The organism is Enterococcus sp. S53 (assembly GCF_016516865.1).
Lineage (GTDB): Bacteria > Bacillota > Bacilli > Lactobacillales > Enterococcaceae > Enterococcus_D > Enterococcus_D innesii.
Genome location: NZ_JACVUH010000003.1, coordinates 287288 through 343262 on the forward strand (window position 1 = coordinate 287288; position 55975 = coordinate 343262).

The following is a 55975-nucleotide window of genomic DNA, read 5'->3' on the forward strand; positions in this document are numbered from 1 at the left end:
ACGCGAGTAGAATTGTTGGGGCCGCCACCCGTCAACATTAGTGGCTGACCATAAATATTAAACTGAGCGATGGTCGTCATGACCGTGGTAAAAACAAGCTGGTTGCGAATACTCGGCAAAGAAATACGGAAAAATTTCGTGATACTATTTGCACCATCTAATTCTGCTGCTTCTAACTGCTCTTTGGAGACGCCATTTAATGCAGCAACATAAATAATTAGATTCCCACCTAATGTCCACCAAATCGTCACGATCAAAATAGCGATCCATGCCCATGGTTGCGTGCCTACAAAATTGATGTCGATACCGAATACTTCTTTGATTGGCCCAAAAGATTTGCTCAAAAGGAACCCCCAAATAATCATGACGGCAGAGATTGCAAACAGTGTTGGCAGATAGAGAATCGATTGAAAAAAACGCATCATTTTTGGTTTAGCAGACAATGCAACCGCTAGCAACAAGGGAATCACAATACATAATGGAACGGAGATTGCCGCAAAAAACAGCGTATTTTTCATTCCATTAAAAAATTGCGTATGATACAACGAGTCTTGATCAAACAAAATCGTTTGAAAATTATCAAATCCGACAAAAATCGGTGTACTGAACAGATCCCATTCAGTAAAAGAAACATAGATCCCAATCACTGCAGGAACTAAAAAGAATAAAAGAAAAAGGAGCATATGCGGACCAATAAAAACGATCGGCCAGCCATTTAACCTTTTTTTCATCAATACCCATCCTTCCTTGTATTTCTAGTGCAGCTCTCAACAAGAAACGACTGTGACAGCCCTTTAAACCTCCCCATCAGAATTCCTACCTTATCAAAAAATGGACTGAATTCTTTTTATGGTCGCTCTTCCTTCTGCCACAGCCTCCAAGTGAGAAGATTATTTCATCTTTTCTTCTACAACTTTTTGGATCTCACCAAAAGTCGTTTGAATATCTGCTTTTCCTGTGATCATGTCCCATGAACGATTATCATATTCACCAAAGATATACGATAAGCCATCAACTGCGTTAACAGAAATTGCCGCTTGTCCTTTTTCTGTCTTCAATAAGAAGGATTGTGGCATCTCAACATATTCTTCATTGTCTAGCATTGCTAAGGAAGTAGGATTTGCACCTGATTTGACCCACTCTAATTGGTTTGCTTGTAACCAAGTCAGAAAGTCGACCATGCCACTTTTCTTTTCATCGGAACGTTCCTCGTTCGTTTTGAACATCGCAAACTGATCGACGCCTGAACCCTGAATGATATGTTCCGCATTCCATTGAGGAGTAAATGTTTGACCCCAAGTGAAGTCACTGATTTCTTCCATATTACTTAGCATCCATGTTCCTTCTGGAAGAAAAATCAGCTGCTGGTTTGCAAAAAGTTTATTTGCATCTTCACCATCTGGGACCATGTAGCCGGCATCGTATAGATCCTTAAACTCTTGAACGGCATTGTAAGAAAACTCATTATCGATATTGATGTTTCCTTGTGCATCTTGCCATTCCCCACCCATTTGTTGGTAGAGATTCGAATAATTCTGCATGCCCCATGTATAGCCAAAACTATAGATACCATCTGCTTTTGCTTTTTCCCCAGCTTGTCTGATTTCTTCGTACGTCACTACGCCATCATCCAACGCTCCTGGAACATATTTATCCACCAAATCTTGGTTGTAATACATCACCCACGAACCCATGGTTGCCGGAATCCCATATTGACTATCATCCACTACACCAGTGTCCCAAGCAGCTTCTACGTAGTTTTCCCGTGCCAATTCTGTCCCATCGATCATGTCATCCCAAGTTTCAAGCATGTCTTGGTGTTTATACGTAGGCAAAGCTTCTGAGGCGATCAAAGCCAAATCAGGGACACCTTTCCCCGATTTCCCCGCAGTCGTCAACTTTGAAGTAAAGGTGTCACCTTGCATGCTTACTAGCTTCACTTTAAAGTCTGGGTCTGTTTCATTGTATTGATCAATTGTTTTTTTGATTTTTTCACCGTCCGGTCCTGTCGTCGAAGACCAAAGCAAAATTTCTGAATTATTACTTGAGCTACCACTTCCGCCACAAGCAGCTAACAACACTGTACATAATAAGCTTGTCCCTACTAAAACAATTGATTTACTTACTTTCATTTTTTACACTCCTTTTAATTTAACTAAAAAGTAAAATGACATCCAGTTATCAATAAACATAATCGTTAGACTATCGTCGAATAATGTTTACACCGTAAAGTTACTATAAATATAAAGCGCTGTCAACATTATTTTAACAAGGTGTATCTAAAAAAATCATCATTTTACTATTTTGTAAATTCACAAGGTTGTGTTATAATTAAACCATCTTTTCATTAAACATTTTAGTATAACGAGGTGATCGCTATGGAATTGGATCTAACAAACGCATCTTTACCGATCTACGAAGCACTGGCAAATGAAACTCGCTTAGCGATTTTAAGAGAATTAGGCGATAAGAAGAAAAGCATCAGTGAAATTGGACAAAAATTAGCAATCAGCAATGCTTTGATGACCAAACATATCCGTAAACTCGAAGAAGCTCAGTTGATCAAAACAGAAAAAGGATCGGGGCAAGACTGGAAGAAAAAATACTTATCTCTAAAAACTGATTTCATCAATATCAATTTCCCAGCAAAAGTGTTTCCAGAAATGAATCTAACCTCCCAATCCGTGAAAATTGGCCACTTCACCGATTTTAAAGCTGAGCCTTCTTGTGGAATGGCGACCAAAGACCGCTTGATTGGCGCCTTAGATGATCCAAAATCTTTTCTGGATCAAGAACGTGTTGATGCAAGTATCATCTGGCTAAATAACGGTTTTTTAGAATACAAAATCCCAAATCCTTTGAAAAATGGCGAAAAAATCGAATTACTGGAAATCAGTATGGAGATCGCTTCAGAGTTCCCAATTTCGAATAACTATTGGCCCAGTGATCTTTCCTTTTACTTAAACAATCACTGCATCGGTAGCTACACCGTACCAGGAAACTTTTCGGATGTCAGAGGTTCTCTGACTCCGCAATGGTGGATCGATGAGTTCAGTCAATATGGATTACTTAAGCATTTGCGCATCAATCGCTATGATACTTCCCTTGATGGAGAAAAATTAACAGATCACAACCTGAATGAAATCGACTTAGACCACAGTGACTTTTTCACCTTTAAAATTGCTGCACCTGCAACTGCCGAAAACGCTGGTGGTCTGACCATTTTCGGCGATCGATGGGGAAATTATCCTCAAGATTTATTGTTCAATTTTTACGTATCGGAATGACTGTTGTCGTTTCATTACACAAAAAAAGCACGTAGCGAAGAGAGACCACTCCCTCAGCTAGTGCTTTTTTCTATTCTCTTACGCTGTGGCAAAAATGCGTTCGATCAACTGCATCACTGCTCGGACTTCTTCGTTTTTAACGATAGGTTCGGCACCGTTGCGTACAACGTTGTAAAAATTCTTGTAGAAAGGTTCAAAATCCGCTTCGGCTTTCGGGAAAGGAATTTCTTTGGCTGCCAATTCCGATGGGGGTGCCATCGTTTTCGTCAAGCCGACGCCTGCTTGGACTGGTTTTGGTGCTGCCACATCTTCGCGACCTGTTGCTTGCACCATTTCCCCATTTAAATCCCAATCGGTGATGGTGGCTGTTCCTTCTGTTCCTTTGATGTACCAGCGAGGCAATTGCGTGTAATTGGAGGTTCCAACTTCCACGATTGCTTTGACCCCATTTTCAAAAGTAATCAAAGCGAAGAACCCATCATCGACTTCTTCCCCCAACACAAAGCTAAGATCCGCTTTGACGTCTTTCACTGGGCTGTCGATCAGCCATAGCATTTGATCCAACAAGTGAACGCCCCAGTCTAAAAGCATTCCCCCACCTTGTTTTTTCACATGGCGCCAGTCTCCTGGGATGCCGTTTGCCCCTTGGACCCGTGATTCTAATTGGAACAAATCACCGATCTGTCCATTACGGTACAGTTCGCGTACAAGTAGAAAATCAGGATCCCAACGGCGGTTTTGGTGAACCATAAAGGTATTGCCAGTTTCTTGGGCAACCGCCACGATCTCATCTAGTTCCGCAGTATTCAGCGCAACAGGCTTCTCGCAAACAACATGTTTGCCTGCTTTCAACGCAGCGATCGATAACTCTTTGTGCAAGTCATTAGGTGTGGCGATCAGTACTGCTTCGATCGTCTCATCGGCTAAGACTTCATCATAGCTTTTAAAGATCTTATGGCCTTTTTCTTGGGAGATCGCTTGACGTTCTTCATTGATATCGTAAGTTCCTACGATGTGGATTCGTTCGTTTTCATTTGGTAAGATATTGTGGACATGGTACGCACCCATGCCGCCATATCCGATTACTGCAAAATTGATTGCACTCATGTCTGACACTCCTCGGTTTTCTTCTTATGCCCACCACATGGATGAAGCTTCTTCACGGATCATAATCGTCTTCAAGTTACTGATGGCACGAGTCAGTCCTTCATCAATGGACATGATTGGATCTTCATGTTCAATACTCAAGACATAATCATACCCATAAATTCTAAGCGCAGAAATAATATCTGACCAGACTTGTAAGCTGTGGCCGCAACCGACTGAACGGAAGGTCCAAGCTCGGGTTTTGACATTGCTATATGGCTGCATGTCCGTCAAGCCATGCATGTTGATATTGTCTTGGTCCAAATACGTATCTTTGGCATGGAAGTGATGGATCGCATCGGCTTCCCCTAAGATTTTGACCGCTGCCACTGGGTCGATCCCTTGCCACCATAAATGACTTGGATCCAAGTTACAGCCGATGGCTTTCCCCGCAGCATCCCGCAGTTTCAACATCGTATAAGGGGTATGTGCCAAAAAGCCACCATGAAGTTCGATCCCAATTTTAACACCAGCCGCTTCCGCTTCCGTGTTGATGTCTTTCCAATAAGGAATCAATTTTTGTTCCCATTGATAATTATAATTGTCATCGTATTCCGTTGGCCACGGCAATACTGGCCAGTTGACTTGCGTATCTGTTTCATTTCCGCCTGAAACGCCTGAAAATCCATTCACAACAGGTACATTCATTAAGCTGGCTAATTTGATGGTTTTGCGCAAAAGTTGATCGGCTTCTTTCGCTTCTGCTTTTAGTGGAGAGATTGGGTTGTTGTGGCAGCTCAAAGCTGAGATTTCCAATCCTTTATCAGCTAATTTCGCTAAGTATTCTTTTCGCTCTGCTTCACTTGCTAGTAAACGGTCAATGTCTAAGTGGGCATTGCCGGGAGAACCACCGGTACCGATCTCAACGGTTTGGAGCCCTTTTTTCGCTACTTCATCGATCATTTCTTCAAAGCTAAGTTGATTGAATAATGGGGTAAAAACACCTAATTTCATTTTCTTTCCTCCTCAATTGCTTGAAAATGCCCATATGTTGGGTAACGATTTTCTGTTGGTGCACACCAGCGAGCCGCATTTTGGATCACTTTTTGCACTTTGGGATTGTAATAGCTTGGGAATGTCTCATGACCAGGCTGGAAATAGAAAATCTTGCCATTCCCACGGCGGAATGTACAGCCGCTGCGGAAAACTTCACCCCCAGGGAACCAGCTGACAAAGATCAATTCATCCGGCGCTGGAATATCAAAGTGCTCGCCATACATTTCCTCTTGCTCTAGTTCGATCCATTCGCCGACTCCTTCAACGATTGGGTGGCTTGGATTAACATTCCAGATCCGCGCATGCTGATCGTCTACCCGCCATTTCAAATCGCACGACGTTCCCATCAACGTTTTAAAGATTTTCGAAAAGTGACCAGAATGCAAGACGATCAGTCCCATTCCTTCCCATACACGCTGCTGCACACGAGCAACGATAGCATCATTGACTTCTTCATGCGCCATATGGCCCCACCAAACCAACACATCCGTGTCAGCCAATACTTGCTCCGTCAACCCGTGTTCTGGTTCATCAAGGGTCGCCGTTCGCACTTGGAAATCATCCTCTGCTAAAAACTTGGCAATTTGACCATGGATTCCTTCTGGATACATTTTTTGGACGGTCTCATTTGTTTTTTCATGACGAAACTCGTTCCATACCGTAACATGGATCATTGGTAGACCTCCTCTACGATGTTTTTTAATTGCAGATAATCAATCCCGCTGGCTTCTAAAGGAGCGAATTTTTGAAACGCTTCCTGCTCGACGATCAGCCATGGTAGTTCTAATGCTTTAGCTGCTTCTACATACGACTTGATTGGTAAAATCCCATTGCCGATCTCGGTGCTTTCCTGCGGCTGCTCTTGCATATCTTTGATATGAACCAAACCGACCTTCGTTTCGCGTTCCTTTAGCCAAGGTAAAACAGCCACGTTTGCAAAGGCTAACCAGTAAAGGTCGGCTTCCAAACGCAGTTGCGGATTGTCTTTGATCAGTTCATCGATCATGGATTCTCCAGCAATTTCAGTAAATTCATGGGCATGATTATGGTAGTAACAAGTCAGCCCTTCTGCCTGCAATTTTTGGGTGATCTGGGTCAGCTCCGCAGCAAAGGCTTGCCATTTTTCCAAAGAATCAAAGCTGGCATACGGAATCACGATCCGTTGATTGCCAATCGTTTTTTCAAAAGCGACGGTTTCTTCAAAACGATCTTGCAATGCTTCAAACGGGATATGGGAAGCCGCGACCGCCAAATCCAACTGCTCCAGCATTTCTTTGATCTGAACAGCACTGTGTCCATGATAACCGGCAAATTCAACACCGTCATAGCCGTTTTGTTTTACTGTTTTCAACGCTTCAAAAAGATCTGTCTTGCAGTCCTCTTGAATACTCCAAAGCTGTAAAGCGATTTTCGGTTTTGTCATTTATGCTCGCTCCTTTTCTTCCAGCAGTTCTTATAGGTAGACTGGCTCACCGGTTTGCGATGATTTGTAGATCGCTTCTAAAATCTCCGTCACGACCATTGCTTCTTCAGGTTTGACCACTGGTTCGGTATCGTTGATGATCGCATGGATCCACGATTGTGCTTCTAAAATTTCTGGCGTCTCCCCGTTTCCTTCATAAAAATCAACGCCGCCTGTTTCAAGTTCGATATTTTTTTCATACAGCAAGCTGTGGTCTTCCCCATTGATGGTCAAACCGTTGTTCATATCCGCACCGGCTTTGCTACCCATCAGTGTCGTTTTGGCTTCTTTCACGTCCAAACTGTTGAGTGCCCAGCTGGCTTCTAAGAAAATCGTTGCGCCATCTTCCATGACCACAAAACCAAAGGCCGAATCTTCTACTGAGAATTTCTCTGGGTCCCAAGGGCCCCAAGCATTTGCGGCATTTTTGGTTTGTGACAACTCATGATACGCTTTTCCGACAACAAATTTTGGTTTGTAATTGTTCATCATCCATAAGGTCAGATCCAATGCGTGGGTACCGATATCGATCAAAGGACCGCCGCCTTGCGCCTCTTCATCAAGGAAAACACCCCAAGTTGGCACAGCCCGACGACGGATCGCATGAGCTTTCCCAAAATAAATGTTTCCTAATTGTCCTTCGGCGCACACTTCATGAAGATAACGAGAATCTTTTCTAAAACGGTTTTGGTAGCCGATCGTGAGTTTTTTTCCTGTTCGGTTGGCTGCTTCGATCATTGCTTTGGCTTCTGCCGCTGTCTTTGCCATTGGTTTTTCACACATGACATGACAATCCGCTTCTAGTGCGGCAATCGTCAACTCAGCATGTGAGGCGTTTGGTGTACACACATGGATCACATCTAGATCAGCTTGTGCCAACATTTCTTGATAATCGCTGAATACTTGGGCATCTTCGGTCCCAAATGCTGATTTCGCTTCAACTGCACGTTCAACCAGCAGATCACAAAAGGCAACCATTTCTACTTCTTCTACTTGAGACAAGGCAGGCATGTGCTTGCCGTTTGCGATCCCACCGCACCCAATGATTCCAACTTTAACTGTCATATCTTTCCTCCTGAAAACGCTTATTATTTTCTACCCCCTCATTATAGCGAAACATCGAAAGCAGTTCTTCCCAGTTTCCATTGAAAAAATTCCCGAAAATTATCTTATGAAACTTTAACAAAAAGAACCACTCCACAATTTATACAAAACGCTTAAAAAAACACTATTGAGAAAAAATAGTGCCAAATTGACAAAAAAAAACAGTCGACAAGCAAACGCTCATCGGCTGTTTCTATCAATTTTGATTCAGTTGTTTCTGGTACTGCAACGGTGATTGACCAACGGCTTCCTTAAAGACATGGTGAAATGTTTTGACACTGGCAAAACCTGCTTTTTCAGCGACTTCTGCCATGGGAATCTTTTCATTGGCCAAGATAAATTTGGCTTGATTGATGCGGTATTCCGTCAAAAACTGCATGAAGGTCTTGCCAGTATTGGTTTTAAAGAAACGCGTGAAATAATGGGGACTAAACCCTACATGTCTTGCGGTGTCCTCCATCGTCAAGACTTCTTGGTAATGAGATTCGATGTACTCAAAGACATCATTCAGGCGCTGCAAGGTTTCTTTGTATTGTGCGGCCGTTCGTTTTAGCGGATTGACGGCTTGTTTGCGCTTTGGCAAACCTTGATAGCACTCCCCAATCAACTGGTAAAGCAGCCCGAGAGTCAAATAACGCTTCCCAACAACATTTTCTTCTTCCAACTGATACAACTCGATCAAGAGACCTGTTATTTTTTCCGTAAAACTCGCTGGCCAATTTTTGCTGTGGGGCTCCCCTTCTTCAAAGAGTGTCATCAAGGATACTTCATTTTCTCGCAGCAGCGGCTCTTCAAAAAGCTGCATATCAAATTGATAGACATAGCGTTCACTCTCAGGCGATGCTAGAAAATAGTGGGGTTGCCCGCTGGAAAAAAGATACAGATCCCCTTCCTCCAACTCAATGATCGTATCGTCAACACCAATATTGACCGTGCCGCGCTTAGCGTAAATGATCTCGATTTCTTTATGGACATGGGGATAAACGATGGTCAACCCATCATTTAGAAACGTTCGAAAACGAAATTCACTTTCAAATTCAGGAATTTCAAGATACATACTCATGGCTGACCGACTCCTTCGCTCTATTCTTATTTATTATAATCGAAAAATTGCCCAAGAGAAAACCTTTTCTCAGCCAATCATAGTTTCTTCTGCTTTTTTGTGGTATCGTATTCAAGAAAAGGAGTCTTGTTTATGAATTATTATGATCAACATCTGCATACATTTTTGTCTTTTGATTCAGATGAACAGTTTGAGAATTATCTAGCTTACCAACCTGCCTACTTCGTTGCGACAGATCATTTCGATTTGAAGAACCCCTATTCGGGATTCCGTGATGATATTCCTGACTATGAATTACTAGTAAATACCCACCAGAAGCTGCAAGAGACCACAGCGACGAAACTCTTAAAAGGCATCGAGATTGGTGTCGTGCCTGGTCAAGAACAAGAAATCTTGCGCTATCTTGAAAGCCATCCCTATGACTTGAAATTGATCAGTATCCATCAAAACGGTACCTTTGATTATATGGACGATGCCGTGTTGAACAAGGACAAATTTGCAGTCGCCAAACAATACTTTGACCAAATGGCCCACGTGTTGGACTCGTTTTCTGACGGGCATATCGTGACCCACTTTGATTATGGCTTGCGTCGTTTCCAATTTACAGCTGAGGAATTGGCCGCCCATTTTGAAACAGAGTTAACGACGATCTTCAAAAAAATCGTTGCCCGTGACTTAGCGATGGAAATCAACGCTAAGAGCTTTGGCCCCTATCAAAATGCCCACCTTTATCAATATGCAATCCCGCTGTATCAAAGTGTCGGTGGTAAATTGTTCACCCTCGGCTCTGATGCCCATAAAGCCAGTGACTATCGGTTAGATTTTGCAGCGATGAGCGATCTGTTGCGTTCCTTTGGTGTCAATCAATTAGCGGTCTTTCAAGGTAGAGAACGGTTTATGGCGGATCTGCCTGCACAATAGCGTCACCTTTAAATGCACTCTACAACACATTTTCAATAAATGAACCAAAAACGGCGAACCCTAAAAGGATACGCCGTTTTTTCATTTTAAGACCATATTTACTTAGGTTATTCTGCTGCTAAAATATCTTCCTTAGCATGGATCATTTGAGTCAAAAAGTCGCAATAAGGCGTTGGCACTTGGTACTTGTGGCCTTTTCGTGAGATTGCGCCATTGATATAATCGATTTCGGTTTTACGATGATTATTGATCAAATCTTGATACATGGATGGATAGTGCATTCCGATGCCTTCTGGATCATAGGTTTCTTCAATATGGTGGACTACTTCGGATACATCCAGTTCAACAGATTCATGGGCAGCAACTGCCGCAAATTCTTCCACAATCGTTTGGACCATCGCACGCGCCGTTGAGGTTTGTCCGAATTGGGCAATATTCACATTTAAAATCGAACACAAACCATTTAGTGTGCCGTTAACACAGGCTTTGCGATAGATGGAGTAGCGAATGTTCTCAGAATAAGACGCATTTAACCCAGCATCAGCCAAGACTGCCGCTAATTGACGGGCATCTTCTTCTTTGCCCGGTTCGATATTTTGCAGTTCTACAGAACCATCCCCAAACAAGCGAACATTACCAGGACCAATCAAGTCCGCCGTCCAAATGGTATTTCCTAAAAAGATTTTATCCGTGCTGACATATTTTTCAATCGTGTCCTCATGACCGATCCCGTTTAATAAGCATAAGACTTTCGTTTGCTCGCCGATCATCGGTTTGATCGTTTGCATCATTTGATCCAGTTGCATCGCTTTAGTAAAGACCAGGATCAAGTCTGCTTGTACAGTCGTTGGGATCTCATTTTGCGAATAGATCGAAAAAGGGACTGCGATCTCTTCACCGTTTAAGTTCGCTCGTAATCCGTGTTCACGGATCGCTTCGATATGCGCCGGCCAGCCGTCGATTAACGTGACGTCATTTCCGCCTCTTTTTAACATAATAGCAAAACGGCTGCCCATAGCACCTGCACCAGCAATAACAATTTTCATCTGAATTCCTCTTTCCTCTTCCACAATTAGGTATAGTTTACTCTAAAATCGTGAAATATGCGAGAGCCTTGCGTTTTTTCTCGATAGGAAAGAAAAAAGAACAATTGGAATAGTTAGATTTTTCAGACAATTAAAAAACAATCGTTTCCAATTCTGTCCATTCAAAAAAAGCCGCACGGAAGATGGAAAACTTGACTGAGCTAAGCCAGTTTTCGGACTCACGTGCGACTCTTTTAATCATTCATTTTCTGTGAAACAGTTGTCGGTTTAGGCAGTGACTGTTTCTTTTTTTGTTGCAAAGTTTTTTAACCGTTCAGCTTTTTCTGCTTCTGTGATCCCATGTTGTTCCACGTAACGGTTGTGTTCGTGGATGGCACAATCATAGCTACAGGCACCTAAATGGGCAGCTTGATTTTCTTCAGAAGTCAAAAATTGGCGATTGCATTCTGGGTTGGCACAGTTTACATAGCGCTCGCAAGGTGTGCCATCAAACCAGTCGCGACCGATAACTTTTTTATCCACATGATTGATTTCCACACTAATGCGTTCATCAAAGACGTACATTTTGCCATCCCAAAGCTCGCCTTGAACTTCTGGGTCATTCCCATAAGCAAAGATACCACCATGAAGTTGGGCCACATCATCAAAGCCTTCTCGCAGCAACCAGCCTGAGAATTTTTCACAACGGATACCACCAGTACAATAAGTAACGACTTTTTTATCCATAAATTTTTCTTTATTATCGATGATCCATTGCGGCAACTCACGGAAGCTGCGGATATCGGGACGAACGGCTCCCCGGAAATGGCCTAAGTCATATTCATAATCGTTACGGGCATCGATCACCACGGTATCTTCATCTAACAAAGCTTCTTTGAACGCTTTAGGATCTAAATATTTTCCAGTCATTTCTAATGGATCGATGTCATCTTCCAGGTTCAATGAAACCAATTCTTTGCGCGGACGAACGAATAGCTTTTTAAACGCATGTTCTTCTACTTCATCGATTTTATAAAAAATCCCTTTAAAACGGGGATCAGCTTCCATTTTTTCCATATAGCGATTTGTTGCTTCAACCGTTCCAGAAAGCGTGCCATTGATCCCTTCATTGGCTACTAAAATACGGCCCTTGATGCCAATTTCTTTTCCAAATGCTAAATGCTCCTTGGCGAAGCTTTCCGGATCTTCAATTGTTGTGTATTTATAAAATAATAAAACGCGGTATGTCAAACCAATTCCTCCTTTTTTTGCACCCTACAGTATAGGTTATCACGTGACAAAAAACGAGTTTTATGCTTGTACTTTTCCACACAATCTTTTTCCTTGAGCAAACAGTGTCATGGATTGGTTTTATTGAGCTCTGCCACGAAAAAAGCTGTGACTTGATCCATCGTTTCTCCACGCACCAGATGGCGTTCTTCTCGCGAGATAAACTGCAGATTTGCTTCTGGATTTTCTGCCACAAAGGCTTCCACATCACCATAAGGAATTTTCTCGTCTTGGGTACCATGCCAAAACAAAAGAGGACGCTGTCCTAATTTCTCTGGTTGAGAAGACAGGTCGTAAGCATCCATCCAGCTTAATAGCTGACCATAATCCTCGGGTACAAAGAACCCAGCAGCGCCAGCGTGCATTTGGATGCGGTCACGGTATTTCAACATGGAAGGAGAACCCATGATACAAGCTGCCGCTGTGATTTCTGGATGCTGGCACAATAAACCGCACGTGGTCATCCCTCCCATGGAGACTCCGCCAACTGCGATCTGACCGTTGACCAAACCAAGATTTTCAAAAAAATCGACTAAGTAAGAAAACTCAAATAGATTGGTTTGGATACTTTGCCAAAAAGTTAAAGAAGGAATCTCCGATAGCTGGGTCTTGCGCTCCCCATGATTGGCTGCATCTGGCAAGACCACCCGAAAACCTTCTCTAGCCAACTTTCTGCCTTGTGTCAACACTAATTCTTTACTCGTCTGCCAGCCATGATAGTAAATAATCAATGGCAGCGGCTCATAAATCATTTCTTCTGGTACGACTTCTAAGACCGGAATATTCCCGATTTTTCTTTTTCGAACAGCTAATTTCATTCTTTTCCACCTCAGCTTAAGTATACAAAAAGTCGCCAAAAGCGCCACTGATACGCTGTAAAAAAAGATCATACCCGAAGAGTATGATCCGTTTTTTCGTTTATGAATGTAAGACCGCTTCTCGAGCCAATGCCAAACAACCGAGGGTTCCAGCGTTGTCTTCCAATGCTGGGGTCACGATATATTTGCTTAACTCAGGCGTTTCGACATACCCATTGACCAATTTTGCAAATGCGTCGTGGACGTTTTGCAGCATATGGCGCTGTTTCATCACACCACCGCCAAAAATGATCACATCTGGAGAAAACATCAAGGTTGTATTGTAGGCACATTGAGCAATATAGGAGGCTTCGATTTCCCAATAAGGATCATCTTCTGCAACCTCTTGTCCTTTTTTCCCTAAGCGTTTTTCGATGGCTGGTCCAGCTGCCATCCCTTCTAAACAGTTGCCATGAAATGGACAGCTGCCAGCAAAGTCATCTTTTGGATGAGGGACGACCAGCATATGCCCCATTTCTGGATGACTAAAGCCTTCAATAAAGCGCCCTTCTTGTAAGGCCCCGCCGCCAACACCTGTACCGATCGTGTAGTAAACGACACTACTCAATCCTTTGCCACTGCCGAAGACATACTCACCGTAGGCAGCCGCATTGACATCTGTTGTCCAAGAAATCGGGATCGGAAATTCTTTTTTCATGGTACCGATGAAATCAAAATTTTGCCATGCCAATTTCGGGGTCGAGGTAATGTACCCATAAGTGGCAGAATCGTGATGGATATCGATAGGCCCAAATGAGCCAATCCCAATCCCTGCTAAATCTGTTTGGTATTGTTTGAAGAAATCAATGACTAAAGGCATTGTTTCCTCAGGTGTCGTTGTCGGAAAGCTCACTCTTTCCTTGATTGTCATTTCTTCATCGCCAATGGCACACACAAATTTTGTGCCGCCTGCTTCAATCGAACCGTATAACATGCACATCGCTCCTTTTTTTCTAACTACTTGCTGAACTTGATGCTGCGGCATCATCTGCTTTGACGCGATCGATGGCTACCACTAATGCAATGATCAGGTCATCTAGATCTTCTTCATAGATCACGACTTCATAGGTATCGCCCCAAGAGATCCATTTTTTGTGGATCTCTGCGATTCGCTTACCGTTGCGGTTAACCACAAAATCCATATCCCACCAATTGCCGTCCACATCGATGCCTTCTGCACTGATGGAATAGCGGGCTTTAAAAAATGTGAAATGTTTTTCTAAAACGATCGCTTCTTGGCCGTGGACTTCCACAAAAAATTTCGGTAATAAACTGAACACTTTTTTGGTGATCTCCGCGATCGGTCGCTGCTGCTCATTGAAGATCGTAAAACTTTTCGGGATCTTAAAAAAACTGCCTTCGACATAATAGCGAGGGTTTTGTAAATCATCGGTGACGGTAAATTTTTCGCCGATGCTGAAAACCTTCTGTTTGATGTAAAGTTTCTTCAAATGCTACACTCCTTTCTCTTTGACATCGCCCGTATTGATCACCGGCTGCGTGCCTTTATCGGTAATGATCGACACCAATAAATTATTGATCAGTTGGACTTTGCGGTCATCCGTGAAATTGATGTCCTGTCCGTCTTCGATTTGTTCTAACGCCATTTGTGTCATGGAGACGGCCCCTTCAACAATGATTTGCCGTGCAGATAAAATCGCTTTGGCTTGTTGGCGCTGCAGCATCGCACTAGCGATCTCAGTCGCATACGCCAAGTGGTTTAAGCGCGTCTCCAAAACTTCGACCCCGGCAACAGCCAATCGTTCTTGCAATTCTTTTGCCAGCTCCTCCGAAACTTCATTGGTATTGCCTCGCAACGTCAGATCATCGTCATTGAACGTGTCATAGGGGTATTGCGTCGCAATATGACGAATCGCTGTTTCACTTTGGATCTCAATGAAATCTTGGTAATAATCGACATCAAACAATGCTTTCGCCGTATCCACGACTTTAAAAACCACCACTGCCGAGATCTCGATCGGGTTTCCGTCTGAATCATTGACCTTCAACAGCGAACTGTTAAAGTTGCGGACTTTCAATGAAACATTGATTTTTTTGGTTAAGGGGGTTGTCACGAATAAGCCGTTGTCTTTAATGGTCCCTAAATATTGCCCAAAAAAGAGGATCGCTTTGGCTTGGTTGGGCTGTACGATCGTTAACGAACTAAGGAAAAGAAACGAAACGATCCATAAAAGAATACTGAGAACGATTTCGAGAACGCTCTCATTTACGAACCCATGATAAAACAAATAACCGCCGCCAACTAATAACCCGATCAGCACAACCAGTGCTAAATACCCATTCACATGAAATGTCTGTTTTTCTGTCATTTTTATTCCTTCCCTTCTTGCTCTTATCTTACCTTGGTTAAAGCCGCTGTGCAAATGTTCTTGCGCATATCAGCGACGATTCCCAATCAAGCTATTTTGTTTTCTGCAACTTTCCCGTTACAATTAAGGTAGGACAAAATTTTTCACAAAAAAGGAGTAATTCTTATGGCACAAAAAATTGACTTAGAAACGAGTAAATGGTCGTTGGAATCGATCATTAAAACGGTCGGCACCGATCTTTCCTCTGTTGTAGAGGTACAAAACAAAGATGGCATTGACGTTGTAGTGATCTCGAAAGACGAGTGGCAACATCTTTTGGAATTACTCGATGCGCGTCATGCAGAAGGCTATCGGTTAGAACAAGAGCTTCCTGAAGAAATTTTAATTGACGTTGCCGATACCGACAATCAGTATACAGAAGACGGCGAGTTAGAAATGGAACTGCCTGAACGTGTGCATCCAGCACCAGATTTTGAACTGGATTCAGAAGAAATCGTTGAAAGTGATGACGTACTAGATTAAACAAAAAAGCAAAACGGCCACAGGCACGTTTTGCTTTTTTTATAGCTCTTTTTCCTGCTTTTTGGTAATGACTGCTTGCAATCGTTCGATGGCAGGCTGCAATTCTTGTAGCGCCTCTTCTTCGGGTTCTAACTCTGCGCACCGTTGCAGTCGCTCTAACCACATCTCTGGTTCTTTGACGCCCAACTGGCCAATTGCCCAATAAGCCGTTCCTCGAATCACTGGGCGCACGTCTTCTGTCGCACAGCGCCAAATCGCTGGCAAGGCACTGCGGTCTCCCACATTGGCTAAGGCGATGATGGCATTACGCTGCAGCGGTTTTTTCCCCCGCCAAGAGCCAGATAGATGGCCAAATTGTTCTTTGAAGGCTTTGTTTGATAAAGACAGCATCGGTTGCAGTTTTGGATAAACGGTATCGACTTCAGGCTCCATCTCTTGATGAAAATGGAAGTCCTTCCCCCGATTATAAGGGCAGACCAGCTGACAAATATCGCAACCGTAAATCACATTATGCATCTTTTTGCGGTACTCTTCTGGCATCATGCCCTTCGTCTGGGTTTGATAGGACAAACAGCGCTGGGCATTCATCCGACCATCGCCCAATAACGCTTTGGTGGGGCAAGCCGTCACACAACGCATGCAATCCCCACAACCAAACGGGACCTCTTCATCCGGTTCAAGAGAGATATTAGTGACGATCTCCCCGAGATAAACAAACGAACCAAATTCTTCCGTGATCAGCAAGCCATTACGACCGATAAAGCCAAGACCCGCCCGCTGCGCTGCCGCCACATCCACCAATTCCCCTGTATCGACTTGCGGTGCGAAACGCCATTCGACTTGTTCTTCCATCGTTTGCGCTTGTTCTTTGATAAAGGCGATCAAGCGATCCAACCGTTCTCGCAAAATATCATGGTAATCGATGCCCCACGAGGCACGGGCAAACATGCCACGTTTTTCATCCCGCGGGACTTTCTCTTTGATTTTTGTCGGATAAGCTAAAGCGATCGCAATGATCGTTTGTGGATTTTCAAATGTCCGTTCAGGATAGATCCGCTCTTCGATCACGGGATGCTCAAAACCAGAGGTATGGCCTTTGGCTTTTTGTTCCCGCAAGGAAGGCTCCAATGCCAAAAACGGCTCCGCTGAAGCAAACCCGATCTTGTCGATGCCAAGCCGCTTGCTTTCTGCAATAATTTTTTCTTTTAAAGACATGCTCGCTACCCTCTTTTGTCCGCTAAGCATCTGCTTCTCGGCTTTTTCTCTTCCCCTATTATACGTAAGCACCAGAAAAAAGTCGATGGTGCGGTTTGTTCCCCCAGTTTTTTTCTTTCTTTAAAAGAACACGTGTTGATTGTTTAAGATTTTAATTAATTTTATCGTTATTTTCCTCGCAACGATTGCATTGCCTTTTTCGAATGCTAGACTAGATAAAGGAATTAGAAAGAAATGAACAAATGAAATGGAGATGCTTATGACTCAATTACCCACCGGCTTGACTGCAGCAGAAGTCGCCAAGAAAACCCAAGAGGGGTTGCACAATGATTATGAAACAAAAACCAGTAAATCAACTGCTGCGATCATCAAAGACAATTTACTGACATTATTCAATTTTCTCAATCTATTGATTGGCGTTTTTTTATTTGCCGTAGGCGCCTATTCCAACATGTTCTACTTAGCGATTATTTTTGTGAATATCACCATTGGGATCAGCCAAGAATTGCACGCGCGTAATTTAGTAAAAAAACTCTCACTTGTTTCACCGCAAACGGTACGAGTGATTCGAGATGCCCAAATCCATGAGATTTCAGCCAAAGAATTGGTCTTAGAGGACGTAGTTATTCTTGGTGCTGGGGACCAAATCCCCGCTGATATGACGGTGCTTTCTGGACTAGTCGAAGTCAATGAAGCGATGCTGACTGGTGAAGCCGATCTGGTTGTCAAAGAAGCAGGTGCTTCCTTACTCTCAGGGAGTTTCATCGTCAGCGGGGAAATGACAGGAACAGTCCTTCATGTCGGTGCAGAAAACTACGCAGCGAAACTAAGCAATGAGGCAAAGGTCCACAAACCGATCCGCTCTGAGCTGCTTGCTTCGATCCGTAGTGTATCCAAATTCACCAGCTATGTAATCGTTCCTTTAGGGGTGATTTTGTTCTTCCAAGCCTTTATGATGCGAGATGCTGGGATCAAGGAATCCGTCGTCGTTTCTGCCGCTGCCTTATTAGGAATGTTACCAAAAGGACTTGTCCTGCTGATCAGTATCGCCTTGACGACAGGTGTCATTAAATTGGCCAAAAAACGGATTTTGGTCCAAGACATGTATGCCGTTGAAACCTTAGCGCATGTCGATACCCTTTGTCTGGATAAGACGGGGACGTTGACGGAAGGCCATATGGTTCTCGAATCGATCGTTCCTCTCCAAGTCGACAGCGACCCTAACATGCTCTTAGGGAATTATTTGGCAGCCAGCACAGATAACAATTTGACGATGCAAGCATTGCGTCAAGGCTGCCCTGAGCTAACGGATCATCAGCCGATCGAAGTCGCTGCCTTTTCTTCACAGCGCAAATGGGGTGCTGTGGCTTTTGAACATCTAGGAAATGTCTATCTTGGCGCACCTGAAAAAGTCGCCGGCTCTGCTGCCTTGCCGCAAGTCATAGAAGCGCAAGAAGCTGGTCTACGGGTGTTGATTTTAGCCGTAGAAACTGATCCAAAAACGCCGACATCCTTTGACCCAACCAACGCACAAGCGGTGGCTGTCTTGATTTTATCCGATATCATCCGCCAAAACGCAGAAGAAACCTTGGCTTACTTAGCGGATCAAGGCATCGATCTAAAAGTGATCTCTGGCGATAATCCAATAGCAGTCGCAGCGATCGCCCATCGTGCAGGCCTAGCGAATGCCGATCAAGCCATCGATCTTTCTACCTTAACGACCGAAGCAGAAGTCCGAGAAGCTGCGACACGCTATACGGTCTTTGGTCGTGTGACTCCTGAACAAAAGAAACTACTCGTTCAAGAATTAAAAGCCAATCAACGGACCGTTGCCATGACGGGTGATGGCGTCAACGATGTGTTGGCACTACGGGAAGCCGACGTCAGCATTGCAATGGCTGCTGGCGACAGTGCGGCTCGTCAAATCGCTAACTTTGTCTTATTGGATTCTGACTTTACTACGTTGCCAGATGTTTTATTTGAAGGACGCCGCGTCGTCAATAACGTCACCAAAGCGTCGGGAATCTTCTTTATCAAGACGATTTACAGCTTCTTGCTCTCTTTGGTTTGTATCCTGACATCCAGCGCCTTTCCGTTCTTGCCGATCCAAATCACATTGATCGACTTAGCAATTGAAGGTTATCCATCTTTCTTCCTTTCCTTTGAAGAAAACAAAGCACCGATCAAAGGTCGTTACTTGCCGACAGTCTTGCTCAATGCGTTGCCAAATGCCTTGTTGGTGTTAGTCAATTACTTTGCGATCCGCTTTTTACAAACCGACTACGGTTGGTCGCAATTTGATACGACGACCTTGTTGTACTATTTGTTGATCGGGATCAGCTGTATCGCTGTGATTCGCGCTTGCTTGCCATTAAATCCATTGCGATTGTTCTTAGCGATTACCACTACCGTGGGGATCTATGTCGCAGCAATGCTTTTCCACGGATTGCTGGAAGTCGGTTTCTTGACCGCCGTAACATTGCCTTACTTCCTTGGCATGATGGCATTGAACATCTGCCTGTACGTGGGGCTTTCTTTCCTAACGAAGCGCTTTTCAGCCAAAGTGCTCGTTAAACAATCCTAATTGATTTTGCAGCATCGCTCTTTCTTGCTTTGTCCAGAAAGACGATGCTGTTTTTTTGTCCTCTCCATAGGTGCAACCATACAAGAAGAAAGAAATTTGGTATACTGAACCTGTAGGCGGTTTCAACAAGGACGGTGTTTCTTTGGAAAAGGCAACCCCCTTGTCAAACAGCCAAATTTAATCAGAAAGTGTTGGTGAAATTGGATGAAAAAAAGTATTTTACTCGTTTCTCACAGTCAGCAACTCACCGAAGGATTAAAACAGATGATCGAAGAAATGGCTGATGGCGAGTCAGTCACGATCTATTCTTTAGGCGGGACAGCAGAAGGAGAGCTGGGTTCTGACGCCACGAAAATCGTGGATGCCGTCAACGAATCCGCAGATGCTGAACTGATCTTAGTCTTTGCCGATCTAGGCAGTGCCGTTTTGAATGCCGAACTTGCTTACGACATGCTAGAACCTCAGCAACAAGAACGCTATCACCTGATCGACGCGCCGCTGGTGGAAGGTGCCTTTGCTGCAGCGATCACCGCTGGTTTTAGTGATGATTTGGCACAAATCGTTGCAGAAGCAAAAAAAGCAGCCGAGAAAGGATGGCATGAAGCATGAAAAAAATCATTAACGATCCCTCAATGATCGTAGAAGAAATGTTGGCTGGTATCGTAGGCAGTTATCCTGAACTGGTCCATCAAGTCGCCGACTCACGGGTGATCGCTAAGAATAATCAAAAAGAACAAGTCGGTCTTGTTTCTGGCGGTGGGAGCGGACATGAGCCGGCCCATGCTGGCTTTGTCGGTGATGGGATGCTTAGCGCCGCCGTTTTAGGCGATGTCTTCACCTCCCCTACCCCCGACCAAATTTTGACGGCTATCCAAGATTCTGATCAAGGACAAGGCGTCTTGTTGATCGTCAAAAACTATACTGGCGATATCTTGAACTTTGAGATGGCCAAAGATATGGCAGAAATGGAAGAGATCACAACGGAGATCGTGGTCGTTGATGATGATATCGCTGTTGAAAATAGCACCTATACTGCTGGCAAACGAGGAGTTGCCGGTACGGTCTTAGTCCACAAGATTTTAGGCGCAGCTGCTCGTAATGGTGCCAGCTTAAGTGAATTAAAAACACTGGGCGATGCCTTGGTTGCATCGATCAAAACCATTGGGGTCGCATTAAAAGCGGCAACAGTTCCTGAAGTTGGGAAACCAGGTTTTGAGTTAGCCGATGATGAGATCGAGTATGGCGTGGGCATCCACGGCGAACCTGGTTACCGTCGAGAAAAACTGAAACCCTCACGTGAACTAGCACAAGAGTTGGTGGAAAAAATCTTAGCGGATTATGAAAAGACCCCAGAAAAAGTCGGTGTCTTGATCAACGGTATGGGTGGTACGCCGCAAATGGAGTTGTTCGTTTTTGCCAATGATGTCGCGAAATTACTCGCAGAAAAAGACATCCCTGTCTCCTTCCATAAGGTCGGCAATTTCATGACTTCCATCGATATGCAGGGACTTTCACTGACCATGATCGATTTCAGCGAAACGGATCACACCGATGCGTTAAATGAAGACGTCACAACAATAGCCTGGTAAAGGAGCGAATAGAGATGCAATTGACAACAGAAACGGTGCAAGCATGGTTAGATACCTTCACGAAAGAAATCGAAGCAAACAAGGCCTATTTAAGCGATTTAGATACACCGATCGGCGACGGGGACCATGGCAACAATATGGCACGCGGCGTAGCTGCTTATCAAGAAGCTTATGCCAAACAACAGCCAACGACGATCAGTGATACCTTTAAAGTCTTCTCGATGGCAATGATCTCAAAAGTCGGCGGCGCTTCGGGTCCCCTTTATGGTTCGGCGTTTATGAATATGACCAAAGCAACGAAGGAACTAGAAACGATCGACTCCTTTGAACAATTAGGTACGATCGTTGAAGAAGGCTTGACGGGCATCAAAATGCGGGGAAAAGCTGAGTTTGAAGACAAAACGATGGTCGATGTCTGGCAACCTGTCGCAGAAGCCTTGAAAAAAGGGGAATTGACCAAGGACACGATCGAAGCAGCGAAAGAACATACCAAAGAACTTGTTGCTAAAAAAGGCCGTGCCTCTTATGTTGGTGAACGTGCCATCGGTCATATCGATCCCGGATCAGCTTCTAGTGCGATTTTGTTTGACTCACTGTTAACGGTGATAGAAAAAGATTAAAAAACGATGCTCTTTCAAAGCACCGTTTAAGACAAAAGACAAACCTTATGATTGCATAAGGTTTGTCTTTTTCTTGCCTATTCATCTTGTAAAATCGTTTGGGCAACTAGCTTCACGTATTGATCCATGCCATCTGGATTTGGATGGACCCGATCTTCATAAAACCAGGACTCTTGGTCATTACTCAAATCATACCAATCGATCAAGGTCATATTGTCGTATTTTTCCGCCATGCGCTCCAACATCCGATTGACTTCATTTTGCCAACGCTGTGTCGGTACTCGCACATTGATCCAGTAGACTTTGCGATCACCGATCTCATTCATAAAGCTGTCAAATTGGGCTTCTGTAAAGGAACCATTCGTCCCTAGCCCCACAAGGACCGTATCCCGCAAAAGATTTTTTTCTTTCAAGTCTTTGATCAATTCAGGGCTCGCATACAGCTGGCGCCCAACATCCCCATCAACTACCGCTTGGGTAAAGACTTCTTTCAAGTCAGCCGTTGCATCCAGCATCACAGAATCACCAAAAGCCGTGATTTCAAGAGATTCTGCTTTTTTCACTTGGGCTGCTGTTAGATCATACTTTTCCATGATATTTTTTTCATCTTCACTCGTGTTCGCCTCATCATCCGCTTCATTTCCTTCAGCATTCGCATTCTTTTGCGATTGCTCTGCCGCTTTTTTATTGGCCGCAATGTTGTCTTTCAACTGCTGCTGCTGGGCATCGACATAATTTGTCGGTGCAGTCACGACGCCAAACAAAGCAACGAGGGTAATGAGTAAGCTGGGCACTAACCACGGTTTTTTCCAACTAAAAATTGGTTTACTGAACCAACCGCGGACCGTTCTGAATGTATCTTTGTACTGGAATTTACGCATTGGGTTTTCGATAAACCGATAGGACAATTCACTGATAAACAAGATCAAGAATAGTTCCACTAACGTGTGCATCAGCACGTTCTCACCGATATTTCCCACTTTTGCTTCGTAAAATATCATCACTGGAAATTGATACAAATAGATCCCATAACTGCGCTTGCCGATATAACTGAAAATCGGATTACTCAATACCCGATTCAAACTGGCTCCGGGATGAGCGGTGACTGCCACAAGAATCGTACATAGGATACTGATCAAGAACATGCCGCCATAATAGACAAAGGTCAAATGATCATCTAAGAAAAAGAACGCTGCGATCAGACCAGCCAAGGAAGCAAAACCAGAGATATTTAAGACCCGTTTGGCTTTTTGCGGTATCTCTTTCTTCAAGTGGGTACTTGGCCAAATGAATGCTAAGGCACTCCCCATCCAGATCGAAAAGAGCCGCGTATCAGTTCCATAATAGACCCGTGTTGGATCAGCGCCTGGTGTGTAAAGGACCGCTAACAGAATTGCCGATAAAATCGTGACTGCGGCAGTAAATTTAAAGGCGCGATGCCTCTGCTTGCCGATTTTCATCAACAAAATAAACACTAAAGGCCAAATCAGATAGTTCTGTCCCTCCACAGCCAGTGACCACAGATGGGTAAAGGGGGATTCATTGCCGAACCGATCAAAATAGGATAACCCATGATTGATCTGCCACCAGTTGTTGTAATACAGCAACGAGCTAACAAAAACCCCGCGCAAATTATTCAGCAGGTTTCGCTGGAACAAAGTGATATACGCTGCTGAGATAAGCAGCATCACCACCATTCCTGGATAAAGCCGTTTCATCCGCCGTACATAAAAATCTTTGACTTTGATTTTGCCGTTTTGATCCCACTCTTGCCTCAGCAAGTCAGTGATTAAATAACCTGATACGACAAAGAATACTGGAACTCCTAAATACCCGCCTCGCATATGAGTAGGTAGTAAATGATATAAAATAACGCCGATGACTGCCAAGGTGCGAATGCCGTCGAACCCGGTAATATAGCGGCTTGTACTTAAACGTTTGTTCATTCTCCAACCACTTTTCTCTAATTGATCCAATTGTTTCATAAAAAAACAATTTCAGCATGAACGCTATTGATTCCATACTCTCATAATTTACCAGAAATCCCCCATATAAAGCTAGCAACATCTGCTATATTTCAAAAAAATTAATTTTTGGCGAAAAAAAAGTACTTCTATAAAGAAATACTTTTTTCAACTCCTTTTTTACAGTTCTTCTTCATAAAACCGACCCAAAATCTGGACATTTTCCGCAATACTGACAAAGGCTTTTGGATCGGCTTCTTTCATAGCACTGCGCAGCATCGGCAGTTCAAAGCGTGTGACTACCGTCAGCAAAACCGTTTGTTTGTCATGTTTGTAGGCTCCTTCGGCTTCATTGATGATGGTAATGCCTCGCCGCATATGTTTTTGGATCGTCTGAATGACTTCTTCTGGGTTGCGAGTGATGATCGTCACCTGCATTTTCTTTTGTTTCGTAAAGACCGCATCCGTCACTTTTCCACTGACAAAAATCGCGATCGCACTATACAACGCATATTGCCAGCCAAACAAGATCCCGGCGGCGAACAAAATAACAATGTTAAAGAAAATCGATATCGAGCCGATCGTCTTCCCTGTCCGTTTGCGGATGGCAATGCTGACAAAATCCAGCCCTCCGGAAGAAAGACCATTCTTCAAGGCATAGCCGATCCCCACTCCATTGATGGCACCACCGAAAATCGCACAGATCATCGGGTCCGTCGTGACGGTTTCTTCTGGCAAAATTTGCACGAATAAGGATGTCAATAAAACAGTGATTCCAGTAAAGATCGTAAATTTGTGGCCGATCTTAAACCAGCCAAGAAAAAATAATGGCACATTCAACAATAATAGCGCAAGAGATAAGGGGACATAAAACCCGATCCATTCTCTTGAGATCGTAGTAATGATCTGAGCGACACCGGTAATGCCGCTGGAATAAATATTGCCCGGCTGATAGAAAAAATTGACCGCAATCGATGCCAGCAGTGCGTACACGATCGAGAATGAAAGTTTGTTGGCATATTCCGGATGAGGGAGCCATTTAAACAGAGGAGTCATTGCATTTCATAGCCTCACTTTTTTGATTTGCCTTTATTATACTTCAGCACATAAAAAAAGAAACGAGCAATGAAAGAAATGGGTGAATTCTCATGAACTTTTTTCATTCATTCACCAATTTCTATTTCATCACTCATTTCATCATGGGTTTAACGCTTATTCGTTTTCTTCAACCGTTGTTACATCAATGCTCAAGTCAAACAGTTGCATTGGTGAAACGGTACTTGGTGCTTGTGACATTGGATCAGCCGCTTTCCCATTTTTAGGGAAGGCAATGACTTCGCGAATGTTTTCTTCACCAGCCAAGAGCATTACTAACCGGTCTAACCCAAGAGCGATGCCGCCATGTGGTGGGAAACCATAATCCAAAGCATCCAATAAGAAGCCAAATTGATTTTGCATCTCGCGACGTGAGAAGCCTAGCGCTTCAAACATTTGCTCTTGCACTTCCCGTGTATGGATACGCAATGATCCGCCACCTAGCTCGTAACCGTTTAGCACGATATCGTAGGCTTGCGCATAGACTTTTGAAGGGTCTGTCGTTAACAACGGCAGATCGCTTTCTTTTGGCAATGTGAACGGATGGTGAGCAGAAACATAGCGACCTGCTTCTTCATCGTATTCAAATTGCGGCCAGTCAGTAACCCATAGGAAGTTGAATTTGCTCTCGTCGATCAAGCCTAATTCTTTTCCTAATTTATTACGGATCGCACCTAACGTTGCTGAAACGATCTCAAAGGAATCGGCACCAAACATCAGAATATCGCCAACTTCCGCATTGGCTGCTGCAATAATCGCGTCGGTTGCTTCCGTCAAGAATTTAGCGATCGGTCCTTTCAATCCATCTTCTTCAACTTTGACCCATGCCAATCCTTTGGCACCAAATTGGCCAGCGTAATGACCTAGATTGTCCATGTCTTTTCTTGAGTATTTGTCTGCAGCCCCTTTGGCGTTTAAGACTTTCACAACGCCGCCTTTTTCAAGAGCCATTTGGAAGACTTTAAAATCAACGTCTTTCACAACTTCTGATAAGTCGATAAGCTCCATGTCAAACCGTGTATCTGGTTTGTCACTGCCGTAGCGTCCCATTGCCTCATCATAGGTCATCCGTGGGAATGGCAAGGTAACTTCGATGCCTTTGACTTCTCGCATCACTTTTGCCAATAGCTCTTCCGTATAGGTTTGAATTTCTTCTGCCGTCAAGAAAGAGGTTTCGATATCGACTTGGGTAAATTCAGGTTGACGGTCGCCCCGCAAATCTTCGTCACGGAAGCAACGTACGATTTGATAGTAGCGATCGAAGCCAGCACCCATCAATAACTGTTTAAAAATTTGTGGTGATTGTGGCAACGCATAGAAATGACCTGGATAGATCCGTGAAGGAACCAAATAATCCCGCGCGCCCTCTGGTGTTGATTTTCCTAGATAAGGTGTTTCGATATCTAAGAAGTCGTTCGTGTCTAAGAAATTGCGGATCGCTTGCGTCGTTTTCGCCCGCATCACGATGTTGTTCGTCATTTTTGGACGACGCAAGTCTAAATAACGGTATTTCATGCGAATCTCGTCGCCAACGGTTTGATCATCTTCAATCAAAAAGGCTGGTGTTTTTGCAGTGTTTAAAATCGTGATTTCGCTGATCATCACTTCATAGGCACCTGTCACCATTTTCGGATTGATGGCTTCTGGTGCACGATTGATTACTTGACCCGTTACTTCTAATACATATTCACTGCGGCATTTGTCCGCGATTTCCCAGGCTTCTTTCGAAACCTCAGGATTGAAGACGATTTGCACGATCCCTTCCCGGTCGCGTAAGTCAATAAAAATCACGCCACCTAAGTCACGGCGCTTTTGCACCCAGCCTTTTAGTGTCACTGTCTGGTTTAAATGGGTCTCATTTACTAACCCGCAATATACTGTACGTTTTGTCATTCTTTTTCTCCTCACTCAAACATTTTGGTTGTCATTTCATCGTAAATCTCATCGAAGCGGGCATAAAGATCCGCTAACGGAAATTGTTTTTCTTCACGGCTTGCCATGGATTTGATATTGATCACTTGTTCTGCTAATTCTGTTTCGCCTAGAGTCAGAACCAACCGTGCCCCTTGCTTATCAGCAGATTTAAACTGGGCTTTGGCTTTACGATCCATGAAATCACGATCGGCAGAAAAGCCGAAATTACGGATCGCTTGCACGACTTTCAGCGCTTCTAAATTGGTTTCTTGTCCCAAACCAACCACATACGCATCTAACTCATTCAAAGCAGGAATTACAACTTCTTCGGCTTCCATAGTGATCAATAAACGTTCGATCCCTAAAGCAAAACCAAAACCAGGTGTTTCTGGTCCCCCTAGCTCTTCCACTAAATGATTGTACCGACCGCCGGCACAGATGGTGGCTTGCGCCCCCATTTTTGGTGCCTCACTCATGATCTCAAAAATCGTGTGGGTATAATAATCCAGACCACGCACCATATTTGAATCGATCTCATAAGGGATCTCCAACGCATCCAGCATACTCGTTACGGTTTCAAAATGTGCCTTGGCATCTGGCGTTAAGTAGTCTAGGATCGATGGCGCATCTGCCACAAATTTTTGGTCTCGCTTGTCTTTGCTGTCAAGGACCCGCAAAGGATTTTCATGCAAGCGGCGTTTTGAATCCTCACTAAGCTCCGCTTCATGGGGCGCTAGATAGTCGATCAACGCTTGACGATAGTTTTGGCGTGTCTCTTTGTCACCTAATGAATTGATGACCAAGCGCAATTGACTCAGTCCTAATTGACGATAAAAATCCATTGCCATCGCCATTGTTTCAACATCGGTCGCTGGATTTGCTGAACCGAAAACTTCGACACCGATTTGGTGGAATTGACGCAAACGGCCTTTTTGCGGACGTTCATAACGGAACATTGGTCCCATGTAAAACACTTTATAAGGCTTCGTATGTTCTGGTCCGAATAGTTTGTTTTCGACATAAGAACGAGCGATCGGTGCAGTGCCTTCTGGACGCAACGTCACATGACGCTCTCCTTTATCGTAGAAATCATACATTTCTTTTGAAACGATATCCGTTGTGTCCCCGACACTGCGGGCGATCACTTCAAAGTGCTCAAAAATCGGCGTCCGAATCTCGTTGAATTGGTAATCGCGAAACACTAAACGTGCTGTTTCTTCCACAAATTGCCATTTTTCGGATTCTCCTGGCAAAATATCGTTGGTTCCTTTTGGACGTTGGTAACTCATCGTATGCATCCTCCTATTTGTTTCATGGTTGCCCATGTTCTTTGCTTTCATTACTTGTTTGCTTATTCACCTATTGTTTGTTGCTCGTTGATGTGGGGGGGTTGTTCTCGTGTTTGACTTTTGGGTTATTGCGCTCTTTGCCGTTGGTTGCTGGTCATCATTTCGTTGGCTTCGACTGCAATTGAACAAAGCAAAAAATGCCAAGTACAGCTTTCATGTCTCACTTCTTACGCCAGTCATAGTGATTCCTAGTTCGGTTACTACGCTCCCTGCACTCGCCTTACTGTTCATCATCTATTCTGCCTTGCTCCGCAAGCCAATCATAGTGATTCCTAGTTTGGTCACTACGCTCCCTGTGGTCGCCTAGTACTGTTCATCATCTGCTCTGTTCCGCTTTGCGGACCAGTCTCAGTGATTCACAGCAAAAAACTCGCCCTTGTTTTTTATACAAGGGCGAGTTTTGATTACACGCGGTACCACCTAAATTCGAGAAATGTTCTTCTCCTTCGCTCGATTAACGCTCGGTCACGGAACAGCTTTTCTTCTGTTCATCTCCAGATTGTCTTTCCTTTACACGTCCTAAACTGCTTTCAGCCGGGGCAGTTTTCTCTTTTAAGGAATAGAATAAAGTACTCGATCCTTCACTGATTTTTGATATTATCTATAAACTACAAGAAAGCTATGAAAAAGTCAAGGTGTTTCACTGTCTTTTTCACTCCGCTGCTCTCTAGTAGCATTTTCTCAAGTGTTCAACACAAAGTAGCTCTCCTTCTGTTTGCTTTTCTTCCTTTTTGCGTTATGCTGAATAACGAAGGTTTTGTTTCTATGAAAGGAGCTGTTTTTATGTCTTTATATTCAGGCTATATCCGTCAACCACACTACTATGAGACCGATCAAATGGCGATCATCCATCACGCCAATTATATCCGCTGGTTTGAAGAGGCCCGCGTGGAGTTACTCACGTTTTTGGATTTACCGTATCATACCATCGAAGAAGCGGGCTTGATCGTTCCCGTGCTGGAAGTCAGTGCGCAATACAAAACGATGATTCGTTACGAAGATGAGGTGCGAATCGATGTTTTGGTCGACAAATATACTGGCACGCGTTTGGATTTTCGCTATGAGATCTACAAAACGAGCGATGGTCAGTTGGCAACGACGGGGACTTCAAAGCATTGTTTTTTAGCAAAAGAGACCAATCGCATCGTGCAGCTGAAGCGTAGTTTTCCTGAAATCCATCAACGATTTGCTGATTATGCTGCCCTGTCAGGGGAATAATCAATTCTGATCACTCATTTAAGTCAAAATCCTTGCTTTTTGAAACGGCTTTCGTATAATCAAAAGTAATTTCAGGGAAGGATGATGGCGATGTACGTGATTAAAGTTTTGCATGGTTACATTGGCAAAGATGGTCGTCGCACTCGTGAAAAAATTCCAGACAAGTTATGGGTCTTTGAAGATCGGAAGCAGTCCGAAGCATTTGCAGATAAAATTGGTGGTCGCGTCAAACCGTTAACTGAAGTCAAACAGCATACGTAAAGAAATAAGCCGTTATCGTCTTTTGCGCATAGACGATAGCGGCTTATCTTTTTTACTGCAAAACAGGATTAGTCATCTAATTCGGTTTCTAGTACTTCACCTGTTTGGGCATTGATTTTCACATCTGTTTGTTTGTTGCCATCTTCTACTTTGACTTCCCAATAGGTTACATTCATTTCTTTGTCTAATGACCAATCTGTTGCTTGACCACCGCCAGCTTCTTTCACGGCGATATCAGAAATTTCTTCCAATGAAAGCAAGTTGGTTAGGTCCAATTGATCGGCATCTTTTTTGACACCGTTTTGTTCATCGGCATCCAATTTTTCCGTTCTTTCTTCAGAAGTTTCTTTGGTTTCTGCATCGATCTTTAATTCAAACTCATTCGTGTCATCCACGCCTTCTACTTGGTAGAAGTAATTGCCAAAAGAAGTATCCAAATCAATCGAAGTGATCGCTGCATCTGGGTATTTATCTTGGAATATTTGGATCGCTTCTTCTACGGTCACCGTAGGTAAGCCGCCATTGGCGATCGCTGCACTGCTTGAAGAGCTGTCTGTTGCTTGTGACGACGTTGTTTCACTCGATGAGGCAACTGTTGTGCTTGAGCTGCTGTTTTGCACAGGTTCTGAATTTCCCGTGTTGTTTTGTGTACATCCTGCCAATAATCCTAATGCGGCAATTCCGAATAAAATAGTTGTTTTTTTCATGTTTCATTCCTCCAATTGTTTGTGTATTCCTTTTTTCTATATATTTAGAATAACAAGTTCCTCATGAAAAAGAATCAAAAATGCTTGAAGAAAATCTAAAAAAATCTTCATCTTTCTCTTTCATTTGGAAAGGCAAGTTTAAAGATACTGCCTTGCGGTTGATTGTCTGTCACGGTAATTTTGGCATGATACTTGTCTGCCAGCTGTTTTACCAGTGAAAGCCCGATGCCTGAACCAGCAATCTGGCTGGAACGAGAATCTTCTACTCGATAGAACCGTTCGAAAATCAAGGCTTTCTTATCATCGGGAATCCCAATGCCAAAATCGGCGACGGTCAAAGACATCTGTCTCTGCTCTTGCGTCAAGGTCACATGAATCGGCTGATCGGCAGGTGAATACTTCGCGGCATTTTCTAACAGGTTTTGGATGATTTGCTGGAAGTCACGTTTATGCCCACGTTTCATACATTGGTTCTCCACAAAATATTCAATCGATTGCGGAACGATCGTCGCTTGTTTTTCACACTCTTCTCGGACGATCTGAGAAACATCAACGAGGGTCATTTCATCTTGGGATTGATTTTTTTCTAGGTCCAGCAATTGATTGCTCAATGTTTCCAAACGCTTCGACTCTTTGTCGATAAACGCCATTGAGGAAGGAATGACTTCGGGATGTTTGGTTCCACGCCGCTGGATCAATTGGACATGTCCGCGAATCGCAGCTAAAGGTGTTCGCAGCTCATGGGAAGCATCGGCAACGAACCGTTTTTCCCGCTCGATCGTCTCTCGCTGTTCTTTCAATAATTTATTGAAAGCCAAGGCCACCGAACGAATTTCGATGGGCTCTTCAGAAACCGTCAGTTCTCCTGTTCGGCTTTGTTCAATGGCAGCAATTTCTTGCGCCATGCCAGTAAGCTTCTGACTCCATTTCCCGACACTCCAATAAATCAGCAGACTGCCCACGACAACAGCGATCAGATTCAAGAAACTGCTGATCATAAAGAGACCATAGGCTAATTCCACACTATCCTCCCCATTGATAGCGATCGTCACCTGATCCCCATCGACTTCTTGGGTTTTCATGTAATAGATGCCATCCTCTGTAAAAACGATGTCTTCGAGAAATGGCATCACTCGCCCTTGATTGATATCGTCAAAAATCTCTTCCGCATCTTCTGATGAAACGACACTGCCATCGGCTAAGATCACTTGCAGGGCGTCTTCTTCATCTGCCGAAACATAGGCATTGACGAGAGTGTCCCAAGCATCCCCTGATGCCTCGCCTTTTTCGATGGCTTCAAGGATGTTGCTGGCACGATTTTCAATATGTTCAAACAAATAACCTACGGACAATAGAATAAACAGCAGATTGAAGAGAATCAACAGACCAAAGAGTATCAAGGAAAAGCGGCTCGTCAATTGAAACTGGGCTGTTTTTCTACGTTGGTTGACTGACTTATTCTTCATGGTCGGTCCTCAAGACATAGCCTAATCCTCGAACGGTTGCGATCATTTTGCCTTTGCCGCAAACATCTAGCTTGTTCCGCAGTGTACGGATATAGACATCTACAACATTCGTTTGACCGTCGTATTCATAACCCCAAATCTCATTCAATAGGTCATCTCTTGTTTTGACAACTTCCGGCTCTTTCATTAGTTCATATAAAATCCCAAACTCTTTGGGCGTCAATTCGATGGTCTCTCCAGCAATTTGAACCAAGTGCTTGGCGATGTCCATCATCAACTCCCCCGCCACTAATTGGTTTTGCTGGTTCTTTTGTTGTTTGGCTTCTCTTTGCAGCCGCCGATCGATCACCCGAATTCTGGCAAACAGTTCTTCGATTTCAAAAGGTTTCGTTAAATAATCATCTAATCCGACATCAAGCCCCGTCACCACATCGGCGGTTTGATTTCTGGCGGTCATCATCAAAATCGGGATGTCGCTTTCTTTGCGTATCCGCCGTGCCACTGTGATGCCATCATAGATTGGCAGCATCCAATCCAATAAAATCAGATCAAAAGCATTTGCTTGCTGATTGAATAAGGCCAATGCCTCTTGCCCATCTTTGGCCCAGACCGTGTCATATCCCTCAAAAGTCAATTCGGTCTGGATAAAACTGGCTAAACTTTCTTCGTCTTCCACTAGCAAGATCTTCAAAGCCATATGCGTTCCTCCTCTGGTTTTGCTTCTATCATAACGGATTTTTTCGAAACTTCCTAACTGATTGAAAGAAAAAAATCATGAAGATTTTTTCATGTTCGACCAAAAAAAGACGGCATGAACCAAGGTTCACTCCGTCTTTCGTTATTCCATATTTTTTGCTAGCTGATACGTGCCAACAAGTTCTCCTTTTTCGAGTTGAAGCACGTAAGGACATGTTTCAACTAAAAACTCACGATCATGACTGATCACGGCTAATAAATCAACTTCTTTGGCAACTGTTCGCAGCAGTTTTGCAACTTCCTCCATTTGCTGCAAATCTAACCCACTCGTTGGTTCATCGAAAAACAACAAACGTTTTCCAGAAAGCAGGGCACTGCCAATGGCAACTCGTTGTTTTTCCCCACCTGATAAGCTTTGTGGATGACGGGCAAGGAGTGGTGTTAAGTGCAACAATGAGACGATTTCTTCAAAACGAGCTGGGTTTTGGGCTTTGATCAGCAACTCTTTTTCAACCGTTTCAAAAAACAGCTGCAAGTTGACATCCTGCATCACAAGAAAACTTTCCTGCAGCAGCTGCTTTTGGGTCCGCTTTTGTCCATTGATGGTAAATACTGCTTCTGGGCATTTTTTCAATCCTGACAGGACTTGCACCAACGTACTTTTGCCAGCACCATTTAGTCCAACGATCCCCACAGCTTGCTTCATCGGCAGTTGTAGTTCAGACAAGTTGAGCGCCCAATTTCTGCTGTTTGCCGAGCGTTTTGATTGCTTGATCTGCAGATGCGTTGCCCTTAATCCAGATTTTTCTGGCAAAGATTCTCGGCAGTGCTGAGTTTCCAATGCCGCCTCACCTACTTTTCGCAATCCCAACTCGTGAATTGCCTCCTCTGATAGTGACAAAAGCTGAGCTGCTGGATAAGACGCCCGCAATCGTCCTGCTTCTAATAGACAGAAGCGATCTGCCAGTGGCGCCAAATACGCCAAGCGGTGTTCGGCGATCACAATGGTTTTCCCTTGTTGTTTTAAAGAAGCCAATCCTTGAGTCAACTTTTGGATCGCTTCTTGATCCAAATTACTGGAAGGCTCATCCAATAAGAACACATCATGGGGCAACATCGTGGCTGCAGCGAGAGCAATCAGCTGCTTCTCCCCACCAGATAGGTCAAAGACACTAGCATCAAGCAATGGGGTCAGGGAAAACTGCTGGGCTACTTCGGTGATTCGTTGCCGAATGTTTTCTGGTGCGACGCCCGCATTTTCCATCGAAAAAGCCAACTCCGAATAGACATCCGTGGTGAAAAATTGCGTCTTAGGGTTTTGAAAGACGACGCCAATCGTCTGGGCATAATGGGAGAAATCGGCAACTGGCAAGTCTGTTTCTCCGACACGGATCTTCCCTTGCACTTCGGCAGGATACAGCTCAGGGATCAAGCCATTCAAAACATTGAGCAGGGTCGATTTGCCGCTGCCGCTAGCGCCGCACAAAACGATGACTTCCCCAGCTGCGACCGTCAAAGAAAGCTCAGATAATACGGTCCGATTTTCTCGTTTTACTGACACTTGTTCTAATGTGATCATCCAAGCCACATCCTTTTCACGATAAAACCGCCTAATGCTAAAAAGACCAAGCCATCCCACCAGCGCAGCTTCAGTTCGTGGACGGTGGTATGGGGAGTTTCTGATGCTAACCCGCGAACCAGGGCCGTAGCGGACAGTTCGGTTGCGGTCTTTTCAGCCGACATCAGTAATGGGATCAAAAAATACTCCGCACTTTGCAGCGGATGAAGCAAGATCGATCCTGCCGACAGCGAGATGCCGCGAAAGCGCATCGCTTGGCGAATACTTTTGAAATCTTGTACCAATGTGGGAAAAAAACGAAATAAGACTGCCAACGGGACTAATAATACATTGGGCACGTGCATTTTTTGCAGCGCCGCCATCCACTCACTGTTTTTCGTCCCGCTAATGGCAAAAGCCGCCGCCATGATCGTTGGCAACAAGCGGCGATAACCGACGGAAAAGAAATCCAGCAACACGATTAGTATGTGGTTGCCTTGGCGAAACAAAAAACTATCTGCCAGTGTCAGCAAGACAAACACGCCATAGAGCAGCAAGCCTTTTTTCCAAAAGCCGCTGACTATAAATAGCAGCAGCAAGAAAGTGACAAAGGCAAACTCATCGATCCAGCTGATGGTCACCATCATAGTAAAACTAGCAAAGAGAATCACCGCTAATTTGCTGCGGGGATCAAACCTTGTTTTCGACACATTCCTCACCCTTTATGCGATTGGATCGTTGGTTGAAAATGTTTTTCCATCAAGCGACTGCCAATACCTAAACCAGCCACCGCACCAATCAAAACCGCCAATGCACAAAGCCCCAACATCAAATTGGAGGTATGAGCAAACACACCGGCAATGTAGGTTTCATCTTTTCCGCGAGCTACTAATGAATCGATGTAGGCATTTTTCATAAACCACAGGGGTAAGATCGGACCCATCAAGCCAAAACTAAAGACGATATAACTCGCCAGTACGCGAACGTTTCCTTTGAGCTTTGTTTTGTATTGGATCAAATCAGCTGCTAAGGCACAAATCATATTGGGCAAAAAGGCCAATGGAAAATGTCCTGAAATCAAAAAAAAGAGCCCTACCACGGTACCCATAATGGTGATTGCGCCAAATTTCGGTACTTTACTCAATAAAATCAGATAGATAATGCCAGAAAACAAAGCGGTGACTGCTGGAATAAATAAATTATGAAAACCTGGTATCACAAAACGCAAAATCAATAGACAGATGCTCATTAAAAGAAAATAGATCGCTGTATAGATCCCTACTGCAATTAAATCTTGAACCTTTAGTTTTTTCACTGCGTATACGCTCCTTCTTGCAAGCAATCAATGAAAAAACCGTTGCTGCTTGCTTGTACAAACTTATTTTTACAAAGCCTCAGTATAGCACAAAGCAGACGTTTTTATGGGGTGATATGCTTACCAACAGTCGATTTTCTTCTAAAACAGAACCAACAAATAGAGGTGTCTTCTGAATGGCTCCATTTCAACACACAGGTACCTTTAAAGAATCACTAATGGAAAAATGAATCTTTCACACGCTTAGTTGTTTTCTCCTCTTCCCATCTTTGCGAAATTAATGAATAATAGACAAGGACAAACACTTAAAATCAGCAAAGACTCGCCATCTTTTTTCTTTTTTTAGAAACCAGCAGGTATGTCTATAAAAAAACAATAACCAAGTTGACCGTCGCTTGTTAACGGAAGAAAATCAACGCTGTACTGCTATGTAAACACCCCAAACCCAACTGTAAAAACATTTTGACACTTGATTTCAAGGCATTGTCAAAGACATTTGATCGTTAGAATGCAGACATTGGCCTAAACTAATGGTAGAAGGAGCGGATAAAATGAACTTAAGCAAACAAAAAAAAAAACATCGTGAACGATTAAGTCTCTCTCAGGAAGGGCTGGCAGAAAAACTCTATGTCTCCCGACAAACGATCTCCAATTGGGAGAATGAAAAAAGCTATCCTGATGTTCACAATTTATTATTGCTCAGTGTTCTATTTGATGTTTCTTTAGATGAATTAGTCAAAGGGGATGTTGAACAAATGAAAGAAACGATTGAGAAAACAGAAATGGATCGTTACACAAAAATGATGCTGCTTTTTATACTATTGACCGCACTCTCTGTTGGTCCTGCTCTTTATTTACCCGGATACTGGTGGATTGTCCCGCCTCTATGTTTTTGGCTCGTCTCCATGTATGCCGCATTAAAGATCGAAAAAATCAAGAAAACCCAAAATATCAAAACGTATAAAGAGATCGTTGCCTTCATGGAAAATCAAGACCTCGATGCCATTAGGATAAAGCGCGACGTCAAAAAAGATTTCTTTTCAACAGCAGTCATCGTCGTGGTCTTTACCTTGATCGTCGGCATCATCGCATGCCTTAGTACACTGCCGCATTTACTGATGCGCTGACAAAAAATACAGGGTGTAGCTGCTTTTATGATGAAGCCGCTACAACCTGTGTTTTTTTCAACTCAATGATCTCATCCGTATAAATCAAATTTTTCGGTCGATGGGTGATCATAATGACTAGTTTATTTTTCAATTGGTCTTTGATCGCTGCAAAAAGCTTTTCTTCTGTTGTTTCGTCTAAAGCAGATGTGGCTTCATCAAGGACAATGACTTCTGCGTTTGTGAAAAACAATCGGGCAAAAGCGATCCGCTGTTTTTCCCCACCAGAAAGGTTGGCTCCTTTTTCTCCAATTTCAGCAGACAGTCCTCCCTTGAGTGCCTGATAGAATGCGCCTAATTGACATTTTTCTAATACCGCTATGATTTCCTCGTCTGCGATTTCCTTATCAAAAATGATATTTTCTTTCAGCGTTCCTTGGAAGATTGGCGCATCTTGCGATAGATAAAAGACATGCTGATAGTAATCATTTAAGTTGTAAGCAGCCAAATTTTTGTGATTGATCAGAACTGCACCGGTCGTCGGCTGATACAACCCTAAAATCGTTTTGATCAGCGTTGATTTTCCTGCGCCGCTTTCTCCTACTAACCCATAAATCGCTCCCCGCTTCAGCTCCAGTGTGCTATCGGTTAAGATTTGCTTTTCTTGAAGTATGACGCATAGATCCTTAACTGTGATATAGTTGATGGTCTCAGACAATGCATCGCCTTGTGTTAATGCTTTGTCCTCTGGCAGATAGAAAAATTCATTTAACCGTGCAAAGGCAACTTTATCTAAGCTGTATTGAACAAAAATCACGTTAAATATTGCAACAGGCGTGTAGATTCGATCCACATAAATAATCAATGCTGCTAAACCGCCCAAGCTGACTGTAATCTGATTTGTGAATGCCAATACCACAATTGCGACTTTGATCAATGCGACTAAAACTGCAAAAAAACCAAAGAAAAACTCATGGATCATCGTCATTTTTGTTAAACGTTCTGTTGTGTCAGCAGACATATTTTTATATTGTGCGATCTCTTTTTCAAACCGTTTATTGATCCGAAACGTGACCATTTCCGTTAATCCGCGGATAAAGGTGCTATTCATGGCTTCTTCTGAAACTAGCGCACGTTCTTTGAGAGAGCGTAAAACTTTCAAAAGCAAATTGGTCACAATAAACACCACTAGATAGCCCACAAGGATCGCTGGAATCAATCTTTTATCGATCATAGCAATAAAAGCTAAGTTAAACAGTGTTTCGGGAAGCAATTCTTTAAACAAGCGTCCATAAAAATTCAAATGGATATTTCTGCCAGCCGCTGCTCCCGCTTCAGTTTTCTGTAAGAGTGCTCCAGAGCCGATCTGCAAGTACTCGGAATAGGCAATCTTGCTGATTTTTACTAAAGCTTGTTCTTTGAGATAGAAATACATGCTGTTGTGCAATGTTGTTTTTGGTTTCTGCTCAAGATAGGACAAAATAGGTACCAGTACTAGCGTTAACCCATAGATAAAAACTACTGGCCAATCAAGTGTCTTGCCAAATGAATCGAGTAGTTTTTGAAAATAAAAGACATTCGCGGCACTCAAAAATGAGACTGCAATTCCAATCCCAACATATACCGTCAATCCTTTTTTAAAATGCCGCCATAAATCAATTGCCATCGTATGCTCCTTTTGCTGCAGTGTTCGTGAAAAAATCGTGAGACAAATAAAACAAACGTTTTCAAAAGTATAATCTATTTTTCGCATAATGGAAAGAAACATATGAAAGATAGTGAGAAACCATTCTTCGGTCATCGAGAAAAAACAAAAAACCCCGCTCAAAGAGCGGGGCTAACGTTGTTGCCAACGATTGATTATTTGTTTAAAGCGTCTTTTGCTTGGTCAGCTAATGCAGTAAATGCTGTTGCATCGTTTACAGCCAAGTCAGCTAACATTTTGCGGTTGATGTCGATTTCAGCTAATTTCAAGCCGTGCATCAATTTTGAGTAGCTTAAGCCATTCATACGAGCCGCTGCGTTGATACGAGCGATCCACAATTTGCGGAAGTCGCGTTTCTTTTGACGACGATCGCGGTATGCGTAGTTGTATGAATTCATTACTTGTTCTTTTGCTGTTTTAAATAGAGTGTGTTTAGAACCGTAGTAACCTTTTGCTAATTTAAGCACTTTTTTACGACGTTTACGAGTTACTGTTCCACCTTTAACACGTGCCATGTATAATTCCTCCTAATATGAAAATCGATAATTGTTTGTATACGTGAAGCTTGGGTTACGCAATTATTTCATGCGTGCTAGTTGTTGACGGATACGTTTGTAATCGCCAGCTGAAACCATTGAAGCTTTACGCAATTGACGACGTTGTTTTTTTGTTTTGCCGTGGAAACGGTGACTGGTAAAGGCACGGAAGCGTTTCAATCCGCCGCCGCCAGTGCGTTTTACGCGTTTTGCTAATCCGCGGTGTGTTTTTTGTTTTGGCATAACTAATTTCCTCCTCAAAATCTTTCGTTATCTGACTTTAAACTGAAACTCAGTGAGTCATTATTTATCGTTTTTTGGTGCTAATACTAAGAACATACTGCGGCCATCCATTTTTGGCTTTTGCTCAACAGTTGCCAAATCAGCAGTTTCTTCCGCCAAACGATCTAACACTTTCTGACCAATTTCTTTATGGGTAATGGCACGGCCTTTGAAACGGATCGAAGCTTTCACTTTGTCCCCTTTTTCAAGGAATTTACGTGCATTACGCAATTTTGTGTTGAAATCATTGACGTCGATCGTTGGACTTAAACGAACCTCTTTAATGTTGATTACTTTTTGTTTCTTACGAGCTTCACGGTCTTTTTTCTGTTGCTCAAAGCGGAATTTCCCGTAATCCATAATTCTTGCTACTGGCGGCTTAGCATTTGGTGCCACCAATACCACATCAAGGTTTGCTCGTTCTGCAATTTGCAATGCTTCAGCTTTACTCTTTACACCAAGTTGTTCGCCGTTTTGATCAATCAAACGCAATTCACGTGCACGAATGCCGTCGTTTACCATCATATCCTTTGCTATGGTCATTCACCTCCGAGTTTTTTGAGAGAAAGAAAAGCTTGTCGATTCGAAATCAGACCATAAAAAAACGAGTTCTTCACGAACCCGCACGTACTCCACACAAATAAATGGTAGGAATCCTATTCTGCCCAGCGATATCTTCACTCAGGCGAGAAGCGGGTGCTTCTGCTTTTATTTCTCAACTTTTATAGTATACTGCTTTTTTCTCTTATTGTCAACAGTTTTCATGATTGTTTCAAAAAAAAGCCGGAGCATACGCTCCGACTTTCGTGTTTCTTATTCTGCTTTCAATGCAGCCATCGTGATGTAGTTATATGGTTGGTTGAAGTGAGGCAAGAAGAAGATATCTAATAGCTTCATCTTGTCGATCGTTACGCCTTCTTCGATCGCTAGTGAGAACATGTGGATGCCCATTGCGATTTCAGATGTACGTGACGCCATTTGTGCACCAACGATGCGGCGTGTTTCTTCTTCATAGACGATGCGGATCTTAACTGTCGCATTTTCTTTCATGAAGCCTGGTTTTTGGGTATCTTCGTAATCAGAGTATTTCACTTTCATGCCATTACGTTCGGCAGCTTCGACTGACAAGCCAGTTGAAACCATGTTGTAGCCGAAGATCGAAATCCCGTTTGATCCTTGAACACCTGTTGATTCTAGAGACGTTCCGCCGATATTATGGGCAGCGACGATCCCTGAACGTACGGCATTCGTTGCTAATGCGATATACGTTGTTTGTTGCAAAGCATTTGAGTACACCGTTGCACAGTCACCGACTGCGTAAACATCTGCATCGCTTGTCCGTTGATGGCGGTCCACTAAGTACGCGCCGTTAGCAAACAATTCCAAATGATCTTTGCCTAGCTCGTTGTTTGGTAAGAAACCGATCGCGTTGATCACTAGATCAACTGGGTATTCGCCGTTGTCTGTTACAACTGCTTCTACTTTCTCTGTTCCTTTGTATTCACGTGCTAATTCACCGAAATGCAATTCAATGCCATTGTCAGCTAAGTTTTTGTCCATATCTTCTGTAAACCATTTGTCATAGTAGTTTGGCAATGCCCGTGTCGCTGCATCAAAAAGCAACACATTTTTGCCACGGCGTTTTGCTGCTTCAGCAATTTCAACACCGATGTAACCAGCACCGATAACGGCAACGTTTTTCACGTCTTCTGATGCTAACTCTTTATCAACCGTTTGTCCGTCTTGGAATTTTTTCAAGAAATGGATGTTTTTCAAGTCACGTCCAGGTACTTTTGGTGAAATTGGCACAGAACCAGTTGCGATGACAACTTTATCATAAGATTCAACGATCGTTTCACCGTCATTAGTTACAGCGTGTACTTCTTTTTTCTCAAAATCGATATGGTCAACCACTGTTTCCATATGGATTTTTGCACCTTTTGCTTCAAAATCTTCACGTTTTGTATAGAACAAGCCTTCGTATGAATCGATTTGACGTCCAACCCATAAAGCAGTCCCACAACCTAGGTAGCTTAAGTTTGTATTACGGTCGATCATTACGACCTCTTGGTCTTTGTAGTTATCTAATAGTGTATTGGCAGCAGCAATCCCCGCGTGGTTTGCACCGATAATAACTGTTTTTGTCATGGAAAATTTCCTCCTTTTGTTTACATTGTCATTATAGCTTGCTTGTGAATTTGAAAACTATCAACTTTTTCGCGATTTTAAAAATTTATGACAGTTTTTCGTTGATATACGTCACTTTCAGCGGATCAAGTTTCTGTATCAAAATTATTTTCGTCTTGCAAGCAAAAAGATTGTGAAAAAATATTTATTGAAAACCAAAGGTTTTCCTTGTTATAAAAGCATTCTGCAAACCGATTGAATAAATTTCACAATATTCTACCGCTTTTTCGCAACTATTGCGGCAGCGATCCGCCGTGTTATACTGAAGAGAAAAACAGATAGGATGGAATCTTGATGAAGAAAAAAATCGTATTGCCACTACTGCCCTTATTGTCGGCATTAGAGCCACAGGATTTTTATTTAGAAGAAGAACTGCTTTTCGAAGGTGCTTTCTTCGAAGGCGGTGACTATAGCTATGATGCTTGCAAAAACCTCATCTTGAAGCAATGTCATTTCAAGAAAGTGACGATGCAAAAAACACGCTTGAGTCAATGGGAATGCCAAAACGTTCTTTTTGAGAATTGCGATTTTTCTAATCTGGAATGTTTTGGCGCCAGCTTTCATCGGGTTCACTTTAAACAATGTAAATTGACTGGCACCAATTTTGCGGAAAGCTATTTCCGTGACTGCACCTTTGAAGATTGCGTGGCGAACTTTGCTTCTTTTAGCAACACCAATTTACGGACGATGCTGTTTCGTCAGTGCCAACTAAACGACAGTGAGTTTTATGAGATGGATTGGAAACACTTGACGCTACAAGAAAACCAGTTGAACAATAGCAACTGGTTTCACACAAAATTAGCAACTTTAGATTTTCGGACCAATCAATTTCAAAAGATCGCGTTGTCCTTTGAACAATTGCGGGGGCTAACGGTCGATCAAGAACAAGCCTTGGTCATCGCCGCCGGTCTAGGTTTGGTGATCGATTAACGAATTCTGCGCCATAAAGCAATCAACATCCAGATGGATAACACTAAACTGATCAATAAGGCAATCCCCCAACCGAAAATACTATTGGTAAAAGGCAGTGGAACATTCATGCCAAAGAAACTGGTGACAATGGAAGGCACAGTCAATAAGAGAGACCAAACGGTCAAAAACTTCATGGTATCATTCAAGTTATTGTTTAACAGATTATTGTAGGTTCCAGATAGTTGCTCTAAAATTTGAAAAGCCAGCAACGTCATTTCCACTGCCTGTTTGGCTTCGATCAGGGCATCATCCAGCTGTTCCCGCTCGTCATCATCCATCAAACGATAAATGGATAACGCTTTGATCTGCTCCAAGAGGACCGCATTTTGTTTCGTGGCAGACACTAAAAAGACTAAACCGACTTCCAAATCGGACATTTGCAGCAGGTTTTTATTGGTGGTTTTTTCCCGAAGTCGCTGATTCAAGCGAATCCGATCACTATTGACTTCTTCGACTAGCGGAAAAAACGTGCCTGAAATCAAGAATAAGCTTTGAAACAAAAAGTGCAGCGGTGTTTGCTGCGGCTTTTGCAGGATCAAGCGCTCCATCATCGGAATCACATAACGGGTATCATGGGAGGCAAAAGTAAAGATCTGCTTCTTTTTTAAAATAAACGTCATTGGGCTGGTCTCAAAATGATTATCCCGCTTTTCTTGCTGAGGTACGTTGAAAACCAGCAGCAATGCTTCTTCTTCGGCATCGTATTCGACTCGTGCGCGTTCGTTTTTATCTAGAGAATACGTAAGCATCTCATCCGACAGATGATATTGTTTTTGTAGTGCCATCACGCTTTTTGCGTCTTGCTGGTCGACTTGAATCCATTCATAGTTTCCATCATAAAAGACATGTTTGTTTTCCAAAGTCCATCCTCCACTCTTGCTTTCTTCTATTATAAAAGAAAACAGCCAGAAGCCCAATCAAAGGACTTTTCTGGCTGTATCGGCTATTGCTATTTGCGGGCGTCTTTCAAAGCATCTTCCACCATTGTTAAAACGGCCTGTGCCGCTTGCGGGTCTTCGACAAAATTGAATCGATCGCCATCGATCTGGATCTTTGGACTCTCATTGTACTCTTCGTACCATTGATCGTAGCGTTTGTTCAACTCTTTGTAGTAGTCGTATAACGAAGGATCAAAGGTCAATTGTTCGTATTCCCGTCCGCGTTTTTCAATACGCTCCAACATCGTTTCAAAAGAAACGCGAATATGCACCAAAAGATCTGGATGCTTTTTGTGGGCTGCATACGGCAGCTCTTCCAACATATTGGCTAACAATTCATCATAGACTTTGACTTCGGTATCGGTCGCTCGCCCAAGGTCCGCATTTAAATGGAACAACAGTGAATCCTCATAAATGGAACGGTCCAAGACGTTATTGTCGTCTTTCATAGCTTGCTTGATACTTTCAAATCGTTTATTTAAGAAATAGATTTGCAGTAAAAACGCATATTTATTTGGATCTGCATAAAATAATGGTAACACTTCATTGTCATCGATCGATTCATAAAAGGCTTGACTGCCAAAATGATTGGCGATCAATGCGGTCAAACTTGATTTACCGGCACCAATCGTTCCTGCTAATACGATCACGCTCATATCCCCCAACTCACTCATCACTAAATATTGTATGTTGCATTTGCGATATCAACTATACAACACTATATCTTGTGCCGTCAACTGAAACTTTCGAAGCACAGATCAAGAAGTTTTTCAATAAAAGTTTAAAGATTTTTGCTTTTTTTTGAAATCTCATACGGAATGCTTAACGAAAGAGCCTTCTTCTAGTAAAATAGGAAAGGATCTTTAATTAAATTGTGTTTTTGTCAGGAGATAGTTACAATTGACTGACAAACGATAAATGAATCATGTGGGGTAAGCTCCCTAGAGAAATGAGGAAAATAATGTCAATTGGTACTGGCATAGCTACAGGAAAAATCATCTTAATGGGTGAACATTCAGTTGTTTACGGTGAACCAGCAATTGCTTTCCCTTTTGCGGGAGCAAAAGTACAAGTCGAGATCACAGCAAATGAAACAAACACCTTGATTTCAAGTTACTATCACGGTCTGCTTGAAGAAGTCCCCAGCCACTTAAAAAATGTCAAAGACTTGCTGCATCGTCTGCAACAAGATTTCCACACGGGTCCTTTTGCAACCTCCATCGTCAGCACCATCCCTTCTGAACGGGGAATGGGTTCTAGCGCGGCGGTCGCTGTTGCATTGACTCGCGCTTTTTTTGATTGGATCAAAAAAGATTTTACAAAAGAAGAATTGATGACCTATGTCAACTTTTCTGAAAAAATCGCTCACGGTAATCCTAGCGGGATCGATGCTGCAGCAGCTAGTGGGACGGATGCCATTTACTTTATCAAAGGACATCCCATCACTTCGTTTCCCCTCACGATCGACGGTTATTTGCTCGTCGCTGATACTGGTATCAAAGGGCAAACGAGAGAAGCTGTCAAAAGTGTCGCCCATCTTTTTGAAACCAGCAAGCAGCTGGCTAGTCAAGCGATCCAGCGTTTAGGGATCGAAACCAAAAGAGCCAAAGAGGCCATCATAGCCAATCAATTAGAAATATTAGGCGAAAGCATGAACAATGCCCATCAGGCACTGCAGCAGTTAGGGGTCAGCAATCAGCAACTGGATCAGTTGGTTTCCTCAGCATTGGCACAAGGGGCTTATGGGGCGAAGCTGACCGGCGGGGGCCGAGGCGGCTGTATGATCGCACTAACCAAAACGAAGGAACAGGCTGAGAACATCAGCCGTATTTTATTGTCCGATGGCGCTCGTGCGGCATGGATACAAGGATTAGGAGTTTATGAACATGTATAAGGGAAAGGCTCGTGCCTACACGAATATCGCATTGATCAAGTATTGGGGAAAACAAGACGAAACCTTCATTTTACCGATGAACAATAGTTTGTCCCTGACCCTCGATGCTTTTTACACAGAAACAACGGTGGCTTTTTCACCCGATTTTACGCAAGATCGCTTTACATTGGATGGCGTGGTGCAAACAGACGCTGCCACCAAAAAAGTTACGGACTTCTTGGATCTGGTACGAAAAAAAGCGGACTGCCCGTGGTATGCCACGGTGGAAAGTCAAAACTTCGTCCCAACCGCGGCTGGACTTGCCTCTTCTGCCAGCGGATTAGCGGCATTGGCGGGTGCCTGTAGTGAAGCACTGGACTTAAACTTGTCGGAGCAAGCGTTATCCCGTTTGGCCCGTCGCGGTTCTGGTTCGGCTTGTCGGAGTATCTATGGCGGCTTTGCTGAATGGCATCAAGGCACCGATGAGACTTCTTTTGCCACCCAAGTGCCGTCGAATGGCTGGGAAGAAGAATTGAGTATGATCTTTATCTTAATCAACGCACAAGCCAAAGAAGTCTCCAGTCGTGAGGGGATGCGCCGAACCGTTGAAACCTCGAGCTTTTATCCAGGCTGGCTTTCTGCCACTGCGAGCGATCTAGTGAAAATGAAACAAGCGATTGCCGAAAAAGACTTTACTGCTTTAGGTGAAACGACCGAGGCCAACGCCTTGAAAATGCATGGAACGACCTTAGCCGCCGAACCACCTTTTACTTATTGGTCTTCTGAATCTTTGCGAGCTATGGAATGTGTCCGAATGCTGCGAAAAAAAGGATTAGCTTGCTATTTCACAATGGATGCTGGTCCCAATGTCAAAGTTTTATGCCAAAAACAAGAAGAACAAACGATTTTACGTGAATTAAGTGCTCACTTTGCCTCAGAACAATTAGTAACTGCTCATGCGGGCAAAGGATTAGCCTTTTTACCGGTGGAAGAATCTTCCCCCATCAACTAAGAAGCCATTAAGAAGCCATCGATTAGGAGTGTCGAAATGATTGAACTATCCGTTCCTGGAAAACTATTTATTGCTGGTGAATACGCCGTTGTCGAACCTGGTCATCCTGCAATCATCGTTGCCGTTGACCAATTTATCACGGTCACTGTTGAAGAGGCCCGTAAAAACGGCAGCATCCAGTCTGCCCAATACAGCGACCTGCCGATTCGCTGGACGCGTCGCAAAGGCGAATTAGTCTTAGACCACCGGGATAACCCGTTCCACTATATTTTGGCAGCCATTCGTCTGACGGAAAAATATGCCCAAGAAAAAGGCATCCCCCTTTCCTTTTACGATTTAAAAGTGACCAGTGAACTGGATAACTCGAACGGTCGCAAATATGGCCTCGGTTCCAGCGGTGCCGTGACTGTTGCCACGGTCAAAGCATTGAATCTGTACTATCAAATGGAAATGGATCGGTTGACCCAATTCAAAATTGCGGCTCTTGCCCATCTCGCTGTTCAAGGCAATGGGTCGTGCGGTGATATTGCGGCCTCTTGCTATGGCGGCTGGATCGCTTTTTCAACCTTCGATCACGACTGGGTCTTAGCCAAACAAAAAGACCATACCTTAACAGAATTGATCGCTTTCGATTGGCCAGGATTATCGATCCGTCCCTTGACGGTTCCGAAATCGCTTCGACTGCTGATTGGCTGGACAGGCTCTCCAGCCTCCACCTCTGACTTAGTGGATCAAGTCTATCAATCCAAAGAAGAAAAAGAAAACGCCTATGCGGCCTTTTTAGCAGCCAGCAAAGACTGCGTCAATCGATTGATCGACGGCTTCTTAAATGAAGACAGTCGCACGATCAAAAAAATGATCACGGAAAATCGAAAGCTCCTGCGGGAGTTGTCTGCACTGACTGGTGTACCGATTGAAACCCCCGCACTTAAAAAGCTTTGTGATCTAGCAGAAAATTATTGTGGCGCAGCCAAATCTTCCGGTGCCGGCGGCGGCGATTGCGGCATCGTGATCGTTGACCAGAAAACCGGTATTTTACCATTGATGAGTGCGTGGGAAAAAGCCGAGATCACCCCCTTGCCGCTGCATGTTTACCATTACCGGGAGGACCTATCATGAATCGAAAAGATGAACATGTTTCCTTAGCAAAAGCGTTCCATAAAGAACACAGCAACGATTTTGATGCAGTTCGCTTGGTCCACCAATCATTTCCACAAATTGATGTGGCTGATGTGTCGATTGCGACAACTGTCTTTGATCGCTCATTTTCCAGCCCTTTTTTCATCAATGCCATGACGGGCGGCAGTGAAAAAACCTTAAAAATCAACCAAGAGTTAGCAGAGATCGCACAAGCCTGTGAGTTGATGATGGCAACCGGCTCCGTTTCGGCTGCCTTAAAAGACCCAAGTGTCGCCGACTCTTTCCGTATCGTCCGTAAAGCCAATCCTGACGGCTTCTTATTAGCCAATATTGGCGCGGGCAGTCCCGTTGAAAATGCACAACGGGCAGTGGAATTGTTTGGTGCCGATGCCTTGCAGATCCATCTTAATGCACCGCAAGAATTAGTGATGCCCGAAGGTGATCGTCAATTTAGCCAATGGCTGTCCTTATTGGAAAAAACGATTGCTTCCGTTGCCGTTCCGATTGTCGTCAAAGAGGTCGGCTTTGGGATGTCCCGTGAAACGATCCAGCAGTTACTGGCGATCGGCGTACAAACCATTGATGTTGCTGGCAGCGGCGGCACAAGTTTTACTCAAATCGAAAATGCTCGCCGGAAAAAACGTGAATTGGCGTATCTAGATACCTTCGGCCAATCCACCGTGATTTCCTTGCTGGAAGCAAACGAGATCCAACAACCCTTTACCCGCATCGCTTCAGGCGGGGTTCGAGATGCTTACGATATCTTCAAAGCACTTTGCCTTGGTGCAGATAGTGTAGGACTATCAGCCACGATCCTCGTGCTGCTTTTGTCAAAAGGCAAAGAAGAAACCATCGCCACCTTACGATCATGGAAGGAACAGCTACAGCTGCTCTACACTATGGCAGGACAGACAAGTACCAAAGACCTCACCAAGGTCCAGCTGATTTTTTCTGGCGCTGTCAAAGAGTGGTGTGAAGCACGTCAAATTCCCTTAGCAAAGTATAGTTTGCGTTAAGCGATCCAATCGCTGACTACCACATCAAATAAGTAAAAGCAGTATAATTCGTTTTTTATTGTACTGCTTTTTTTGTGCGCTTTTCTTTATAATAGAGAATTCTCCATTTAACATTTGGATATCAACGTTATTTAATCGCTACTTGATAATCACTTTCATTATCAGGTACGTTGTTTTTTTACCATCTTGTTTTCGAATGTGCTATGCTCAAGTTGAGGGAGGAACAATCGATTATTTCTTGAGAAAAGGATCGGTTTTTCATTCCTAGACTACATTCAAAAGGAGGCGTTTCTTATGAGTAAATCAGAATCGTCGGCTGTTTTTTCAACGATCGCTTGTTTGCTATTGATGGCAACTGGCTTTCTTATGGCATCTTTTTCCATTCCTTATAGCTTTGTCCCTTATCTGTTAGCGATTCTTGCTGGTGGTTGGAAACAAACCTGGGAAGGCACGCAAGAATTGGTGCACGACAAACGGTTGAACGTCGATCTATTGATGGCATTAGCCGCCATTGGTGCCTGTATCATTGGTCATTGGTTTGAAGGGGCGATGCTGACCTTTATCTTTTGTTTGAGCGGTGCCCTTGAGGAATATACGACCAACAAAAGTACGCGAGAAATTAGTTCATTAATGGCACTGCAACCAACGACTGCCTTAAAAATGATTGAAAGTGGCGAGCTCGTCGAAGTACCAGTAGAAGCCCTTCAGTTAAAAGATACGATTATGGTGGCAAAAGGCAGTGCGATCCCGATCGACGGTATCGTGATCCAAGGAAACAGCAGCGTTGATGAGGCGGCCATCAGTGGCGAATCCATTCCTGTCGAGAAACGTTTAGGCAGTGAAGTCTTTAGCGGAACCATCAACCTCGGGCAGCCATTGTACATTGAAGTTACCCAAACGAGTGAAAACACCCGCTTTGCAAAAATCATTCAATTGGTGGAAGAAGCACAGCAAATGCCAAGTCAAACGGCGACCCTGATTGAAAAAATCGAACGGATCTATGTGCCGATCGTCTTGATCGCCGTCCCGCTAATGATCGTTTTGTGTACGTTTTTCACGAATTGGGGGTTCCAAGAAAGCTTTTATCGCGGCATGGTCTTACTGGTGGTGGCATCTCCTTGTGCCTTAGTCGCCTCTGCTACTCCTGCGACCTTAGCAGCCATTTCTCACGCTGCTCGTTTAGGCGTTTTATGTAAAGGCGGACAAGCCTTGGATGCCTTTGCCAATGTCAAAGCGATCGCTTTTGACAAAACCGGAACGCTGACTCGCGGTAAACCTGCTGTCACTGATGTCCATCTGTTGCTGGATGAACCCTTTATTCCCCAACTGATCGTCGGGATGGAAAAACAATCAAATCACCCATTGGCTGAGTCGATCTTGGCGTATTTTCATGATGAAAAGCCGTTGGAATTAGCCGTGGAAGAACAAGCGGGAGTCGGTCTAGCCGCCACTTACCAAGCTGCCCATTGGACGATTGGAAAAGAAGTCGATCTAACCTCTGTTGCTGCCAGTGAGCAAACCCGCATCCACGAATTGAAAGCAGCTGGAAAAACCTTGATTTATATCAATCGTGACCGTGTGTTAGCAGGGTATTTAGCGCTATTGGATCAGCCCCGTCCTGAAGCTCGCGAGAGTCTTGCCTACTTCAATGAGCAGGGGATTCACACGACAATGCTGACGGGTGATCATTTAGGTACTGCTAAAGTGATCGCAGCAGAAATCGGCTTGTCTGACTACGAAAGTGATTGCCTGCCTGATGAGAAAACCACTCGTATCAAAGAAATGAAAGAAACCTACAAAATCAATGCGATGGTCGGTGATGGGATCAATGATGCTCCAGCCTTAGCCACCGCAAGTGTGGGGATCGCGATGGGCGAAGGAACTGACGTCGCAATGGATGTGGCGGACATCGTCTTGATGAAAAATGATTTGCTGCGCTTGGTCGACAGTCACCGTTTGGCTAAAAAATTACAGCGGATCATCAAACAAAACATCGTCTTTTCTATCAGTGTCATCTTGTTGCTAATCGCTTCAAACTTCCTTGAATTTCTCACGCTACCTCTAGGGGTCGTGGGTCATGAAGGAAGCACGATATTAGTTATCTTAAACGGGTTGCGTATGCTTTTGCCATTACACAAAGAAACACCCCAGCAAGCCAAACCAACCCGCAAAGATTGCGATGATTGTGTCTTGTATCAACAGTCTTTGCATACGTGACCACTATTTGCACTAGCAAAAACGCCCATTGTTGGCACTTCACTAGAAGTCCAACAATGGGCATTTTTACTGTATTTTTTCTACTTATACTTGATTGGCAAGTTGCTCCGTGTAGAGTTTGCCATCGTACATCTTAAAGAATGGATAATAGCAGAGAATGGAAACCCCTAAGTTGATCAAAGCGATCAGGATGGCTCGGAAATCACCGCCGGTTCCTAAAAACGCCCCAATTCCGACTGGCGAGATCCAGGGAATGCCCGTAATGACTTTATCGACAAAGCCAAACGAGCTAGCAAAGTAAGCAATCGTCACGTTGATCATAGGGGTTACGATAAAGGGGATGATCAAATACGGATTGTAGACGATCGGTGCCCCGAAGATCACTGGTTCATTGATGTTAAAAAGCCCCGGTAAGATCGCTGCTTTTCCTAAGACTTTGAGCTGTTGTGATTTTGCCACAAACAACATCAATAAAACCAATCCAAGCGTACTGCCTGCGCCGCCCATAAAAATATACATGTTCACGAAATCCCCAGCAAAAATATTATTAGCACCATCGATATTTTCCGTTAGAGCCACCAACAGGATGGGATTGATGAAACTATTTTTAATAACAGCCGTCCCATGAACCCCCACTGCCCATAAGAGATGGATAAGGAGCATAATCACGATGATTCCTAACCAAGAACCCGTCAACTCTTTCACGAATTCAAATGGTTTGGACAGCAATCCGTGAAGATCCGTGTGGAAAACCGCCAGTCCCCCGTTGATCGCCACCATCAAAAAGGCGATCAAAATCGCTGGGATCAATGACGCAAATGCCTTACTGACTCCATCAGGAACTCCTTCAGGCATCTGGATGGTGATCTTTCTTCTTACACAAAAACGATAGACCGACGTAGCAAGCACTGCGGTGATGATCCCAATAAAGATGCCTACCCCGCTAAAGCGTGTGATCCAACCGCCTATGGCGATCCCATTGTAAACAATGGCAGTTTCGCTTTCTGACTGCAGCAATTGAGCTGCCCCGTCGGTAATGTCGACTTGAATGATCGTCATTAAAAAGGCAAACAAACTTAATAACGCCCCTACAAAACTGCTCATAGTCAAATGATCTTCTTTATGATAAATCTCAGTTAAATAATACCCTGTTGCTAAACAATAAAAAACAGCAATCGAGCCGACAGACATCGTGGTCACGACACTATAGAGCGGTGAAAATCGTAAAATCGTTTGTTCGAAAAAGCCAGCCAGTGGTGGAATGATCTGCGGTAAATTATTGATGATCAAAAAGATCGATCCGACGATCGTAAAAGGGACCGTAATGATCCCTGCTTGCATGATTGCGCGAATAAAGCGTAAATTCGCCAACTTATTCAAAGGCGGCATCAAACGCGTTTCTAAAAAGGTAAAAACACTTGTCATCGTTACTCCTCCAACGAAGGGATCGCCCCTTCTTCAATCAGCTTTTGATACCAATAAAAGCTGTCTTTTCTCACTCGTTTTTGTTCTTTTTCCTGTGCATCATTGCGATCCACGTAAATGAAGCCATACCGTTTTCGAATCCCCTCGTGTACACTGATCAAATCAATGGCAGACCACGGACTGTATCCGATCAGATCCACCCCAGCATTGATCGCGGCTAAGCATTGGCTGATATGCTGCGACAAATAATCGATACGGTACGGATCATGAACCGTGCCATCTGCTTCTAGATGATCTTCTGCCCCTAAGCCGTTTTCGGTAATGATGATCGGTAAGTGGTAACGATCATAAAGAGTCTGCAACGTCGTTTTCAGCCCCAAGGGATCGATGGTCCAATTGAAGGCATTTTTCTTCAAGAACGTATTGGTGAACCCTTTGTAAAAACCACGCTCCATAATGTCTTCACTTTGCTGATCGCTGATACCGTTTTTCATATCCCCAGCTTCCGTCGGCTGCTCCACTGTCACTGTGGTGTAGAAGTTCATCGCGACAAAGTCAGGCAGAGCCCGTTTCATCAACGCCTCATCCTCCGGACCAAAGTCAATCGTGAGACCGTTTTGGTTCAAATAATCTTGAAAGACCGTGTTGTAACGACCGAAGCAGGCAAAATCAAGGTAAGCCCAGTTCCGGACACTGTTGAAATACAACGCTGCTTGGTTGTCTTCTGGTCGACTAGTCGCCGCATAGACCAACGAAATATTCGGCACCGGTCCGATTTTGCCATTTGGAACGATTTCATGACACGCTTCGAAGGCATATTTTTCAGCGATCATCAGGTGATGAAATTGCTGGTATTTTTCTGATAATGGAATTTTTTTCCCTAATATTTTTTGATCCACCAGCAGCATGATATTTGGTTCATTGATCGTCAGCCAGTGCGTCACTCGATCCCCATAGGCCGTAAACAGCGTTTTGGCATATGCGGCAAATGCCTCAACGGTGCTGCGTTTTGTCCAGCCGCCTTCGTCTTCCAATGCTTGCGGCAAGTCAAAATGGTTCAACGTCACAAAGGGCTGAATCCCGTGTTTCAGCAATTCATCAATGACATCGCTGTAATGATCCAAGCCTTTTTGATTAATAGTACCGCGCCCTTCTGGAAAAATTCGCGACCAAGCGATCGAAAAGCGGAAAATTTTGATCCTCATTTCCGCTAACAAGGCGATATCCTCTTTGTACTTGTGGTAATGGTCGACAGCCACTGTAAAATCTGCGATCTCATGGTTGTCTCTTGGACGAGTATCTTGGACACTCAGCCCCTTACCGTCGGTTTGATACGCCCCTTCGGTTTGGTGCGCGGAAATCGATGCTCCCCACAAAAAATCGGTTGGAAATGTTTGTTTCATATCGTACTCCTTATCCTAAATAAGATGCGTTTGACATCTTAGAATTATTGCTTGCATAGCAAAGACAATATTCTGAATTATCTCTTATTTTTCGCGGTAACGCAAAAAATAACTCCTGTCAAGTAAGACCCTCTTGAAGAGCTGCTACTTAGACACAAAAAAAGCAAAGTCCAGTTTCCTAGACTTTGCTTATGATTTAGAAGTAGCAGCTTATTTTTTCTCTGCTTTGTCTTCGTTCAATAGTGCTTTTCTTGAAAGGTTCACACGACCTTGTTTGTCGATTTCTGTAACCTTCACTAAGATTTCGTCGCCTTCTTTGACAACGTCTTCCACTTTGTTGACCCGTTCGTTCGCAAGTTGTGAAATATGAACTAAGCCGTCTTTGCCTTTGATCAAGTTGACAAACGCACCGAATTTTTCAATACGGACAACTTTCCCAAGGTACACTTCGCCAACTTTTACTTCTTTCGTCAATTCTTCAATGATCTTGATGGCTTTTTGGATCATTTCTGCATCAGCAGAAGCAATCGAAACTTTTCCGTCTTGATCGATATCGATTTTCACGCCAGTTTCATCAATGATGCCATTGATGGTGTCGCCGCCTTTACCGATTACATCTTTGATCTTCGCAGGATCGATTTGGATCATTTCGATCTTCGGTGCGTATTGGCTTAACTCTTCACGAGGAGCAGCCAATGTTGATGTCAATTCATTTAAGATTTCCATCCGCGCTTTTTTCGCTTGATCTAATGCTTCTGTCAAGATTTGTTCAGTGATCCCTTGAATCTTGATATCCATTTGTAACGCAGTGATCCCATCTTTGGTTCCAGCAACTTTAAAGTCCATATCGCCAAGGTGATCTTCTAAGCCTTGGATATCCGTTAAGATCGTGTAGTTTTCACCATCAGATACAAGTCCCATTGCGATACCTGCAACTGGTGCTTTGATTGGCACCCCTGCATCCATCAATGCTAAGGTTCCTGCACAAATACTTGCTTGAGAAGAAGAACCATTTGATTCTAATACTTCTGCAACAAGACGGATTGTGTAAGGGAAGTCTGTTTCATCAGGAATCACTTGTGCTAAGGCACGTTCGCCTAATGCACCATGACCGATTTCACGACGCCCTGGTGAGCCAGCACGACCAGTCGAACCAACAGAAAATTGAGGGAAGTTGTAATGGTGGATGAATCGTTTTGATTCTTCAACCCCTAATCCATCAATGATTTGGTGTTCACCTAAAGGTGCCAACGTACAAGCAGACAATGCTTGAGTTTGTCCCCGAGTAAATAGACCAGAACCATGAACACGTGGCAATAAGCCAACTTCTGATGCCAATGGACGGATTTCGTCTAATTGACGGCCATCCGGACGAATCTTGTCGATGGTGATCAATTCGCGAACCACATCTTTTTCAAGATCTTCTGCGATTTGTTTCACTTCTTTCAAGAATTGTGCTTCCTCTTCATGTCCAGCAAATTTTTCTGCATATACTTCTTTCACTGTGTCTTTGACTTTATCGATCTCGTCTTCACGAGCCAATTTTTCTTCCGTCATAACAGCAGTTTTCATTGTTTGGTAGTAGCCGTCGAAAATTTCTTTTTTCAAGTCAGCATCTACTTGTAACAATTTGACTTCCATTTTTGGTTTGCCCACAGCTGCGACAACTTCTTCTTGGAAGGCAACCAATTCTTTGATAGCATCAAAACCGAATAATAACGCACCTAACATGTCTTCTTCAGAAACTTCTTTCGCTCCTGATTCAACCATGTTGATGGCTTTTTTCGTTCCAGCTACTGTCAATTCGATATCGGTTTGTTCTGCTTGTTCTACTGTTGGATTCAAGACGTATTCGCCATTGACCCGACCGACATCGACACCAGCGATCGGTCCGTCAAACGGGATATCTGAAATAGATAACGCTAAAGAAGAACCTAACATTGCTGCCATTGCAGGCGTACAATCTTGTTCAACACTCATTACGATGTTTGTAACTTGTACTTCGTTACGGAAGCCTTCCGCAAACATTGGACGGATCGGACGGTCGATCAAGCGGGCAGTCAAGGTTGCTTCCGTACTTGGACGTCCTTCACGTTTGATAAAGCCACCAGGTACTTTCCCTACGGCATACATTTTTTCTTCGTAATTGATCGTTAATGGGAAAAAGTCGGTATCTTTTGCTTCCTTAGATGCAACCGCTGCACTTAGGACAACCGTATCGCCATAACGAACCAATACAGCTCCGTTTGCTTGCTTGGCTAATTGGCCAACTTCTACTTCTAATGGGCGGCCGCCCCAAGTTGTTTTGAATACTTGTTTTTCTGTCATGTTCTGCTCCTTTTCATCGGATCCCAGCAAGTCACTACTAAACAAATGAAAAAATCGGAATGGCGTTCCGCTGCTTTCATTTGGTTAGTAGGATGCTGCTTACAAGGACCCAAAATTCTTTTTGGCTGCGCTTTTTGATTCACCAGTCAAAAGGCCGCTATTTCGGTGTTTCACTTTTAGATGGCTCGAGCTTACCTGTCAGACTGCATCAGCTGTTTTAGCCGACAATGCAGTCGCAGTGATTCCGCTGCTTGGTCACTACGCTCGCTGCTCTCGCCTAG

Annotated in this window: 51 protein-coding genes and 2 other annotated features (1 of these 53 only partly in view); of the genes, 16 read left to right on the forward strand and 35 right to left on the reverse strand. The window is 43.7% G+C overall.

Going from position 1 to position 55975, the window contains the following annotated elements; all coding sequences use genetic code 11:
• Both IAE45_RS06695 and IAE45_RS06700 read right to left on the reverse strand, forming a co-directional pair.
• On the reverse strand, positions 1 to 731 hold the 5' portion of the coding sequence (locus IAE45_RS06695; protein ID WP_016612866.1) for a carbohydrate ABC transporter permease. Its footprint begins 145 nt before the window's first position; 731 of the gene's 876 nt are visible here — the first part of the coding sequence; the start codon lies at positions 729 to 731; the stop codon falls past the left edge of the window.
• 159 nt (positions 732 to 890) lie between these two features.
• On the reverse strand, positions 891 to 2132 hold the full coding sequence (locus IAE45_RS06700) for an extracellular solute-binding protein (RefSeq protein ID WP_086337881.1): 1242 nt from the start codon (positions 2130 to 2132) through the stop codon (positions 891 to 893).
• Positions 2133 to 2378: 246 nt separating this feature from the next.
• Here IAE45_RS06700 and IAE45_RS06705 point away from each other — a divergent pair, with 246 nt between their 5' ends.
• Complete coding sequence (locus IAE45_RS06705; protein ID WP_008380365.1) at positions 2379 to 3287, forward strand: ArsR/SmtB family transcription factor; 909 nt, start codon at positions 2379 to 2381, stop codon at positions 3285 to 3287.
• Between the two features lie 78 nt (positions 3288 to 3365).
• Here the strand turns inward: IAE45_RS06705 and IAE45_RS06710 are convergent, their stop codons facing one another.
• The 6 genes from IAE45_RS06710 to IAE45_RS06735 form a co-directional block, all read right to left on the reverse strand.
• A complete protein-coding gene (locus tag IAE45_RS06710) occupies positions 3366 to 4394 on the reverse strand; it encodes a Gfo/Idh/MocA family protein (protein WP_010749991.1) in 1029 nt (342 codons plus the stop codon).
• Positions 4395 to 4418: 24 nt separating this feature from the next.
• Positions 4419 to 5387 (reverse strand): sugar phosphate isomerase/epimerase family protein, encoded by a 969-nt coding sequence (locus tag IAE45_RS06715; protein ID WP_081119273.1) that lies wholly within the window; start codon positions 5385 to 5387, stop codon positions 4419 to 4421.
• A complete protein-coding gene (locus IAE45_RS06720; RefSeq protein WP_200125537.1) occupies positions 5384 to 6103 on the reverse strand; it encodes a ThuA domain-containing protein in 720 nt (239 codons plus the stop codon). Before IAE45_RS06720 ends, IAE45_RS06715 begins: the two co-directional genes overlap by 4 nt.
• The gene (locus IAE45_RS06725; protein ID WP_200125539.1) at positions 6100 to 6852 is read right to left on the reverse strand and encodes a sugar phosphate isomerase/epimerase family protein; all 753 of its coding nucleotides are present in this window, start codon (positions 6850 to 6852) and stop codon (positions 6100 to 6102) included. The genes IAE45_RS06720 and IAE45_RS06725 overlap by 4 nt, the downstream gene beginning before the upstream one ends.
• A gap of 30 nt (positions 6853 to 6882) precedes the next feature.
• The gene (locus IAE45_RS06730) at positions 6883 to 7956 is read right to left on the reverse strand and encodes a Gfo/Idh/MocA family protein (RefSeq protein ID WP_005228203.1); all 1074 of its coding nucleotides are present in this window, start codon (positions 7954 to 7956) and stop codon (positions 6883 to 6885) included.
• Positions 7957 to 8191: 235 nt separating this feature from the next.
• On the reverse strand, positions 8192 to 9058 hold the full coding sequence (locus tag IAE45_RS06735; RefSeq protein WP_077452146.1) for an AraC family transcriptional regulator: 867 nt from the start codon (positions 9056 to 9058) through the stop codon (positions 8192 to 8194).
• Positions 9059 to 9190: 132 nt separating this feature from the next.
• Between IAE45_RS06735 and IAE45_RS06740 the strand changes: the two genes are divergently transcribed.
• Positions 9191 to 9979, forward strand: coding sequence for a PHP domain-containing protein (locus IAE45_RS06740; RefSeq protein ID WP_200125541.1), 789 nt, complete (start codon positions 9191 to 9193; stop codon positions 9977 to 9979).
• Between the two features lie 107 nt (positions 9980 to 10086).
• Here IAE45_RS06740 and IAE45_RS06745 read toward each other — a convergent pair whose 3' ends face one another.
• From IAE45_RS06745 to IAE45_RS06770, 6 genes are all read right to left on the reverse strand, one after another.
• Positions 10087 to 11025 carry a 2-dehydropantoate 2-reductase gene (locus IAE45_RS06745; RefSeq protein ID WP_074934119.1) on the reverse strand — a complete coding sequence of 313 codons (939 nt, stop codon included), beginning with the start codon at positions 11023 to 11025 and terminating at the stop codon, positions 10087 to 10089.
• A 267-nt stretch (positions 11026 to 11292) separates the two neighbouring features.
• Positions 11293 to 12255 (reverse strand): oxygen-dependent tRNA uridine(34) hydroxylase TrhO, encoded by a 963-nt coding sequence (gene trhO, locus IAE45_RS06750; protein ID WP_200125543.1) that lies wholly within the window; start codon positions 12253 to 12255, stop codon positions 11293 to 11295.
• Between the two features lie 107 nt (positions 12256 to 12362).
• Entirely contained in the window at positions 12363 to 13112 is a 750-nt protein-coding gene (locus IAE45_RS06755) for an alpha/beta fold hydrolase (protein ID WP_015510359.1), read from the reverse strand.
• 100 nt (positions 13113 to 13212) lie between these two features.
• Positions 13213 to 14085: a fructokinase ScrK gene (gene scrK, locus IAE45_RS06760; protein WP_077452152.1), complete on the reverse strand. Its 873-nt coding sequence runs from the start codon at positions 14083 to 14085 to the stop codon at positions 13213 to 13215.
• Between the two features lie 19 nt (positions 14086 to 14104).
• The gene (locus IAE45_RS06765) at positions 14105 to 14602 is read right to left on the reverse strand and encodes an LURP-one-related/scramblase family protein (protein ID WP_005233908.1); all 498 of its coding nucleotides are present in this window, start codon (positions 14600 to 14602) and stop codon (positions 14105 to 14107) included.
• Positions 14603 to 14605: 3 nt separating this feature from the next.
• A complete protein-coding gene (locus IAE45_RS06770) occupies positions 14606 to 15481 on the reverse strand; it encodes an SPFH domain-containing protein (RefSeq protein WP_096741698.1) in 876 nt (291 codons plus the stop codon).
• A 165-nt stretch (positions 15482 to 15646) separates the two neighbouring features.
• On the opposite strand from IAE45_RS06770, the gene IAE45_RS06775 reads away from it, so the two are divergent.
• Positions 15647 to 16003, forward strand: a complete 357-nt coding sequence (locus IAE45_RS06775) for a hypothetical protein (protein ID WP_008379558.1) — start codon at positions 15647 to 15649, stop codon at positions 16001 to 16003.
• Positions 16004 to 16042: 39 nt separating this feature from the next.
• Here IAE45_RS06775 and queG read toward each other — a convergent pair whose 3' ends face one another.
• A complete protein-coding gene (queG, locus tag IAE45_RS06780) occupies positions 16043 to 17218 on the reverse strand; it encodes a tRNA epoxyqueuosine(34) reductase QueG (RefSeq protein WP_142964544.1) in 1176 nt (391 codons plus the stop codon).
• 259 nt (positions 17219 to 17477) lie between these two features.
• Between queG and IAE45_RS06785 the strand changes: the two genes are divergently transcribed.
• The 4 genes from IAE45_RS06785 (at position 17478) to dhaL (ending at position 22011) form a co-directional block, all read left to right on the forward strand.
• Entirely contained in the window at positions 17478 to 19802 is a 2325-nt protein-coding gene (locus tag IAE45_RS06785) for an HAD-IC family P-type ATPase (RefSeq protein ID WP_200125544.1), read from the forward strand.
• Between the two features lie 204 nt (positions 19803 to 20006).
• Positions 20007 to 20411: a dihydroxyacetone kinase phosphoryl donor subunit DhaM gene (gene dhaM / locus IAE45_RS06790; RefSeq protein ID WP_005228160.1), complete on the forward strand. Its 405-nt coding sequence runs from the start codon at positions 20007 to 20009 to the stop codon at positions 20409 to 20411.
• On the forward strand, positions 20408 to 21391 hold the full coding sequence (gene dhaK / locus IAE45_RS06795; RefSeq protein ID WP_200125546.1) for a dihydroxyacetone kinase subunit DhaK: 984 nt from the start codon (positions 20408 to 20410) through the stop codon (positions 21389 to 21391). Before dhaM ends, dhaK begins: the two co-directional genes overlap by 4 nt.
• A gap of 14 nt (positions 21392 to 21405) precedes the next feature.
• Positions 21406 to 22011: a dihydroxyacetone kinase subunit DhaL gene (gene dhaL / locus IAE45_RS06800; protein WP_142425047.1), complete on the forward strand. Its 606-nt coding sequence runs from the start codon at positions 21406 to 21408 to the stop codon at positions 22009 to 22011.
• Positions 22012 to 22088: 77 nt separating this feature from the next.
• Here the strand turns inward: dhaL and IAE45_RS06805 are convergent, their stop codons facing one another.
• The 4 genes from IAE45_RS06805 to hisS form a co-directional block, all read right to left on the reverse strand.
• Positions 22089 to 23957 carry an acyltransferase family protein gene (locus IAE45_RS06805; protein WP_061053302.1) on the reverse strand — a complete coding sequence of 623 codons (1869 nt, stop codon included), beginning with the start codon at positions 23955 to 23957 and terminating at the stop codon, positions 22089 to 22091.
• Between the two features lie 198 nt (positions 23958 to 24155).
• Positions 24156 to 25031, reverse strand: a complete 876-nt coding sequence (locus IAE45_RS06810) for a YitT family protein (protein WP_200125548.1) — start codon at positions 25029 to 25031, stop codon at positions 24156 to 24158.
• A 156-nt stretch (positions 25032 to 25187) separates the two neighbouring features.
• Positions 25188 to 26963: an aspartate--tRNA ligase gene (gene aspS, locus IAE45_RS06815; protein WP_074536792.1), complete on the reverse strand. Its 1776-nt coding sequence runs from the start codon at positions 26961 to 26963 to the stop codon at positions 25188 to 25190.
• An 11-nt stretch (positions 26964 to 26974) separates the two neighbouring features.
• Complete coding sequence (gene hisS / locus IAE45_RS06820) at positions 26975 to 28273, reverse strand: histidine--tRNA ligase (RefSeq protein WP_060791494.1); 1299 nt, start codon at positions 28271 to 28273, stop codon at positions 26975 to 26977.
• Between the two features lie 446 nt (positions 28274 to 28719).
• Positions 28720 to 28927: a binding site (T-box leader), on the reverse strand.
• Positions 28928 to 29116: 189 nt separating this feature from the next.
• Between hisS and IAE45_RS06825 the strand changes: the two genes are divergently transcribed.
• Together IAE45_RS06825 and IAE45_RS06830 are read left to right on the forward strand one after the other, a co-directional pair.
• Entirely contained in the window at positions 29117 to 29551 is a 435-nt protein-coding gene (locus tag IAE45_RS06825; RefSeq protein WP_167821437.1) for an acyl-CoA thioesterase, read from the forward strand.
• Between the two features lie 90 nt (positions 29552 to 29641).
• The gene (locus tag IAE45_RS06830; RefSeq protein WP_008379536.1) at positions 29642 to 29812 is read left to right on the forward strand and encodes a hypothetical protein; all 171 of its coding nucleotides are present in this window, start codon (positions 29642 to 29644) and stop codon (positions 29810 to 29812) included.
• Between the two features lie 68 nt (positions 29813 to 29880).
• Here the strand turns inward: IAE45_RS06830 and IAE45_RS06835 are convergent, their stop codons facing one another.
• From IAE45_RS06835 to IAE45_RS06860, 6 genes are all read right to left on the reverse strand, one after another.
• Positions 29881 to 30519, reverse strand: coding sequence for a PepSY domain-containing protein (locus IAE45_RS06835; protein ID WP_086337867.1), 639 nt, complete (start codon positions 30517 to 30519; stop codon positions 29881 to 29883).
• Positions 30520 to 30626: 107 nt separating this feature from the next.
• Positions 30627 to 31985 carry a sensor histidine kinase gene (locus IAE45_RS06840; protein ID WP_200125550.1) on the reverse strand — a complete coding sequence of 453 codons (1359 nt, stop codon included), beginning with the start codon at positions 31983 to 31985 and terminating at the stop codon, positions 30627 to 30629.
• A complete protein-coding gene (locus IAE45_RS06845; protein ID WP_151195983.1) occupies positions 31975 to 32682 on the reverse strand; it encodes a response regulator transcription factor in 708 nt (235 codons plus the stop codon). The genes IAE45_RS06840 and IAE45_RS06845 overlap by 11 nt, the downstream gene beginning before the upstream one ends.
• A 141-nt stretch (positions 32683 to 32823) precedes the next feature.
• A complete protein-coding gene (locus IAE45_RS06850) occupies positions 32824 to 34260 on the reverse strand; it encodes an ABC transporter ATP-binding protein (RefSeq protein WP_200125552.1) in 1437 nt (478 codons plus the stop codon).
• A complete protein-coding gene (locus IAE45_RS06855; RefSeq protein ID WP_200125554.1) occupies positions 34257 to 34958 on the reverse strand; it encodes an energy-coupling factor transporter transmembrane component T in 702 nt (233 codons plus the stop codon). The genes IAE45_RS06850 and IAE45_RS06855 overlap by 4 nt, the downstream gene beginning before the upstream one ends.
• On the reverse strand, positions 34955 to 35554 hold the full coding sequence (locus IAE45_RS06860) for an MptD family putative ECF transporter S component (RefSeq protein WP_087628020.1): 600 nt from the start codon (positions 35552 to 35554) through the stop codon (positions 34955 to 34957). Before IAE45_RS06860 ends, IAE45_RS06855 begins: the two co-directional genes overlap by 4 nt.
• Positions 35555 to 36105: 551 nt before the next feature.
• Between IAE45_RS06860 and IAE45_RS06865 the strand changes: the two genes are divergently transcribed.
• Positions 36106 to 36681: a helix-turn-helix transcriptional regulator gene (locus IAE45_RS06865; protein ID WP_200125556.1), complete on the forward strand. Its 576-nt coding sequence runs from the start codon at positions 36106 to 36108 to the stop codon at positions 36679 to 36681.
• A gap of 25 nt (positions 36682 to 36706) precedes the next feature.
• Here the strand turns inward: IAE45_RS06865 and IAE45_RS06870 are convergent, their stop codons facing one another.
• The 5 genes from IAE45_RS06870 to nox all read right to left on the reverse strand — a co-directional run bounded on the left by IAE45_RS06870 (position 36707) and on the right by nox (position 41331).
• Positions 36707 to 38326 (reverse strand): ATP-binding cassette domain-containing protein, encoded by a 1620-nt coding sequence (locus IAE45_RS06870; RefSeq protein ID WP_200125558.1) that lies wholly within the window; start codon positions 38324 to 38326, stop codon positions 36707 to 36709.
• A gap of 194 nt (positions 38327 to 38520) precedes the next feature.
• Positions 38521 to 38880, reverse strand: coding sequence for a 50S ribosomal protein L20 (gene rplT, locus IAE45_RS06875; protein WP_003128653.1), 360 nt, complete (start codon positions 38878 to 38880; stop codon positions 38521 to 38523).
• Between the two features lie 63 nt (positions 38881 to 38943).
• A complete protein-coding gene (gene rpmI / locus IAE45_RS06880; protein ID WP_003128650.1) occupies positions 38944 to 39144 on the reverse strand; it encodes a 50S ribosomal protein L35 in 201 nt (66 codons plus the stop codon).
• A gap of 60 nt (positions 39145 to 39204) precedes the next feature.
• Complete coding sequence (gene infC, locus IAE45_RS06885) at positions 39205 to 39726, reverse strand: translation initiation factor IF-3 (RefSeq protein WP_005228103.1); 522 nt, start codon at positions 39724 to 39726, stop codon at positions 39205 to 39207.
• Between the two features lie 47 nt (positions 39727 to 39773).
• Positions 39774 to 39897, reverse strand: a sequence feature (ribosomal protein L20 leader region).
• Positions 39898 to 39996: 99 nt separating this feature from the next.
• A complete protein-coding gene (nox, locus tag IAE45_RS06890; RefSeq protein ID WP_005228102.1) occupies positions 39997 to 41331 on the reverse strand; it encodes a H2O-forming NADH oxidase in 1335 nt (444 codons plus the stop codon).
• Positions 41332 to 41664: 333 nt separating this feature from the next.
• On the opposite strand from nox, the gene IAE45_RS06895 reads away from it, so the two are divergent.
• Complete coding sequence (locus IAE45_RS06895; protein WP_142967428.1) at positions 41665 to 42300, forward strand: pentapeptide repeat-containing protein; 636 nt, start codon at positions 41665 to 41667, stop codon at positions 42298 to 42300.
• Here IAE45_RS06895 and IAE45_RS06900 read toward each other — a convergent pair.
• Complete coding sequence (locus IAE45_RS06900) at positions 42297 to 43202, reverse strand: magnesium transporter CorA family protein (RefSeq protein ID WP_005228093.1); 906 nt, start codon at positions 43200 to 43202, stop codon at positions 42297 to 42299. The genes IAE45_RS06895 and IAE45_RS06900 overlap by 4 nt on opposite strands.
• 89 nt (positions 43203 to 43291) lie before the next feature.
• On the reverse strand, positions 43292 to 43936 hold the full coding sequence (locus IAE45_RS06905; RefSeq protein ID WP_171805170.1) for a deoxynucleoside kinase: 645 nt from the start codon (positions 43934 to 43936) through the stop codon (positions 43292 to 43294).
• A 305-nt stretch (positions 43937 to 44241) separates the two neighbouring features.
• On the opposite strand from IAE45_RS06905, the gene mvk reads away from it, so the two are divergent.
• The 5 genes from mvk (at position 44242) to IAE45_RS06930 (ending at position 50538) form a co-directional block, all read left to right on the forward strand.
• The gene (mvk, locus tag IAE45_RS06910; protein ID WP_200125560.1) at positions 44242 to 45174 is read left to right on the forward strand and encodes a mevalonate kinase; all 933 of its coding nucleotides are present in this window, start codon (positions 44242 to 44244) and stop codon (positions 45172 to 45174) included.
• The gene (gene mvaD, locus IAE45_RS06915) at positions 45167 to 46165 is read left to right on the forward strand and encodes a diphosphomevalonate decarboxylase (RefSeq protein ID WP_142968529.1); all 999 of its coding nucleotides are present in this window, start codon (positions 45167 to 45169) and stop codon (positions 46163 to 46165) included. Before mvk ends, mvaD begins: the two co-directional genes overlap by 8 nt.
• A 36-nt stretch (positions 46166 to 46201) precedes the next feature.
• The gene (locus tag IAE45_RS06920; RefSeq protein WP_016609860.1) at positions 46202 to 47284 is read left to right on the forward strand and encodes a phosphomevalonate kinase; all 1083 of its coding nucleotides are present in this window, start codon (positions 46202 to 46204) and stop codon (positions 47282 to 47284) included.
• Positions 47281 to 48321 carry a type 2 isopentenyl-diphosphate Delta-isomerase gene (gene fni / locus IAE45_RS06925; RefSeq protein ID WP_200125562.1) on the forward strand — a complete coding sequence of 347 codons (1041 nt, stop codon included), beginning with the start codon at positions 47281 to 47283 and terminating at the stop codon, positions 48319 to 48321. The genes IAE45_RS06920 and fni overlap by 4 nt, the downstream gene beginning before the upstream one ends.
• A gap of 294 nt (positions 48322 to 48615) precedes the next feature.
• Positions 48616 to 50538: a heavy metal translocating P-type ATPase gene (locus IAE45_RS06930; RefSeq protein WP_200125564.1), complete on the forward strand. Its 1923-nt coding sequence runs from the start codon at positions 48616 to 48618 to the stop codon at positions 50536 to 50538.
• Between the two features lie 84 nt (positions 50539 to 50622).
• Here the strand turns inward: IAE45_RS06930 and celB are convergent, their stop codons facing one another.
• The 3 genes from celB to pnp all read right to left on the reverse strand — a co-directional run bounded on the left by celB (position 50623) and on the right by pnp (position 55694).
• Positions 50623 to 51963 (reverse strand): PTS cellobiose transporter subunit IIC, encoded by a 1341-nt coding sequence (gene celB / locus IAE45_RS06935; protein WP_200125566.1) that lies wholly within the window; start codon positions 51961 to 51963, stop codon positions 50623 to 50625.
• Between the two features lie 2 nt (positions 51964 to 51965).
• Positions 51966 to 53366, reverse strand: coding sequence for a glycoside hydrolase family 1 protein (locus IAE45_RS06940; protein WP_200125568.1), 1401 nt, complete (start codon positions 53364 to 53366; stop codon positions 51966 to 51968).
• A gap of 210 nt (positions 53367 to 53576) precedes the next feature.
• A complete protein-coding gene (gene pnp / locus IAE45_RS06945) occupies positions 53577 to 55694 on the reverse strand; it encodes a polyribonucleotide nucleotidyltransferase (RefSeq protein WP_005231801.1) in 2118 nt (705 codons plus the stop codon).
• Between the last annotated feature and the right edge of the window lie 281 nt (positions 55695 to 55975).

Coding starts and splice junctions, on each gene's coding strand:
- IAE45_RS06700 (WP_086337881.1), bottom strand. CDS start 2,132: ATGAAAGTAAGTAAATCAATTGTTTTAGTAGGGACAAGCTTATTATGT.
- IAE45_RS06705 (WP_008380365.1), top strand. CDS start 2,379: ATGGAATTGGATCTAACAAACGCATCTTTACCGATCTACGAAGCACTG.
- IAE45_RS06710 (WP_010749991.1), bottom strand. CDS start 4,394: ATGAGTGCAATCAATTTTGCAGTAATCGGATATGGCGGCATGGGTGCG.
- IAE45_RS06715 (WP_081119273.1), bottom strand. CDS start 5,387: ATGAAATTAGGTGTTTTTACCCCATTATTCAATCAACTTAGCTTTGAA.
- IAE45_RS06720 (WP_200125537.1), bottom strand. CDS start 6,103: ATGATCCATGTTACGGTATGGAACGAGTTTCGTCATGAAAAAACAAAT.
- IAE45_RS06725 (WP_200125539.1), bottom strand. CDS start 6,852: ATGACAAAACCGAAAATCGCTTTACAGCTTTGGAGTATTCAAGAGGAC.
- IAE45_RS06730 (WP_005228203.1), bottom strand. CDS start 7,956: ATGACAGTTAAAGTTGGAATCATTGGGTGCGGTGGGATCGCAAACGGC.
- IAE45_RS06735 (WP_077452146.1), bottom strand. CDS start 9,058: ATGAGTATGTATCTTGAAATTCCTGAATTTGAAAGTGAATTTCGTTTT.
- IAE45_RS06740 (WP_200125541.1), top strand. CDS start 9,191: ATGAATTATTATGATCAACATCTGCATACATTTTTGTCTTTTGATTCA.
- IAE45_RS06745 (WP_074934119.1), bottom strand. CDS start 11,025: ATGAAAATTGTTATTGCTGGTGCAGGTGCTATGGGCAGCCGTTTTGCT.
- IAE45_RS06755 (WP_015510359.1), bottom strand. CDS start 13,112: ATGAAATTAGCTGTTCGAAAAAGAAAAATCGGGAATATTCCGGTCTTA.
- scrK (WP_077452152.1), bottom strand. CDS start 14,085: ATGTTATACGGTTCGATTGAAGCAGGCGGCACAAAATTTGTGTGTGCC.
- IAE45_RS06770 (WP_096741698.1), bottom strand. CDS start 15,481: ATGACAGAAAAACAGACATTTCATGTGAATGGGTATTTAGCACTGGTT.
- IAE45_RS06775 (WP_008379558.1), top strand. CDS start 15,647: ATGGCACAAAAAATTGACTTAGAAACGAGTAAATGGTCGTTGGAATCG.
- queG (WP_142964544.1), bottom strand. CDS start 17,218: ATGTCTTTAAAAGAAAAAATTATTGCAGAAAGCAAGCGGCTTGGCATC.
- IAE45_RS06785 (WP_200125544.1), top strand. CDS start 17,478: ATGACTCAATTACCCACCGGCTTGACTGCAGCAGAAGTCGCCAAGAAA.
- dhaM (WP_005228160.1), top strand. CDS start 20,007: ATGAAAAAAAGTATTTTACTCGTTTCTCACAGTCAGCAACTCACCGAA.
- dhaK (WP_200125546.1), top strand. CDS start 20,408: ATGAAAAAAATCATTAACGATCCCTCAATGATCGTAGAAGAAATGTTG.
- dhaL (WP_142425047.1), top strand. CDS start 21,406: ATGCAATTGACAACAGAAACGGTGCAAGCATGGTTAGATACCTTCACG.
- IAE45_RS06805 (WP_061053302.1), bottom strand. CDS start 23,957: ATGAACAAACGTTTAAGTACAAGCCGCTATATTACCGGGTTCGACGGC.
- IAE45_RS06810 (WP_200125548.1), bottom strand. CDS start 25,031: ATGACTCCTCTGTTTAAATGGCTCCCTCATCCGGAATATGCCAACAAA.
- aspS (WP_074536792.1), bottom strand. CDS start 26,963: ATGACAAAACGTACAGTATATTGCGGGTTAGTAAATGAGACCCATTTA.
- hisS (WP_060791494.1), bottom strand. CDS start 28,273: ATGAGTTACCAACGTCCAAAAGGAACCAACGATATTTTGCCAGGAGAA.
- IAE45_RS06825 (WP_167821437.1), top strand. CDS start 29,117: ATGTCTTTATATTCAGGCTATATCCGTCAACCACACTACTATGAGACC.
- IAE45_RS06830 (WP_008379536.1), top strand. CDS start 29,642: ATGTACGTGATTAAAGTTTTGCATGGTTACATTGGCAAAGATGGTCGT.
- IAE45_RS06835 (WP_086337867.1), bottom strand. CDS start 30,519: ATGAAAAAAACAACTATTTTATTCGGAATTGCCGCATTAGGATTATTG.
- IAE45_RS06840 (WP_200125550.1), bottom strand. CDS start 31,985: ATGAAGAATAAGTCAGTCAACCAACGTAGAAAAACAGCCCAGTTTCAA.
- IAE45_RS06845 (WP_151195983.1), bottom strand. CDS start 32,682: ATGGCTTTGAAGATCTTGCTAGTGGAAGACGAAGAAAGTTTAGCCAGT.
- IAE45_RS06850 (WP_200125552.1), bottom strand. CDS start 34,260: ATGATCACATTAGAACAAGTGTCAGTAAAACGAGAAAATCGGACCGTA.
- IAE45_RS06865 (WP_200125556.1), top strand. CDS start 36,106: ATGAACTTAAGCAAACAAAAAAAAAAACATCGTGAACGATTAAGTCTC.
- IAE45_RS06870 (WP_200125558.1), bottom strand. CDS start 38,326: ATGGCAATTGATTTATGGCGGCATTTTAAAAAAGGATTGACGGTATAT.
- rplT (WP_003128653.1), bottom strand. CDS start 38,880: ATGGCACGTGTTAAAGGTGGAACAGTAACTCGTAAACGTCGTAAAAAA.
- rpmI (WP_003128650.1), bottom strand. CDS start 39,144: ATGCCAAAACAAAAAACACACCGCGGATTAGCAAAACGCGTAAAACGC.
- infC (WP_005228103.1), bottom strand. CDS start 39,726: ATGACCATAGCAAAGGATATGATGGTAAACGACGGCATTCGTGCACGT.
- nox (WP_005228102.1), bottom strand. CDS start 41,331: ATGACAAAAACAGTTATTATCGGTGCAAACCACGCGGGGATTGCTGCT.
- IAE45_RS06895 (WP_142967428.1), top strand. CDS start 41,665: ATGAAGAAAAAAATCGTATTGCCACTACTGCCCTTATTGTCGGCATTA.
- IAE45_RS06905 (WP_171805170.1), bottom strand. CDS start 43,936: ATGAGCGTGATCGTATTAGCAGGAACGATTGGTGCCGGTAAATCAAGT.
- mvk (WP_200125560.1), top strand. CDS start 44,242: ATGTCAATTGGTACTGGCATAGCTACAGGAAAAATCATCTTAATGGGT.
- mvaD (WP_142968529.1), top strand. CDS start 45,167: ATGTATAAGGGAAAGGCTCGTGCCTACACGAATATCGCATTGATCAAG.
- IAE45_RS06920 (WP_016609860.1), top strand. CDS start 46,202: ATGATTGAACTATCCGTTCCTGGAAAACTATTTATTGCTGGTGAATAC.
- fni (WP_200125562.1), top strand. CDS start 47,281: ATGAATCGAAAAGATGAACATGTTTCCTTAGCAAAAGCGTTCCATAAA.
- IAE45_RS06930 (WP_200125564.1), top strand. CDS start 48,616: ATGAGTAAATCAGAATCGTCGGCTGTTTTTTCAACGATCGCTTGTTTG.
- celB (WP_200125566.1), bottom strand. CDS start 51,963: ATGACAAGTGTTTTTACCTTTTTAGAAACGCGTTTGATGCCGCCTTTG.
- IAE45_RS06940 (WP_200125568.1), bottom strand. CDS start 53,366: ATGAAACAAACATTTCCAACCGATTTTTTGTGGGGAGCATCGATTTCC.
- pnp (WP_005231801.1), bottom strand. CDS start 55,694: ATGACAGAAAAACAAGTATTCAAAACAACTTGGGGCGGCCGCCCATTA.